This is a genomic window from Mesorhizobium sp. M0045, assembly GCF_040323385.1.
GTDB lineage: Bacteria > Pseudomonadota > Alphaproteobacteria > Rhizobiales > Rhizobiaceae > Mesorhizobium.
The window spans coordinates 1-56,404 of the sequence record NZ_JAMYUY010000023.1; the positions used below are offsets into that span (position 1 = coordinate 1).

The following is a 56,404-nucleotide window of genomic DNA, read 5'->3' on the forward strand; positions in this document are numbered from 1 at the left end:
ATTTCGGCGGCCGGGCCCGCTGTGTAAACGCCACAGCCCGGGCCCCCCCCGCAACCTCTTCGCCAACAACAACCCGCCGAATGGTACTCCCACCCACCCGCGGCGGCCCTGGCCCGCCGCTCTTGTCTTTTGCGTGGCGGAAAAACGCCTGCCTCAAGCCGCCTTTGCTTCTGCTTCATGGAGCGCGAAGGAGTGTCCGTCCGCGTCGAAAATATGCAGGTCGCCGGCATCCGCCGTCAGCCGCATCGACGCCCCGCGCTTGACCTCGACATTGCCCGGCAGCTTGGTCACCAGCGGCAGGTCGGCGCGGCCGATGTCGACATAGACGAGTTGGACCTCGCCGAGCTGCTCGACATAATCGACCGTCCCTTCGAACAAATAGTCGGCGCCGGCTGCGATCATCAGATCCTCCGGCCGCACCCCGAAGCTCACCGCAGCGCCTTTCGCCGAGGCAGGCGTTGCGATCGGCACCGTTGCCTTGCGGCCGCCGACATGGCTGACGACCGTCGGGTTGCCGGTCCTGTCGATCGTCGCCGGCAGGATGTTCATCGCCGGCGAGCCGATGAACTGGGCGACGAACAGATTGCCGGGCCGCTTGTAGAGCTCCATCGGCGTGCCGACCTGTTCGATATGGCCTTCCTTCAGCACCACGATGCGGTCGGCCAGCGTCATGGCCTCGACCTGGTCGTGGGTGACATAGATCATCGTTGTGGCCGGCATCGATTCCTTGAGCTTGGCGATCTCGATGCGAGTGGCGACGCGCAGCGCCGCATCGAGGTTGGATAGCGGCTCGTCGAACAAGAAGACCTTGGGATTGCGCACGATGGCGCGGCCGATGGCGACGCGCTGGCGCTGGCCGCCCGACATCGCCTTGGGCAGGCGGTCGAGATATTTGGTCAGCTGCAGGATCTCGGCCGCCTGGCGCACCCGCTTGTCGATCTCGGCCTTGCTTTCCTTGCCGATCTTCATCGAGAACGCCATGTTGTCGTAGACGGTCATGTGCGGATAGAGCGCATAGGACTGGAACACCATCGCGATGCCGCGCTTTGACGGAGGTACGTCGTTGACAATCTCGCCGTCGATCTTGAGCTCGCCTGAGGTGATCTCCTCCAGCCCGGCGATGCAGCGCAGCAAGGTCGACTTGCCGCAACCAGACGGACCGACGAAGACGATGAACTCGCCCGACTTTATGTCGAGGTCGACGCCGTGCAGAATGTTGAGATTGCCATATGATTTCCTCACTTGCCTTAGCGTGACATCGGCCATGGTACTCTCCAGTTCTTCCTTGAATTCAGTCGATACGCCCGAACCAGGCGCCGTAGCCGCCGAGGCGGATAGTGCCGGCGCCAGTCTGTCCCGAAAACCCGTGTCCCGGCAAGGGCTGCAGTGAGCGGCCGCCAAGATCGACCTTGGCCGGCTTTGCGCCGAGATTGAAGGCGCAGACGATCTGCTCGTTGCCTTCGCGGCGTGTGAAGGCGACGGTGTCGCCGTCGCTTTCGATGAACTCGATATCGCCCTTGGCCAGTGCCGGATGAGCACGGCGGAAAGCCAGGAAGCGCCGGTAGTGCTCGAGCAGCGAGCCGTCGTCGCCCTGCTGCACATTGACCGCTTGCGCAAGGTGCTTGGCCGGCACCGGCAGCCAGGGCTTTGCCGTCGAGAAGCCGCCATTGCGGGCAGCGCCGTCCCAAACCATTGGCGTGCGGCAGCCGTCGCGGCCCTTGAATTCGGGCCAGAAGCGGATGCCGTATGGGTCCTGCAGATCCTCGAAGCTGAGTTCGGCCTCGCTGAGCCCGAGCTCCTCGCCCTGATAGATACAGACCGAGCCGCGCAACGACATCAGCAGCGCCGAGATGACCTTGAGGTACGCGGTCGGGTCCGGCTCGCCGGCTGCCCAGCGCGAGGCAGGGCGCATCACGTCATGGTTGGAGAAGGCCCAGCACGACCAGCCATCGCTGGCCACCTTGCCGAACGTTTCCAGCACCGAGCGCACCTTTGCCGCGCTGATCTTCTCCGGCGCCAGGAAGTCGAAGGAGTAACACATATGGACGCGCTTGCCGCCGGCCGTATAGGCCGCCACGACTTCCAGCCCACGCTGCGAATCGCCGACTTCGCCAACCGCGGCCGTCGCCGGATATTCATCGAGCAGGGCGCGGAAGCGTTCGAGGAAGCCCAGGTTTTCAGGCCGGCTCTTGTCGTAGAGATGGTCCTGGTAGTTGTAGGGGTTGACGGCCGGCGCCGTCTGGTCGTTGCGCTGCTCGGGCGGCAGCGGCGGATTGTCTTCCAGGCCTTGGCTGTGGAAGTAGAAATTGATGGTATCGAGGCGGAAACCATCGACGTCGCGCTCCAGCCAGAAGCGGGTGACGTCGAGCAGCGCGTCCTGGACCGCGCGGCTGTGGAAATTGAGGTCGGGCTGCTCGGCCAGGAAATTATGCAGGTAATATTGCTGGCGGCTGGTGTCCCACTGCCAGGCCGAGCCGCCGAAGATCGACAGCCAGTTGTTGGGCGGCGTGCCGTCCGGCTTGGCGTCCGCCCAAACGTACCAGTCGGCTTTTGGATTGCTGCGGCTCGAGCGGCTCTCCTTGAACCAGGGATGGACGTCGGCGGTGTGCGAGAGCACCTCGTCGATCATCACCTTGAGGCCAAGCCGGTGCGCCTCGGCGGTCAGCGCGTCGAAGTCCGCCAGAGTGCCGAACATCGGATCGACATCGCAATAATCCGACACGTCGTAGCCAAAGTCCTTCATCGGCGATTTGAAGAACGGCGAGATCCAGATGGCGTCGACGCCGAGCGAGGCGATATAGGGCAGCCGGCCGATAATGCCCCTGAGGTCGCCGATGCCGTCGCCGTTCGAATCCTGGTAGCTGCGCGGGTAGATCTGGTAGATCACGGCACCTCGCCACCAGTCGCGATCGATAGCAAGATCGGGCTTCGGAGTGGCCTTCAAAGCGGATTGCATGATCTCAACCTCCTTTCACCGAGCCGGCAAGCAGCCCGCGGACGAAATAGCGCTGCAGCGAGAAGAACACGATCAGCGGCACGATGATGGTGACGAAGGCCGATGTCGTCAGGATCTCCCAGTCGCCGCCGCGCGAGCCGAGCAACGCATTGAGCTTGGCGGTCAGCACGATCTGGTCGCCCTCGGTACCAAGGAAAACCATCGCCACCAGCAGATCGTTCCACACCCAGAGAAACTGGAAGATGGCGAACGAGGCCAGCACCGGGAACGACAATGGCAGCACGATCTTGACGAAGATCTCGAAATCGCTGGCGCCGTCGATGCGCGCCGATTCCATGATCTCGCGTGGCAGGCCGGCGATATAGCTCCTCAACAGATAGATGGCGAAAGGCAGGCCGAAGCCGGTATGCGCCAGCCAGATGCCGAGATAGGTCTTCGACGGCACGCCGAAGAAGCTGCCGACGCCGTTATAGAGCTTCAGCAGCGGGATCAGCGACATCTGCAGCGGCACGACCAGGAGGCCGATGATGACGGCGATGAGCAGGGCCCGGCCAGGAAAGCGCATCCAGGCCAGCGCGTAAGCGGCGAACGCGGCGATCAGGATTGGAATGACAGTCGCCGGAATGGTGACGGTCAGCGAGTTCATGAAGGAGCGGCCGATGCCTTCCGAAAACAGCACCGTGTCGTAATTGTCGGTGGTGAATTTCGGCGGCGCCGAGGAGGCGTAATAGACGCGCTGGCCGCGTTCGCCTTCGAAAGCCTTCGGCGAGGTCATGACGAAACTGCCGTTGGCATTGAGCTGCAGGGTCACGCCGTCGCCGAGATCGGCTGTCGTGCCGGCGGGATATTGCGTCGGCGCTGCCGACTTGACGCCGAAGGCGCTGATATTGCGGGCCGGGCCGTCGCCGAAGATGTTGCCTTGCAGGACGAACTTGCCGTCCTTCTCGACCTGCGCCGAGGCGGGCGGCAGCCGTCCGGCTTCCGTCTGGCTGGAACTGGTGAACGAGTTCCACCAGCCCGAAGCGATGATCTGGTCCTTGTCGCGCAGCGACGAGACCAGAATGCCGAGCGTCGGGATCGTCCAGATCGCAACGAAGATGAAAACGGCGATATGCACGCCGAAACGGCTGACAAAGGACTTTCCGGTCGAGACAGTCATCTCAATGTCCTTCCGTCTCTTTGTTCGCCTGGCGGATGTTCCAGACCATGATCGGAATGACCGCTATCATGATGATGATGGCGATGGTGGCGCCGCGGCCGAAATCGCCGCCGCCGCGGAACATCCAGTCGAACATCAGATTGGCCAGCACCTGGCTGTTCCACTGGCCGTTGGTCATGGTCAGCACGATGTCGAAAACCTTCAGCACCAGGATGGTGATGGTGGTCCAGACGACGGCGATGGTGCCCCAGATCTGCGGCACCATGATCTTCCAGAAGATCTGGAAAGGGTTGGCGCCGTCGATGACGGCGGCTTCCAGCGTCTCTTCCGGAATGCCGCGCAAGGCCGACGACAGGATGACCATGGCAAAGCCGGTCTGGATCCAGATCAGGATGACCATCAGGAAGAAGTTGTTCCAGAACGGCAGCGATATCCAGACCTGCGGCTGGCCGCCGAAATACTGGATGATGGCGTTGAGCAGGCCGATCTGTGTCTGGCCCTCGCCGCGATATTCATAGATGAATTTCCAGATGACGCTGGCGCCGACGAAGGAGATGGCCAGCGGCAGGAAGATCAGGCTCTTGGCGATGGTGCCCCACCAGATCTTGTCGGTGAGCACGGCGATGATCAGCCCGAGGAAGGTGCAGGCGGCCGGCACCACCGCCAGCCACATGATGTTGTTGAGGATCGAATTGCGGAACTCACGGTCGCCGAACGCCCATTGATAGTTGGCCAAGCCGACGAAATGGGCGCCGCCGCGATCGAGGAACGACAGTCTCAGCGTCTCCACCACCGGGTAGATCAGGTAGATAGTGAGGATGATCATCGCCGGGCCGACGAACAGCCAGGGCCGGATCACCCCCTGCCGGCGCAGATTGTTGATCGCCGCCTTGCCGGAAACGCCGCGTGCCGGAAAGATCGTGTCGAGTGCCTTGTTGGCACCCCAGAAATAGGCGACGCAGCCGCCCACGCCGATGATGATGACGAATATCGCCGAAAAAATCTGAGCCGCCATGGGTCCCTCCCCCTGCGCACGGATCCGCCAGTCGAGAATGGCTTTGGCGACGGGATCATGCGCCGATTCAGTTGTCTGGAGCGCGACCAGCCGAAAAGCAGGTCACTGGGCGCGCGTCATGCCGGAATGCGTCGTGCTCACGACAATCGACGCGACGCCAGGCACCGAAGAAGGTCCGGGCCGTTTGAGGCCCGGACCGCATCACATGGGACTCGAGCCGGCCGCTTACTTGATCGCGTCCCAGCTTTTCTGGATGTCGGTGGCGACGTCCTGGGCGGACTTGCCACCGACAAGGTCGATCATGCCGGTCCAGAACGCGCCGGCGCCGATCTTGCCCGGCATCAGGTCGGACCCATCGAAGCGGAAGGTCGAGGCGTTGGCCAGGATCTCGCCCTGCTTCTTCAGCGCGTCGCTGGCATAGGCGTCCTTGTTGACCGACTTGAACGGCGTCACGAAGCCGCCCTGTGCCATCCAGATCTCATGAGCGAGCGGCAGCTTCAGGAATTCGATGAAGGCGCGGGCACCCTTGCTATCTTTGGTGATCATGGCCAGCGTGCCGGCGCCGAGCACCGGAGTGCCGAGCTCGGGCTTGGAGGCGTAGGGCGGGTAATAGAAGAAGTCGGCATCCTCGCCGATCTTGGTGCCTTGCGGGAAGAAGGTCGGAATGAACGATGCCTGGTGGTGCAGATAGCATTTCGGCGGCACCGAGAAGAGGCCCTTCGGGCTGTCGCGGAAATCGGTCGCCGCAACCGCCTTGGCGCCACCCTCGACCATCTTGTCGTCGGTCGCGATCTTGCCGAAAATGTCGATGGCGTTGACCACGGCCGGATCGTTGAACGGAATTTCGTTCTTCACCCATTTGTCGTAGGTCTCGGGCGTCTGGGTGCGCAGCATGATGTCTTCGACCCAGTCGGTCGCCGGCCAGCCAGTGGCGCCGCCCGAACCAAGCCCGATGCACCATGGCGTGCCGCCGTCGGCGATGATCTTCTTTTCGAGCTCGGCAAGCTCTTCCTGCGTCTTCGGCACCTTGTAGCCGGCTTCCTCGAAATTGTCCGGCGAGTACCAGACCAGCGATTTCACGTCGGCCTTATAAGGAAAGGCGAAGAAGCCGGGCTTGCCGTCCTTGTCCTTGAAGGTGCCGAGGTCGACCCAGGATTGGCCGGCGCCGTAATTGTCCTTGACCCAGTTGGCCGTGTCGTCGCCGAGCGGCGTCAGCAAGCCCTTCGATGCCAGATCCTGGATCAGGCCCGGCTGCGGCAGCACGGCGATGTTGGGCGGGCTGCCAGCCTGCGTGTCGATGACGATCTGCTGCTCGTAATTCTCTGACGAGGAATACTTGATCTCGGCGCCGGTGGCTTCGGAGAAGTAATCGAGAACAGTGCGGATAAGCCCTTCGTCCTCGCCGCGCCACGGCCCGAAGATTGTCAGTGTCTCGCCCTTGAGGTCGACCTTCTTGAGCTCTTCGTAGTTGGCCCAGTTGAAACGGGGATCTTCGCCCGGCTTGAACTTCAGTTCGGCTTGCGCGGGCATGGCCAGGGCGAACGTGGCAAACGCAGCGCCCAGCAGAAGCATTTTCTTCATCGGTATTCCCTCCCAGTGGTGACAAACACCGAACGAAACCTCCATTCCGTCCGCCGGCGCCGCAGGACTGTGACTCAGTCGGAAAGGAACTGCAACCTTTCGTGGAGTCTTCCAAAGCGCTTTGGTCATTTTGATCTCGCCACTGAATTGACCGCGAGTCAAGAGGAAGCCAGGCTAATCGATTTAATTTTTGCGGCGGGGTGCCGGCAAAAGTGCGCTGCAGCACAGTTTTCTGGCAGTGCAGCAGCAAATTCGGCTTCAAACCGGTCCGAACCGTGCGTATGGTCACTGCGCTCGGCAACGCGGTTCGTAGGGCCAGATCGTTTCAGATTAAAAGCGCTTTGAGGTTTGGAGGCCTCCGGTGAACCTCAAGCAGCTCTCCCACATGCTAGCGCTTTCGCAGACCACGGTGAGCCGCGCATTGAACGGCTACCCGGAAGTCAACGAGGAAACGCGCCGGCGGGTGGTCGATGCCGCCAAGCGTCATGGCTATCGCCCCAATCCAAGCGCCCGCCGGCTGGCGACCGGCAAGACCGGCATGATCGGCTATGTGCTGCCGACGGGAGCGACCGTCGATATCGACCCGCATTTCGTCGAGTTCCTGTCCGGCCTCGGCGACTATGCCCGTTCGCACGAGCTCGACCTGGTGCTGTCACCGGCCGATGCCGACGACCAGGAGACGACCTACCGCCGCATTGTCGCCAACCGGCAGGTCGACGCGGTCTATATCTCCTCGCCGAGGCCGGCCGACCGGCGGGTGGCGCTCGTCAACACGCTCGGCATTCCCTTCATCGTTCATGGCCGCAGCGAAGGCTTCGATTTCGACTACCCCTTCACCGACATCGACAATGAGGGCGCCTTCCACGAGGCGGCGCGGCTTCTCGTCCAGCTCGGTCACAGGCGTCTGGCGCTTATCAATGGCGACGATCGCGAGACCTTCGCCATACATCGCGAGCGCGGCGTGCGACGCGCGCTTGCGGCAAGCGGCCTGGTGCTTCGTGATCAGCATGTCTGTTCCCTGACAATGACCGAGGAGAACGGCTATCGCGCCGCCAGGCGTCTGCTGGAACAAAGCGACGCGCCGACGGCGATCGCCTGCTCCAGCCTGATCATGGCGCTCGGCGTGGTGCGCGCGGTGCGCGATCTCGGCCTGACGATTCCGGGCGACCTGTCGCTGATTGCCCATGACGATGTCTTCCCGTGGCTGAAGCCGGAAAATTTTTCGGTGCCCTTGTCGACAACGCGTTCGTCGATCCGCCTGGCCGGCGCACGCATCGCCGAACGGCTGGCGGCGCGGATTTCCGGCCTGGAGGAGGGCGCCCGCGGCGAGGTCTGGCCGGTCGACCTGGTGGTCAGGGGATCGGTAGCCGGCGCCCCGGCCTAGGGATCAAAACTCAATGACCCTGAGCGACCGAGTTCGAACCCATATCGGTTATTTGAGGTAAACCGGCCGATTGAGTTTTGCCCCCAATATCTGATGCCCAACATTATGCAGCGGCTTCGGGAGAACGGCATGCACAAATGCAGAAGCGTTAGAGCTTTGGACTTATTCCTTGGCCGCCTCGGCCGCTTTGGTGTCCAGCAGGCCAAAACCGAAATCATTTATCGCGGCCCTTGGGGCCGAGGTCCCTTGCCGTGGCGGCCAGTGCTTTCTCGACCCAGTCGGCGGAGCGATCGGGCGCCGCATGCAACAGATTGCCGGCGATCAGTCCGTCGACCGAAGTGCCGTGGTCGCGCGCCTTGATCGGCACGTCGGGCATGGCATTGAACTGCCTGATACCGGAGAGCGCCGGATTCTTATCGTCGATGCCGGTGTCGATGACGCCAACGCGCACATTCTCGCCGCTGGCTTCGTTGGCGTCGAGCGCGATGCGTTCGAACGCATAATTGACGGTGCTGGCCGCCTGCTGCAGCGAGTAGACATGGTTGGCCTCACGCCGCAAAATGCGGCCGTCGGCGGCAAGCTGTGCCTCCATGACGCCGACCGGGCAGCCATCCGGAATGCCCAAGCGTCAAGCCCGGAAGAACACCGCGCCGGTCGTTCCATGAGCCGGCGCTTTTCCGCCATCCTTCACGCCGCCGCCATCCTTGGCGCAGTCGGCGTTGGCGGCACTTCCCCGGTTCAGGCAGTAGATCTCCGCCTGGGTGAGGTTAGGATCGTTGGTTTGTGCGACGGCAGACGTGGCGAAAATTGTCATCGCCGCCGTCAATCGAATGACCGCCTTAGCCGCCATCAGCCGGTTTCCTTCCCTCCAGGGCAGCTTCGGTGAAAGGCTGGGCGGCAATAAGGCCAAGCAGTTTCTGATAGTCGGCGGCGGTCTTGGCCGGAACGCCGAGCCGGAAAACGCCGTCGGCGGTAGGCCCGCCGGCGATCGTCAACTGGTTCTGGTCGAGAAAAGCGACGATGTCGGACAGCTTCGCATCCGGTTTGAACTTCACAAGGGCAAACGGCATTTTGGCCAGATCGTCGTCCGATCCGGCAATCTCGAAATCGCCATCTCTGTTGCCGGTCTGCACAAAGGATTGCGCGACGACCAGGGCCAGCAGCACCGCGGCCGCGGCCCAGGCAATGCCGGCGGGCACCGCCAGGAAGCGGCTCCAGGCCTGCGCCAGCCAGGACGATGCCGCCGGCCCGCGGGCGGGGCCGGCCTCGGCATCGAGCGCCTTGGCAAAGCGGCTGAGCGCATCGGCAGGCGGGCGGATTGCCTCGTTTGCGGCAGCGGTGCCGGAGAATTCGGCCTCGGCCTCGCCTAGTGCGGCCATCGCCGCCGGATCGCTTGCCAGCCATTCCTCGATGGCTTCGAGCTCGGTGCCCTCCAGCGAGCCGTTCAGATAAAACGGCAGCAGCATTTCCATTTCGTCGCGGCGCGACATCTTTTCAGCGGCGCTCATGGCCACCCCCTGTCGTAACCGGCGGCCTTGGGGGCTTCGCCGAGTTCCTTGCGGGCGTAGAACATCCTGGTCTTGACCTGGCGACCGGGATGCCGAGTACCTCGCCGATCTCGCTCACCGATTGCCCGTGATAATAGGCAAGGTCGGTGCTCTTCCGGCATGGCATCGATGAAGCATCGCAAGGCAGCGCCCTTGTCTTCTTTCATCGTCACGACTTCCGGCGTGTCGGCGCCGTCGGCGACCTGGGCCGCGTCATCGTCGTCGATCCAGTCTTCCTTCTTCTTGCGCAGCAGGGACAGCGACTTGAAGCGGGCTATGCCGAGCAGCCATATCGAGACCTCCGAGCGGCCCTCGAAGGCCGGCGCCTGCCGCCAGAGTTCAAGGAATACCTCGTTCGCAATATCGTCGGCCATCAGTTCCGATCCCGTCTGGCGTGCCGCGAAGCGGTAGAGCCGCGCGTGGTGGCGCATGAACAGGAGCCGCACGGCGGCACGGTCGCCCTTCGCGACGCGCTCGACGAGCGCGCGATCGGTCTCCGCGGCAGTCATCGCCGGTCGAGCCGCCTGGCTCCTGCCTGCTCTGTCGCTGATCGGCCCAAAAAGGTTCACCGGCATCCGCCGTATATTTGCGGAGGCTAACTGAAGAGCGGGAGCGTTGCCAGAGGGAGAAGAGGGCGCGCTCAACTCAGGAACGGCTTTGCCTTCATGGTGACCGGCACCGGCACGCCGAGGCGCGCAAGCACTGTCGGCGCGAGCTGCAGCTGATCGAGCAGCGTATTGGCCTCCGGGCCTTCGCCGGATCCGAAGTAATAAAGTGCGAAATCCTGCATCTCTTCGTCGTGGCCGCCATGATGGCCGCGATCGGTCTGGCCATGATCGGCGGTGACGATCACCTCGTAGCCGGCCTCCCGCCAGCGCGGCAGGAAGCCGGCGAGCATGGCGTCGATTGCATAGACGGCATGATCCATCTCGCGGCAGTCATGGCCGAAGCGGTGGCCCATGGAGTCCAGCGTGCAGCTGTGCAGGATGCCGTAGTCGATGCCGTAGCGCCTGGTCAGCATGGTCAACGTCGCGAACAGGTCGACATCGCTCGGCGTCATCTGGTTGCTGGCGTTGTAGCCGGTCATGGTGTGGAACCGGCCATGGCTGATCGGCCTGCCCGGCTGGTCGAACTCTATGTCCTCGACCAGGTCGAACGGATAGGCCCGGAAGAATTCGGACCAGTAGGAATGGGTGACCGCACCCGTCTTACCGCCGGCCCTGCTGACTTCGGAAAAGATGTCCGGCTGTTCGACGCGAAACCGGTTCTCGTTGGACAGGATGCCGTGCACTTGAGGCGGCACGCCGGTGTGGATCGAGGCATAGCAGGATGCCGAGGTCGACGGCAGCACGGAGCGCATCTTCCACACGCGCGCGTCGCCGGATTGCACCCAGCCTTCGAGATTGCCCATCAGCCGTCGCCAGTTCCGGTAAGGCACGCCGTCTAGGATGATGAGCAGAAGTTTTGTGTTGAGCGCCAAGGGCGCCTCCATGCGGCTTGATCGGAAAAGTCAGGGCGGGCCTGCCGTTCAATCCACGCCCGGACAGGATCGTCGGGCGCAAGGGGCAGCCCGCTAGTTCCCCGCGCTGGCCATGCGCCGTCCCTTGATCGCTTTCTCTAACCAGCCAATCTCCATTTCGGGCACCGACGACAGCAAAAGGTCTGTGTAGGCGTCGAACGGCGGCGTCAGAACCTTGCTCTTGGGGCCGTAGCGCACCACCTCGCCGCGATACATCACCGCGATCGAATCGGCGATCGACTTCACTGTTGCGAGATCATGAGTGATGAACAGATAAGCGACGTTTTCCTCTTTCTGCAGCTCGAGCAGCAGCTCCAGTATGCCGTGGGCCACCAGCGGGTCGAGCGCCGATGTCACCTCGTCGCAGATGATCAGCTTCGGCTTGGCGGCGAGCGAACGAGCGATGCAGACGCGCTGCTTCTGGCCGCCCGAAAGCTCGGCCGGATAGCGGTCGACATAGCCCTTACCCATCTCGATCTTGTCGAGCAGTTCGGCGACCCGTTTGTCGCGCTCGCGCCCGCGCATACCAAAATAGAATTCCAGCGGCCGGCCGATGATGGTGCCGACCGTCTGGCGCGGATTCATCGCTACATCGGCCATCTGGTAGATCATCTGCAGCTGGCGCAGATCCTCCTTCGGCCGGTCGGCAAGCCGGTTGGCGAGCGGCCGTCCGTCGAAGGTGACGGTGCCTTGTTCGGGCGGCAGGAGGCCGGTGATGGCGCGCGCCAGCGTCGATTTGCCGGAGCCGGACTCGCCGACCACCGCCAGCGTCTGGCCCGGGAAAATATCGACCGAGACGTTCTTCAGCACCTTGATGTGGCTGCGGCCATAGGCGGCGGTGATGTTCTTGACCGACAGGAACGGGCTCGTGCCGGGCTTCTGCTCCTGATGTTCGATCTCATGCACCGAAACCAGCGCGTTGGTGTATTCCTGGCGCGGCTCCTTGATGATCTGGCGCGTGCCGCCCCATTCGACCAGCCGGCCGTGGCGCAGCACCATGATCTCGTCCGAGACCTGGGCGACGACGGCTAGGTCATGGGTGATGTAGAGTGCCGCCACATGCGTGTCGCGGATGGCATCCTTGATCGCCGCTAAGACGTCGATCTGCGTCGTCACGTCGAGCGCCGTGGTCGGCTCGTCGAAGACGATCAGGTCGGGTTCCGAGCACAGCGCCATTGCCGTCATCACGCGCTGCAGCTGACCGCCCGACACCTGGTGGGGGAAGCGCTCGCCGATGGTTTCGGGGTTCGGCAGGCTGAGCTTCTTGAACAGCGCCACGGCGCGCTTTTCGGCTTCGGCCCGCGTCGCGATGCCGTGCAGCAGTGCTGCCTCGACCACCTGGTCCATCAGCCTGTGCGCCGGATTGAAGGCAGCTGCCGCCGATTGCGCGACATAGCAGACCTCGCGGCCGCGCAATTTGCGAAATCCCTCCTTGCCGCTTTTCAGGATGTCGCGGCCATTGAGGATGACCTCGCCGCCGGTGATGCGCACGCCGCCGCGGCCGTAGCCCATCGACGACAGGCCGATGGTCGATTTGCCGGCGCCGGACTCGCCGATCAATCCGAGCACCTTGCCTTTTTCGAGCGTCAGCGAGACATCGTGCACCAGCACGATGTTCTTCGGCGCCTCGCCCGGCGGATATACCGTGGCCTCGATGCGCAGATTGCGGATGTCGAGCAGCACGCCGGACTTCGGTTGCCCGGGCTTCGGTTGCCCAGACTTCGGTTGCCCGGGCTTTGGTTGCTTGTCAGCCATTACCCGCGTCCTCCCTTCAGGCTTGTCGTGCGGTTGAGCACCCAGTCGGCGACCAGATTGACGGAAATCGCCAGCGCGGCGATCGCTGCTGCCGGGATCAGTGCCGCCGCTATGCCGAAGACGATGCCGTCCTTGTTTTCCTTGACCATGCCGCCCCAATCGGCGCTAGGCGGCTGCACGCCAAGGCCGAGGAAGGAAAGCGTCGACAGGAACAGCACGGCATAGATGAAACGCAGCCCAAGTTCGGAAACCAGCGGCGACAGCGCGTTGGGCAGGATCTCGCGGAAGATGATCCAGATGCTGCCTTCGCCGCGCAATTTGGCCGCCTCGACGTAATCCATGACGTTGATGTCCACGGCGACCGCCCGCGACAGGCGGTAGACGCGGGTCGAATCGAGAATGCCCATCACCAGGATCAGCGTCACCAGATTGGTTGGCAGCACCGAGAGCACGACGAGGCCCATGATCAGCGTCGGGATCGACATCAGGAGATCGACGAGGCGCGAAATCAGCGTGTCGAACCAGCCGCCGAAAACCGCCGCCGAGAAGCCAAGGATAGCCCCAAGCGAGAAGGACAGCGCGGTGGCCAGCACCGCGATGAACAGCGTGACGCGGGCGCCGTAGATCATGCGCGAAAGGAGGTCGCGGCCGAGATTGTCGGTGCCCAGCAAATGTGTCGCCGACATCGGTTCCCAAACGTCGCCAACGATCTCGCCATTGCCGTGCGGTGCAATCCAGGGCGCAAAGATCGCCGCCAGCACGAACAGCGCCGTCAGCACCAGTCCGATCAGCGCCGGGATGGGGATGCGTTTCATGACGAGCATACCCGCCCCCTCACTTCGGATGTCTGAGCCGCGGATTGGCGATGATCGCCGCTATGTCCGCAATGATGTTCAGGCTGATATAAACGGCGGCGAAGATCAGCCCGACCGCCTGCACCACCGGCACGTCGCGCTTGGTGACGTGGTCGACGAGATATTGCCCCATGCCGGGGTAGACGAAGATCACCTCGACGACGACGACGCCGACGATGAGATAGGCGAGATTAAGCATGACGACGTTGATGATCGGCGCAATCGCATTGGGGAAGGCATGCCTGCGTATGACCGCGAATGCCGAAAGCCCCTTGAGCTCCGCGGTCTCGACATAGGCCGACTGCATGACGTTGAGGATTGCGGCGCGCGTCATGCGCATCATGTGGGCGAGCACCACCAGGGTCAGCGCCGCCGTCGGCAGCGCGATCGCCTGCATGCGCTCGCCGAAAGGCATTCCGTCATAGACGGTCGAGATGCCCGGGAAGATCTGGTATTTCACGGCAAAGAAATAGACGAGCACATAGCCGATGAAGAATTCCGGAAACGATGTCGAGGCGAGCGCCAGTCCAGAGATCAGTTTGTCGACCCAGCCATTGCGATAACGCACCGCAATCAGCCCAAGGATAATCGCGAGCGGCACCGCCACGACCGCCGCCCAGAAGGCCAGGAACAGCGTGTTCCACAACCGCCCCTTGATCGAGGTCGCAATATCCTGTCCGCTCGACATCGCGGTGCCGAGATTGCCAGTGAGCACGCCGCCGAGCCAGCGAAAATACCTGATATAGGCCGGGTCGTTGAGACCGAGCTGCTCGCGCAGATTGGCGAGCGACTCCGGCGTCGCCGATTGTCCGAGGATGGCTTGCGCGACGTCGCCGGGCAGGATCTGGGTGCCGGCGAAGATCAGAACCGATACGGCCAACAGCAGGAGAATGCCCAGCGCAATGCGCTGGGCCACCAGTTTCACGATGGGTGAGGACATATCCGCAAGGCCGGGCTCAGGCTTCGAGCCAGCACTTTGCCAGAGCGTATCCGTTCATCAGTTCCTGATGCGGATCGTCCACCCAGCCGGCAACCTTGGCGCCCGTCGCGTCGATGAACTGGTTGAACATCGGCAGGATGAGGCCGCCCTCGTCGCGAACGAGCATCGCCATGTCGCGATACATCGCCTTGCGCTTGGTGTTGTCGAGCTCGGCGCGTGCCGCCAGCACCATCTTGTCGAAATCCGGACGCAGGAAACGCGTGTCGTTCCAGTCGGCCGTCGACAGGTAGGCGGTCGAATACATCTGGTCCTGGGTCGAGCGTCCGCCCCAGTAGGAAGCGCAGAAGGGCTGCTTGTTCCAGACTTCGTTCCAGTAGCCGTCGCCCGGCTCGCGCTTGATCTCCAGCGTGATGCCGGCCTTGGCCGCGCTCTGCTGATAGAGCTGCGCGGCGTCGACGGCGCCCGGGAAGGCGACGTCCGATGTTCTGAGCAAGATTGAACCGTCATGGCCCGACTTCTTGAAGTGGAACTTTGCCTTGTCGGGATCGTATTTGCGCTGCTCGATATCGTCGGAAAACAGCGGGTATGCCGCATTGATCGGGAAGTCGTTGCCGAGCGAACCGTAGCCTCTGAGGATCTTGTCGAGCATCTCCTCGCGGTCGATCGCCAGCTTCAGCGCCATGCGCAGATCGTTGTTGTCGAACGGGGCCGTGTTGCAGTGCATGATGAAGACGTAGTGGCCAGGGCCGGCATGGTTGCGGATGGTGACGCCGGGTAGGCGCTTGATCAGGTCGACGATCTTCGGCTCGACGCGGTTGATCATGTTGACCTGTCCGCCCTGCAGGGCCGCCGTCCGCGCCGTGGCGTCGTTGATGACGATGACCTCGACCTGATCGGCATGGCCCATCTTGTCGCCCTGCCAGTAATTGGCGAAACGCTCGCCGCCATGACGCACGCCAGGCTCGTTGGTAGTGACCTTGTAAGGACCCGCCGAGATACCGGCATCGGCCTTGTCCTTGCCGCCGTTCGGCTGGACGATCAGGTGGTAGTCGCTGAGCAGATAGGGCAGGTCGGCATTCGGCTCCTTCAGCGTCAGCACGACTTCCTTGCCGCTGGCCTTGATGGTCTCAATGCCTTTCATATAGCCGAGCGCGCCGGATTTCGACTTCTCGTCCGAATGGCGTTCGAGGGTGGCGGCCACATCCTCTGCGGTCACCTTCTTACCATTGTGGAATTCGACGCCGTCACGGATCTTCAGCGTCCAGGTCTTGGCGTCGTCCGACGAGCCGATCTCCTCGGCGATGCGGTTCTCGAGAGTGCCTTCCGGGGAAAGCTCGACGATCAGTTCGCCCCACATCTTGCCGAAGGCGAACGGCACCTGCGTCAGGAACAGCGCCGGATCGAGGCTGTCGGCCGAAGAGCCGCCGACCAGGCCGGCCTTCAGCGTGCCGCCCTTGACCGGGCCTGCGGCACGCGCCGCGCTTGAAAGCAGCGAATTGGCGAAGGTTGCGGTGACGCCGAGCGCTGCTGCCCGGCCGAGAAAATCGCGACGGCTCAGCTTGCCGGACGCAACGCGCCGGCTCAGATATTCCAGTTCGTTCGACATGTTAAGTTCCTCACTCTGTTGGTCCGACCTTATGGTCGTTTTTTCTCATTTCGATCGGGAGAATAATGACCGTAAGGGAAAGCGGTAAGCAAGACCGAATGCGACATGCCGTGGCGTAAATTGTGCGTCGCAATTGGACCAATCGCTATAAGCGCTCAAAGCAGTACGCGCGGGATTTTCTCCTTGAAGTTGCGCTCGAAGACCAGTTTTTCGCCTTCATAGGCTTCGATTCTGGCGCTAACCACGAAGCTTTGCGCGTCGGAGCGCATTTCGGCGAAGGTTTCGGTGCGCACCGACCATTCATTTCGCGACAGCGTCTGGGTCCAATGCGTCTTGCCCGACGCTGACAACGGATTGTCGGGATGGATCGCCCATGTCTCTCTGGCGATGCTCCCGTGGGCGAGGCCATGCTCCAGGTCGCGCACTTCGCCGAAATCGTCGACGATGGAAAGCGTGATCAGTCCGGTCTTTTCGTCGCGATCGACATGACGTTCGGAATTGGCGGGCCGAAGTGTCTCCGTTGCCCAGGGCGTCGCGCCTTCGGAGGCGGGGAAGGTGACCTCATCGCCTGTCGCCGGCGGGCGCAGCGGCAGCATCAATGTCGCGGCCGACAATTCCAGCCGGACCGGCTCCGGCGACGGCCAGATCATCGGCCAATAGCTGTTGGAGATGGCAACGCGCAAGCGGTGGCCGGCCGGCGCCCGATAGGCGCATTGGTCGAGCACCACCCGGGCGCTGACGGTTTCCCCTGGCACCAGCGCTTCGGGAAATTCGTGCGAGTTGCGATGCGTCAGGTTAAGCACGCCGTACGAGATCAGCTCCGACGCCCCGTCCGGATGGACGTCGCACAGCCGTACCGCGATGTTCGCCTGGCGGCGGTCCGACGAGACCCTGACCACAACTTCGGGAGCACCGACAATGTCGACCGTTTCGGTCAGCACCGGCTGGTCGAAGCACACCGACAGCGCATCGTCGGGGCGTTGGTCACCAGGCAGTTCCGGACCGAAGGTGAAGGGGAAATATTCGCCACCGGCAAGGCCGCAGTTTTGCGGCGAAGCGACGATAGCGTGATTGCCTTCAGCGATAAGCTCAACCTCTTGCGTCTTGATGTTGGGTGACGGCCATTCCGATTCAGCGACCCAGCGGCCCGGCCGCGCGGGATGCCAGCGCGCCGGACGCACGCTGTCCATGAGATAGGCGCGGTAGGCGGGGTCGGCCTCGACGCCGGTGTCGATGTCCTTGAGCCAGCGGTCCCACCAGCGCAAGGCCTCCTGCAGGAAGCCGATGCGGGGTTCGGGCGCGGCGTAATGCGGGTATTTGTGGATCCACGGGCCGACGATGCCCTTGACCGGCGCCTCGATGTTGGCGGCGAGGTGGGAAATCGTATTGCGATAGCCGTCATGCCAGCCGCCGATCGACAGCACCGCGGCATGGATGGCGGAATAGTCCTCGCAGATCGAGCCGCGCTTCCAATAGGCATCGCGATGCTGGTGCTTCAGCCACAGCGGCGCCAGGAAGGGCTGGTTCTCCAGCCGGGTCAGCCACAGGTCGCGCCATCTGTTGTCACCGGCCAGCAACGGATCCGGCGGCCTTGAGGAATAGGACAGCATGGTCGAGGCCCAGCCGAAATTCTCGATCAGCAGGCAGCCGCCCTTGTAATGGATGTCGTCGGCATAGCGGTCGACCGTCGAACAGAGACTGATAACCGCCTTCAGCGCCGGCGGCTGCTTAGACGCTACCTGCAGGCAGTTGAAGCCGCCCCACGAAATGCCCATCATGCCGACATTGCCGTTGCACCAGGGCTGGTCCGCCGCCCAGGCGATGACGTGGCAAGCGTCCTGCAATTCCTGCTCGGAATATTCGTCGTCCATCAGCCCTTCGGAATCGCCATTGCCGCGCATGTCGACGCGGATCGAGGCGTAGCCGTGGCCGGCAAAATAGGGATGCGTCAGCTGATCACGATAGATCGTGCCGTCGCGCTTGCGATAGGGCAGGTGTTCGAGGATTGCCGGCACCGGATCGTCGGCAGCATCGGCCGGCATCCACACCCGCGCCGACAGCCGGCAGCCGTCCGGCATGATGATCCCCATATCCGGAAATTCGACGATCTTTCGTGGGAATTCAGTGACGATTTTCATGCGGGCGAACTCCAGGAGCGCCAGATGATGGAGTCCGTGAGAGCGCGTCGTGGGCCAGTCAACGAATTCGGCTGGTCAATCCGCGTCAATTCAGCGGAATGTCGTTTTCGTCCTTGCCGGCCTGATAGGCGGCGGACAATTCGTCATAGCGCGCTGATATTGTGCCGATCCGCGCTTCCAGCCGCTCGCGTTCGGTCTCAGGCAGCGATCGCACCAATTTGCGGATCGAAAAGCTCCTCCAGTAGGCATTCTCGGCATTGTAGCCGCCGGGATCGAGGGTGAAGACCTCCTTCAGGATCTTCAGATCGTGCGGGATATCGAAGCTGTCGCGCGAATCCTCATGGCTGAAAAGATAGTAGAAATTGTCGAAGCCGGTCCAGGTGATCGCCGACAGGCAGAGCGAGCAGGGTTCGTGCGTGGCAAGAAAGATCGCGTCCTTGGTATCGACGCGTTCGGCCTTAGGCATTTCGTAGAAGCGCTTCAGGCAGTGCATCTCGCCGTGCCAGAGCGGATTTTCGATCTCGTTGTTGGTTTCGGCAAGCACCAGCGAACGGTCGTCCTTGCGCAGGATCGCCGCGCCGAACAGTTTGTTGCCGTGCGCGACGCCTTCGACGGTCTTCGGCACGATGTCGTGCTCGATGACATCGAGCAGGCGATCGATCAGCGAAATGTCGGTCATCACCGGCTCCCGTCGGGAAGATGGATTTCGTAAGGGTGTGAGAAATGACACTCTTCGACGTTGGAGCCGTCGCCGCCGCGGTCGACGACCACAAAATCCTGGACATCGCCGATCGGCGTCAGCACGCCGTGCCACAGATTGCGCGGGTAGTTGACGCCTTGCCCGGGCGCCGTGATGAAGGCGTGCGGCTCGCCAGGTCCTTCCTCGCCATCATGGCAGACGACGACCAGGAACGGCCGTGGTGACAGCGGGATGAAGGCCTGGCTGCCGAACGGATGACGCTCCACCATGGTCAGCTTCAACGGCAGCTCATAGGGGGTGCCACGCACCATCGAGATCAGCACGCGCGCATTCGGTCCTCGTGCTTCCGCGGTGGCGAGGTCGTGGTAGCGCTCGGCCTTGCCGCCATTGATCGGATAATGGTTGTCGCCGCCCATGTCGATGACGTCGCCGAATTCGGCGAAATTCTCGCGGGTCAGCGGCCGCGCGACGATCCGCGTCATGGTGAAGGTCTCGCGACGCCGGCGCTGCCAAGCTTGGCGTGGCGGTTGACGTCCTTATAGAGGAGGTAGCGGAATTTGCCCGGCCCGCCGGCATAACAAGCCTGCGGGCAGAAGGCGCGCAGCCACATATAGTCGCCGGCTTCGACTTCGACCCAGTCCTGGTTGAGACGGTAGACCGCCTTGCCTTCCAGCACGTAGAGCCCGTGCTCCATCACATGAGTCTCGGCGAACGGGATGACCGCACCAGGCTCGAGCGTGACGATGGTGACATGCATGTCGTGGCGCATGTCGGCCGGATCAACGAAGCGCGTCGTCGCCCATCGGCCTTCGGTACCCGGCATCGGCGTCGGCGCGATGTCCTGTTCGTTGGCGAAGAACGCTTGCGGCTGGTCGATGCCGTCGACTGCGTCGTAAGTCTTGCGGATCCAGTGGAAGCGGACGGCGGCACCGCTTTCATTGCGCACCGTCCACCCGCTCGCCGGCGGCAGGAAGGCAAAGCCGCCCGGCCTTAAGCTATGTTTCTTGCCGGCAAGCGAAACGCATAGCTCGCCTTCGACCACGAACAGCGCACCTTCGGCGGCGGCGTCAAGCTCAGGGCGGTCGCTACCGCCGCCGGGCGCGAGCTCGACGATGTATTGCGAAAACGTCTCGGCAAAACCCGACAGCGGCCGCGACAGCACCCAGACCCGTGTCCCATCCCAGAACGGCAAAGCGCTGGTGACGATGTCCTGCATCACGCCCTTGGGGATCACGGCATAGGCCTGTGTGAACACAGCGCGGCCGGTCAGCAATTCACTCTGGCCGGGATGTCCGCCTTGCGGCGCATAATAGGTTCGTTCGGCCATTTTCATCATATCCATAAATTCAAGCCTGTTGCGGAAGCCAGGGCCTATCGCGGCAGCCAAAGCCCTATTGCGGAAGCATGTCCTTGAGACGGAGCAGCGCGATGCGCTCGACCTGTCTGCAGGCGGTTTCGAATTCGACGTCGTGGCTGTTGCCGATACGCGCTTCGAACTCGGCCAGGATCTCCGCCTTGGTCCTGCCTTTCACCGCGATGATGAAGGGGAAACCGAAGCTGGTGACGTAGGCGGCATTGAGTTTTGCGAACAGCTCGCGCTCCTTCTCGGTCAGCGCGTCGAGCCCTGCCGAAGCTTGCTCCTTGGCCGATTCGTCCGTCAACCTTCTAGCCTGCGCCAGTTTTCCGGCAAGATCGGGGTGGGCATTGAGCACGGAAAGCCGCTCGGCCTCGCTTGCTGCGCGAAACACGCGGCAGAGCGCATTGTGCAGGCCGCCGGCACTGTCATGGGCCGGGCCGAGCTCCAGCCCATAAGCGCGCTCGGCAACCCACGGCGAATGCTCGAACACGCCGCCGAATGTGTGGACAAAGGCCTCGAATTCCATTTTCGACGGGCGCAGCGCCGGCAACCGGAACGGATGCGTCTCCTGCCAATGTTTTGCAATGTCGATGCGCCGTGCCAGCCAGACCTTGTCGTGTGATTTGACGTAGTCGATGAAGCGCTTCAGTGCCGCGACCCGGCCCGGCCGTCCAACCAGACGGCAGTGCAGGCCGATATTCATCATGCGCGGCCGGCCTGCCTTGCCCTCGGCATAAAGCGTATCGAAACTATCCCTGAGATAGGCAAAGAACTGGTCGCCCGAATTGAAGCCCTGCGGCGTGGCAAAGCGCATGTCGTTGGCGTCGAGCGTGTAGGGGATGACCAACTGCGGCTTCGCCGACCCGTCCGGTGTCACATGCTCGAACCAGTAGGGCAGTTCGTCGTCATATGTGTCCGACACATAGTCGAAGCCGCCCTCTTCCGCCGCCAGCCGCACCGTGTTGATCGAGGTGCGGCCGGTGTACCAGCCGGTCGGCCGCGCCCCTGTGACCTCATAATGCAGCCGGATCGCCGCCTCCATGTCGCGGCGCTCGTCTTCCGGGGTATGGTCGCGGTAGTCGATCCATTTCAGCCCGTGCGAAGCGATCTCCCAGCCGGCCTCCTGCATCGCCGCAACCTGGTCGGGCGAACGCGCCAGGGCCGTGGCCACGCCATAGCAGGTGATCGGCACCTGTGCCTCGCTGAACAGGCGCAGCAATCGCCAGAAGCCGGCTCGGGCGCCGTATTCGTAGATCGATTCCATGTTCCAGTGGCGCTGGCCGGGCCAGGGCGCGGCGCCGACGATCTCCGACAGGAAAGCCTCCGAAGCCTTGTCGCCGTGCAGGACGCAATTCTCGCCGCCCTCTTCATAATTGACGACGAACTGCACCGCGACATGCGCCCCGCCGGGCCATTTCGGATCCGGCGGATTGGCTCCGTAGCCGCGCATGTCTCGTTCGTAACGCATTCTCGCTCCTGCCGGAAATTGTCATCAGGATAGTCGAAAGGAGTGCCTGCGCATTCCCCCGAAATTTTTGAAAGTGTTTTTGTCGCGCTCCGCTCGACCGGGACTTATGCATCGCCTTTAATTGGCGCACAATTCATGAATAGTGTTCGACCGTTCAGGGAATGGAGCAGCCAGTGGCGGAAACGTCGAAAGCCGAAGGCGGGCGCCTGACGACCCATGTCCTCGACACAGCGGCCGGCAAACCGGCGGCCGGTCTGTCGATCGAGCTCTATCATCTTGACGGGCAGGCCCGGACGCATCTGAAAACCGTTGTCACCAATGATGACGGCCGCTGCGATGCTCCTCTGCTTGCCGGCGCGGAATTCCGCACCGGCGAATACGAGCTGGTCTTTGCGGCCGGCGATTATCTGCGCGGGCAAGGGACAAAACTGCCGGAACCGGCCTTCCTCGACCACGTGCCGATCCGCTTCGGTATGGCCGAGCCGATGCACTATCATGTGCCGCTGCTTCTGTCGCCGTACGGCTATTCGACCTACCGGGGAAGCTGAGATGGCCGAGATCAAGACACGCAACGAAATCCGCTTCATCCTCAATGGCGAGGACGTCGCGCTCGGCGCGGTTGCACCCGACCAGACCCTGCTCGACTGGCTGCGGCTCGACCGCTCGCTGCGCGGCACCAAGGAAGGCTGCGCCGAGGGCGACTGCGGCGCCTGCACGGTGCTGGTCGGCAGGCTCTCGGCCGGCAGACTGGTCTATGAAAGCGTCAATGCCTGCATCCGCTTCCTTGGCTCGCTAGACGGCACGCATGTCGTGACCGTCGAGCATCTGCGCGGCGGCGCAGGAAAGCTGCACCCCGTGCAGCAGGCGATGGTCGATTTCCACGGCTCGCAATGCGGCTTCTGCACGCCGGGATTCGTCATGTCGCTTTATGCGCTGTGGATGCGGTCGCCGGAGCCGTCGGACGCGGCAATAGAAAAGGCGCTGCAAGGCAATCTCTGCCGCTGCACCGGCTACGAGGCGATCATGCGCGCCGCGCGTGCCATCTCAAGCTACGGCAAGGCGGCGAAGGATCCGCTGGCGGCGGAGCGCAAGGCAGTTACGGCCAAGCTCGAAGCGATGAAGGACGGTTCGCGCATCGAGATCGGCTCCGGCAACAAGCGGCTGATCGTGCCGGCCAATGCCGACGATCTGGCCAGCGTGCTGGTCAAGGAGCCGGGCGCCACCATCGTCGCGGGTTCGACCGATGTCGGCCTTTGGGTGACCAAGCACATGCGCGATATTGCGCCGGTGATTTTCATCGGCAATCTCGATGGTCTGTGCGGGATTTCCGAGGACAAGGGCGTCATCTCGATCGGCGCCGGTGTCACCTATAGCGAGGCCTTCTCGACACTGGCGAAACGCATCCCGGCGCTGGGCCCGCTGTTCGATCGCATCGGCGGCGATCAGGTGCGCAACATGGGCACCATCGGCGGCAATATCGCCAACGGTTCGCCGATCGGCGACACGCCGCCGCCGCTGATCGCACTCGGTGCCCGCCTGACGCTGCGCCGCGGCGACAAGCGGCGGACGATCCCGCTGGAGGATTTCTTCATCGCTTATGGCCGACAGGACCGGCAGCCCGGCGAATTCGTCGAGGCCGTGCATGTCCCGGTGCCGGCCGGCGAGACGAAATTTGCCGCCTACAAGATCACCAAGCGCCGCGACGAAGACATCACAGCAGCGCTGGGCGCGTTTTTCCTGAAGCTCGCCGAGGATGGCACGGTGGCGGATGTGCGCATCGCCTATGGCGGCATGGCGGCAACGCCGAAGCGCGCCTTTGGCGTCGAAAAGGCATTGCTGGGCAGGCCCTGGACGGAAGCGACGGTCGAGGCGGCGATGGCCGCGTACGCCGGCGATTTCACCCCGCTGACCGACATGCGGGCAAGCGCCGAATACCGGGCGCTGGCGGCACGCAACCTGCTGCTGCGCTTCTTTGCCGAAACCACCGGCACCCGGGCGCCGATCCAGGTATCACGGCACGAGGCGGCATGATGAACAAGCACGCCACGCCAAACCTGAAGGCGCAAAAAATCGCCGGCGGCGTCGCCACTGACCAGCGCCATGATTCCGCGCACAAGCATGTCAGTGGCACGGCCGTTTACATCGACGACATGCCGGAACCGGCCGGCACGCTGCACGGCTGCCTTGGGCTTTCGACGGCGACGCATGCCACCATCACCAGCATGGATCTTTCGGCGGTACGCGCCGCACCCGGCGTCGTCGATGTGCTGACGGCGAGCGACGTGCCAGGCGAGAACGACATTTCGCCGACCGGCCGTCACGACGAGCCGGTGCTGGCCGACGGCAAGGTGCAATTTTTCGGTCAGCCGATCTTCTGTGTCATCGCTGAAACCCGCGAGCAGGCGCGCCGCGCGACAAGGCTGGCCAAGGTCGAATACGAGGAATTGCCGTTCGTCGCCGATATCGGCGAGCTCAATCCCGGGAAAGACAAGCTGGTCACGCCGCCGCTGACGCTGAAGCGCGGTGACGCAGCGGCTGCGATCAATGCGGCGCCGCGCCGGCTGAAGGGAAAAATGCGCATTGGCGGCCAGGAGCATTTCTATCTCGAAGGCCATATCGCCGTGGCCATCCCTGGCGAGGACCACGACGTCACCATCTATTCCTCGACCCAGCACCCGAGCGAAATCCAGCACATGGTCAGCCATGCGCTCGGTGTTCCGAGCCACGCCGTGACGGTGGAAATCCGCCGGATGGGCGGCGCTTTCGGCGGTAAGGAAACGCAAGGCAATCAGTTTGCGGCATTGGCCGCTATCGCCGCGAAGAAACATCATCGGGCCGTGAAAATCCGGCCCGACCGCGACGACGACATGATAGCCACCGGCAAACGCCACGATTTCCTCGTCGACTACGAGGTCGGCTTCGACGACGAGGGCAATATTCTGGGCGTAGATTTCATGTTCGCGGCGCGCTGCGGCTTCTCGGCCGACCTCTCCGGCCCGGTCACCGACCGCGCGCTGTTCCATTGCGACAACACCTATTTCTGGCCGGCGGTGCACGCGCAATCGGCGCCGCTTTACACCAATACGGTATCGAACACCGCCTTTCGCGGCTTCGGCGGCCCGCAAGGCATGGTCGGCGCCGAGCGCGTCATCGACGAAGTCGCGTTTGCCGTCGGCAAGGACCCGCTCGAAATCCGCAAGAAGAACTTCTACGGCACCTCAGACCGCAACATCACGCCCTACCACCAGACGGTCGAGGACAACATCATCCACCGCATAGTCGCCGAGCTGGAGGCGAGTTCCAATTATGCGAGGCGCCGCCGCACCATCGATGCTTTCAATGCCAACAGCCGCTTCATCAAGCGCGGACTGGCGCTGACGCCGGTCAAGTTCGGCATCTCGTTCACCGCCACCCATTACAACCAGGCCGGCGCGCTGGTGCATGTCTATACCGACGGTTCGGTGCATCTGAACCACGGCGGGACCGAGATGGGGCAGGGCCTCTATGTCAAGGTGGCGCAGGTTGTGGCGGAAGAGTTCCAGATCGACCTCGATCAGGTCAAGATCACCGCGACGACGACCGGCAAGGTGCCGAATACCTCGGCCACCGCCGCGTCTTCCGGCTCCGATCTCAACGGCATGGCGGCGCAGAATGCCGCCCGCCAGATCAAGGACCGGTTGACCAATTTTGCCGTCGAGAGATACCAGGTGCCGCGCGACCAGGTGCTGTTCCTGCCCAACCGCGTGCGCATCGGCAACCAGGAGATCGCCTTCGCCGATCTCGTCAGGCAGGCCTATATGGCGCGCATCCAGCTTTCGGCGGCGGGTTTCTACAAGACGCCGAAAATCCATTGGGACCGCGACAAGGGCGAGGGCCGGCCCTTCTACTATTTCGCCTATGGCGCCGCGTGCTCGGAAGTCTCTGTCGACACGCTGACCGGCGAATATATCGTCGAGCGTACCGACATCCTGCACGAAACCGGCCGCTCGCTGAACCGCGCCATCGACCTCGGCCAGATCGAGGGCGGCTTCATCCAGGGCATGGGCTGGCTGACAACGGAGGAACTGTGGTGGGACGACAAGGGGCGGCTGCGCACCCATGCGCCATCGACCTACAAGATCCCGCTAGCGTCGGACCGGCCGAAGATTTTTAATGTGATTTTGGCCGACTGGGCGCAAGCAGGCGAGCCGACGGTGTACCGCTCTAAGGCGGTCGGCGAGCCGCCCTTTCCGCTCGCAATGTCGGTGCTGCATGCGCTGTCGGACGCAGTGGCGAGCGTTGCCGGCCACAAGATCTGCCCACGCCTCGACCCGCCGGCCACGCCGGAGCGTGTGCTGATGGCGATCGAACGGCTGAACCGGGAAGCCAAGACCGGCACTTGAATCCCGGAAACGTGCAATTCAGGCCGAAAAACTCTATATTTCCCGATAGGGAACACGAAATGATGAACGCGAAAGTGCAGAGCCTGAAAGCCTTTCTTGCCGGCGCCGGCCGGGTCGCCTTCGTTGAGGTGGCCGGGACAAAAGGTTCGACGCCGCGCGAGACGGGTGCCTTCATGCTCGTCTCAGGATCGGCCACTTTCGGCACGATCGGCGGCGGCCAGCTCGAATACATGGCGATCGACAAAGCGCGGCAGATGCTTTTCTCCCCCCTTGAGGAGGAGATGGCCGCGGAGCGGCCAGAGGGGGTCGTCTCAGAAGGCACCGCCGGTGCGTCGAGCACTGCCGCAGCGACCCCACCCGGCGGCTTCGCCGCCACCCTCCCCTCAAGGGGGAGGGATACCCTCGACATCGCGCTCGGCCCGGAGATCGGGCAGTGCTGCGGCGGCAGGGTCGAGCTGCTGATCCAGCTGGTCGACCCCGCACTTGAAGCCAAGCTGGTTGCGGCGGCGGAAGCCGAGGAAGCGCAGCTACCGCATGTCTACATCCTCGGCGGCGGCCATGTCGGCCAAGCGCTGGCCTCGGCGATGGCCTTGCTGCCGGTGCATATCGTCGTTGTCGAGACGCGAGCCGAGGCGCTCAAAGGCATGCCGGAAGCAGTCGAAACCAAGCTGACGCCGATGCCTGAGGCGATGGTGCGCGAAGCCCCGGCTGGATCGGCCTTCGTCGTCCTCACCCATGACCATGCGCTGGACTTCCTGATCGTTGCCGAGGCTCTGAAACGCCGGGATGCCGCCTATGTCGGCATGATCGGCTCCAGAACCAAGAAGGCGACGTTCCGGAACTGGTTCCTGAAATCGGCGGACGGAAGCGAGGCGGAATTTGCCCGCCTCGTCTCGCCGATCGGCGGCGATGCCGTTAAGGACAAGCGCCCGCAGGTGATCGCCGCACTCGCCGTAGCCGAGATTATGACGGCGTTGGCCGGCCATGCGGCGGCACCGTCCGCTCAGTCCAAAACCCCTCGCCGCAAGGCGATGGCCGGCTGACGTTTTGGCTATTCCTTCTCCTGCGTGTGCGCCTCAAGGAACCACAGCAATTTGTCGAGCGAGCGTGAATAGGCGGTGAAGATGTCGGCAGTGTCGGCATCGCCCGCGCCAGCCGCCTCGTCGATCGCCGCGCGTGCCCGCTTGGCGGTTGCGGCATAGCGGTCGATCAGCGCCGCCAGATGATCCCGGGTCTTGTGGATGTCGGTCGGATAGGCCTCGAGCATAGTCGCCTTCGACACCTGTTGCGATGTGCCGAGCGCCGTCCCGCCGAGTTGTACGGCGCGCTCGGCGATGGTGTCGACATGGCCGTCGATCTCCTCGCGGAACGTGTCGAGCATCTCGTGGATGGCGATGAATTGCGGTCCCTTGACGTTCCAGTGCGCCTGCTTGGTGATCAAGGCCAGATCGATGGCGTCGGCGAGGCGGGCATTGAGAAGATCGATACACTCTTTCTTGGCATTGGATTGCAGGTCGTTGCGGGTGGCGATGGCATCCATGATCGGCTCCTGTGGCGGTTGCGTCCGCTTGGTTTAAAAAAGGGCGAAGTTTGTGGAAGGTCAATCGAACATGCGCGCAGACGCCCTCATCGCCGCGCGGCACAGCATGCCAAAACGGCGATCTCCGACTTTCGTTCCGCTCGTCGTTTACGCCGGCCTTTTCAAGCCCAGATGGTCGCGCAGCGTGCTGCCTTCATAATCCATACGGAACAGCCCGCGCCGCTGCAGCTCCGGCACGACTAGTGTGGCAAAGGCATCGAGTTGGCCGGGAAAATAGGATGGCATGACGTTGAAACCGTCTGCCGCGCCCCCTTCGAAGCGTGCCTCGAGCTCGTCGGCGATCTGGGCGGGCGTTCCGACGACGCGCCAATGGCCGCGCGCGCCGGCGAAATGACGGGCAAGCTGGCGAATGGACAGCTTGTCGCGGCGTGATTGCTCGATGACGAGCGCCTGCCGGCTCTGCATGCCTTCGCTGGCCGGCAGCTCGGGCAGCGGTCCGTCGATGGGATAGCGCGCGAGATCGGATATGCTGAGATAGCTGGAAAGCAGCGCGACACCGACATCGTCCGGTATCAGCTCCTGCAGTTCATCATGTTTTGCCCGGGCTTCCGCTTCGCTTGCCGCGACGACCGGCGCGACGCCGGGCATGATCTTGACGTCCTCCGGCTCGCGCCCATGGGCCGCCAGCCGTCCCTTGAGGTCGTCGTAGAAGGCCTTTGCCTCCTCGAATGTTTGCGCCGCAGTGAACACCACATCGGCGGTCCGGGCGGCGAGATCGCGGCCCTCATCCGACGCTCCCGCCTGGACCATAACCGGTGCACCTTGTGGCGAGCGCGACAGATCGAGCGGGTCACGCACCGAAAAACTTCTGCCTTCGTGTCCATCCTGGCCTTGCCAAAGGCCAGCAACCACGGCAGCGAATTCGCGCGCGCGTTCGTAGCGGTCCGCATGTGGGCGCAGTCCGGTCGAGCCGAAATTGGCGGCCTCGATCTGGCTGGCCGAAGTGACAAGGTTCCAGCCGGCTCGGCCGCCGCTCAGATGGTCGAGCGACAGGAAGGTTCGCGCCAGCCCGTAAGGCTCGTTATAGCTCGTCGACGCCGTTGAGACGAGGCCGATGCGCTCCGTCTGCACCGCGAGCGCCGCAAGCAGGCTGATCGGCTCGAAGCCGATCGAGCGCGACGTTTGGCTGGCGATGTTGACATTGGCCTCGCGCACGCCGGCGGCGTCCTCGCAGAAGATCATGTCGAACTTTGCCGCTTCCGCCGTCCGCGCCAGCTGGATGTAATGATCGATGTCGATACCGGCCGTGACATGCGCCTGCGGATGGCGCCAGGCGGCGATGTGGTGGCCTGTCGCCCACAGGAAGGCGCCGAGCTTCATCTGGCCCCGACCGGCGCTCATTGCCGATCCTCCCCTGCAAGCCCGAGATGGGCGCGCAGTGTCGCCGCGCTGTAGCCGGACCGGACAAGGCCGCGGCGGCGAAGCTCCGGCAGCACGAGACCGACGAAATCGTCGAGCGCCGATGTGAACGGCATGGCGATGTTGAAACCGTCGCAGGCTTTCGAGCGAAAGCACTCTTCGAGCCTGTCCGCAAACAGGTCCGGCGCGGCGGTTATTTCGGCGCTGCCGGTAACGTTCATCAGCACTTTCAGCGCCTCCGGCCTGCGCCCGGAGGCAAGCGCACGGCGCTTCAGATCGCCAGCCTTCGCCGGCTCGATCGATGGCGCATCCAGCAGGACGACATCGGCGGTGCGGGCGGCAACATCCATGGCCGGCTCGGACAGGCCGGACATGACCAGCACCGGCGCGTCCTGCGGCGACCGCGCTACGTTGAGCGGCCCGCGCACGGAAAAATATTCCCCCTTGTGGTCGAGAAGGTGCATCTTCTCGGGATCGAAGAAGCGGCCGGCAACTTTGTCGAACAGCAGCGCGTCCGCGTCCCAGCCTTTCCACAAACCTTGCACGATGCCGATGAATTCCTCTGCGCGCAGGCGGAAATCGTCGCCGGAAAAGCCTTCCGGCCGGCTGAAATTGGCCGCCTCGCGCGGTTCGGGCGTCATGCTCGCGTTCCAGCCGGCGCGACCATGGCTGATAATATCGAGCGAGGCGAAACGACGCGCGAGATTGTAGGGCTGATGGGCGACCGTCGACGCTGCCGCGACGAGGCCGATCCTGCTTGTCACCGTAGCCAGCGCTGCCAGCAAGGTCGTCGCTTCGAAGCGCATTTGCCGGTTCGGCCCACTTGCAACCGGCGCGGAATCGCCGAGCAACACCATGTCCAGGCCGGCCGCTTCGGCTTCTTGCACGAACCGCGCCAGCAGACTGAAGTCCGGGCCGGCGCCGGGCGGATGGGAAGGAGCGGCTTCCGGAGACAGTGAAACGGCGAGACACATTGTGGCGCCGTCGGCCATCGCTTTTCCCTGTTGAGCGAGATTCCTTGGGAATTATCTCGTCGGCTGGACGGAAAGAAACCGGCCAGCCGGCGATCATTTGCCGGCCAGAATATCCCGGATCAGCCGCTGGCAGCGCTCGGCCATGAAATCGAGCAGCAGCCGCACCTTCGGATCCTGCAGCTTTTTGTGTGGGTAGACGGCGGCAAACTGCACCGGCGTCGGCGGCGTATTGCTCAGGATCACCTTCAGCCGCTGGTCGCGGATAAACGGCTCGACCTCGAAGCGCGGCTTGTTGATGATGCCGCGGCCGGACAGCGCCCAGCCGGTCAGCACGTCGCCATCATCGGTATCGTAAGGGCCGTGCACCTCGAACTTTTGCGGGCCGTTCGGCGTCTGCAGCGTCCAGACATATTCACGCGCGCCGGAATAGCGCAGCATCAGGCAATCGTGTTTCTTGCCGATCAACTCCTGCGGCTCGCTCGGCTCGCCGCGCACTTCCAGATATTGCGGGGCCGCCACCAGCACGCGCTCGCATTCCATAATGCCGCGCATCCTCAGGCTGGAATCCTCGATGATGCCCAGCCGGAAGGCAACGTCGATGCCTTCCTTCATGATATCGACATTGTGATCGGAAAGCCGGAGTCGTACCTCGATATCGGGGTACCTGTCGTGGAAATCCGGGATGCCGGATGCTACCAGCCGCCGCCCGAGGCCGAGCGGCGCTGTCACCTTTATGGTGCCGCGCGGCTGGCCGGATAATGCGCTGACCGCCGCTTCCGCCTCGGTGACCGCCTCCAGCACCTGCTTGGCGCCGGAGTAGAACACCGTGCCGTGCTCGGTCGGCATCAACTGCCGCGTCGTACGGTTGAACAGCCTGACGCCCAGGTGCTTCTCGAGCTCCTTGATCCGGTTGGAAGCGACCGCCGGCGAAATGCGCATGTCGCGCCCAGCCGCCGACAAATTGCCGAGCTCGACGACACGGACGAAAACGGCGATGTTATCGAGATAGGCCATGCGGCTTTCGTGGCTCTCATGTGGCTGCGTATGATCAGCCTAGTATTTTCCAATTTTTTTTGAAAGTCATCGTGCGTCTCGGCCCTTTCCGTTTGCGCTCCAACCCGTAAAGTCAGCCGATCGGCAGGGACGATTTTTCATGATGGATTTCGCGATATTCTGGGATTGGCTGAGTTTCGCCGTGCGCTGGCTGCACGTCGTCACCGGCATCGCCTGGATTGGATCGTCCTTTTATTTCGTCGCGCTCGACCTCGGGCTGCGCCAGCGTCCGGGCATGCCTGCCGGAGCCTTCGGCGAGGAATGGCAGGTGCATGGCGGCGGCTTCTACCACGTGCAGAAATATCTGGTGGCGCCGGCCGAAATGCCCGAGCACCTGACCTGGTTCAAATGGGAATCCTACGCCACCTGGCTGTCGGGCTTCGCCATGCTGTGCGTCGTCTACTATGCCGGGGCGGACCTGTTCCTGATCGATCCGAATGTGCTTGCCATGTCGGTGCCTGCAGGCATCTTGCTGTCGCTGGCGACGATCGGCGTCGGCTGGGTGGTCTACGATCTCTTGTGCCGTTCGCCGCTTGGCAACAGCGACACCGGCCTGATGCTGGTGCTCTACGGCGTGCTGGTGTTCATCGCCTGGGGCCTGACCCACCTGTTCACCGGCCGCGCCGCTTTCCTGCATCTTGGCGCCATCACCGCGACGATCATGTCGGCCAACGTTTTCATGGTCATCATCCCCAACCAGAAGATCGTAGTCGCCGACCTGATCGCCGGCCGTAAGCCCGATCCGAAATACGGCAAGATCGCCAAACAGCGCTCGCTGCACAACAACTACCTTACGCTGCCGGTTTTGTTCCTGATGCTGTCGAACCATTATCCGCTGGCGTTCGGCACAGAGTTCAACTGGGTCATTGCCTCGCTGGTGTTCATCATCGGCGTGCTGATCCGGCACTATTTCAACACCAGGCATGCGCGCAAAGGCAATCCGACCTGGACCTGGCTGGCCGCCGCCGTCCTGTTCGTCGTCATCATCTGGCTGTCGACGGCACCGAAGCTGCTGACCGGCGAGGTCAAAACGTCCTCGGCGGCACAGGTCTACGTCGCCTCGGCGCATTTTCCCGCCGTGCGTGATACGGTGCTTGGCCGCTGTTCGATGTGCCATGCGGCGGAGCCGTCCTACGAGGGCATTTACCACGCGCCCAAGGGCGTGATGCTCGATACCGATGCCGGCATCGCCGAGCACGCCGGCGAGATCTACCTGCAGGCCGGACGCAGCCACGCCATGCCGCCCGCCAACGTCACCCAGATCACCGACAAGGAACGGGCACTGCTGGTAGCCTGGTTCGAAGGCGCGGGGAAATAGCATGACCAGCACGCTCCTGCGCGGCCGCACGCTGTCGTTTTTGCGCTGGCCAGAAACTGTCGACGACCATTCCGCCTGGCGCTACGAGCAAGATGGCGGCTTGCTGATGCGCGACGGAAGGATCGTTGCCGCTGGCGCCTATGCCGAAGTCGAGAGAAAGGCGGGCGAGGGAACAAAAAAGATCGACCATAGGCCACATCTGCTGCTGCCCGGGTTCATCGATGCGCACGCGCATTTTCCGCAGATGCAGGTCATCGCTTCCTTCGGCGCCGAGCTGCTCGACTGGCTGAACACCTACACCTTTCCGGAAGAGACCAAATTCCAGAACGCCCAGCATGGCCGCCGTATCGCCAGGCTGTTCCTGGATGAAGTGTTGCGCCACGGCACGACGACTGTCGCAGCCTATTGCTCGGTGCACAAGGAATCTGCCGAAGCGTTCTTTGCCGAGTCGCATGACCGCAACATGCTCAATATCGCTGGCAAGGTGATGATGGACCGCAACGCGCCGGAAGGCGTGCTCGACACGCCGCAATCGGGTTATGACGACAGCAAGGCGTTGATCGAGGAGTGGCACGGCAAGGGGCGCCAGCACTATGCCATCACCCCGCGCTTCGCCATCACCTCGTCGCCCGAGCAATTGGAGATGGCGGGCGCGCTCTGCCGCGAATATCCTGATCTGCACATGCAGACGCATTTGTCGGAAAACCATGCCGAGATCGCCTTCACGCAGCAGCTTCATCCGCAGGCGCGCGACTATACCGATGTCTATGAGCATTACGGGCTGCTCCGCCGAAGAAGCCTGTTCGGCCATTGCATCCATCTCTCGGAACGCGAGGCGGACGCACTTTCCGATAGCGGCTCGGTGGCGGTGTTCTGCCCGACCTCCAACCTGTTTCTCGGCTCGGGCCTTTTCGATTATCAGCGCTATCGCCGCCGCGAGAAGCCGCTTCGCATCGCCGCCGCCACCGATGTCGGCGGTGGCACCAACTATTCGATGCTGCGCACCATGGACGAGGGCTACAAGGTGATCGCGCTGAACGGCGAGAAGCTCAATCCGTTCCAGTCGTTCTGGCAATTGACCCGCGGCAATGCCGAGGCGCTGTCGCTTGCGGAAAAGATCGGCACTCTGGAGGAAGGCAGCGACGCAGATATCGTCGTGCTCGACGCCCGCGCCACGCCGGCGATGCGGCTGCGGGTCGAGACGGCGGACACGCTCGCCGAGGAATTGTTTCTGCTGCAGACGCTCGGCGACGACCGCGCCGTGCGCGAGGTCTATGTCGCCGGCCGCGCGGCCAAGACCGACATGGCGGTTTAGCTGTCGCATGCGACCGGCTTGACCGTGCGGCAGCCATCCGGCAAAGCGTGCGGCGAAGTTGACAGGGGAACGACATGGCCGTTGCGGACGACATCGCTCTGATCAAGAAACAGGAAGCCACGCTTGTCTTTTCGGCCTTCGATGAAGCCGTCGCTTTCGAGATCGGCTCGGCGATCCGCGACCGGGCTCTCAAGGAAAACCTGCCGATCATCGTCGATATCAGAACCTTCGACCGGCCGCTGTTCTATGCGGCAATGCCCGGCTCGAATGCTTCCAATCCGGATTGGGCGCGGCGCAAGATCAACGTGGTGCGACGGTTCTTGAAAAGCACCTACCGCATGGTGCTGGAGCAGCAGCGCCCCGACCGCAGCTTCAAGCCTGGCGAGGGACTGGATATTGCCGACTATGTGCTGGCCGGCGGCGGCTTTCCCATCACTGTCAAGGGCGCCGGCGTCATCGGCGTGATCGCCGTCTCGGGCCTGCCGGAGGGTGAGGACCACGGCGTGGTGGTCGATGCGCTGTGTGAGCATCTCCGCATCGACGCGCGCGAGCTGGCATTGCCGGCGGAAGCAAAATGACAGAGGTAGACCCCAAGCCCTTCCTCACCGCCATCTTCAACGCCGCCGTTGCCGCCGCCGATCCCCAGAGGACGATCAAAGATCATTTGCCGGCAAGGCCGAAGGGCCGCACGATCGTCATCGGTGCAGGAAAAGGCTCGGCGCAGATGGCGGCGGCTTTCGAGAAAGTGTGGGACCGGCCGATCGAAGGTTTGGTCGTCACCCGCTACGGCTATGGCGCGGCCTGCCGGCGCATCGAGATCATCGAGGCGGCGCATCCGGTGCCGGATGCCGCGGGGCTCGCAGCTTCCCGGCGGCTGCTCGAAAAAGTCCAGGGACTGACTGCGGACGACCTCGTCGTGGCGCTCATTTCGGGCGGCGGCTCGGCGCTGCTGCCGTCACCTGCCGAAGGTCTGACGCTGGCCGACGAGATCGCCGTCAGCGAGGCGCTGCTCGCCTCCGGCGCGCCGATCGCCGCGATGAACACCATCCGCAAACATCTTTCCACAATCAAGGGCGGCAGGCTGGCGGCCGCCGCATATCCAGCCAAGGTGGTCTCGCTGGTTGTTTCTGACATTCCGGGCGACGATCCGGCTCTGGTCGCTTCTGGTCCGACCGTACCGGATATAGGCAGTCGTAAGGACGCATTGGCGTCGATCGCTGCCTATGGCATGAACCTGCCGGCTTCGGTCATGGCGCATATCAATTCGCCGGCGGCCGATGCGCCACGACCGGACGACCCGCGTTTTATCCGCAACGAGGTGCATCTGATCGCTTCCGCCGGCGTCTCGCTGGAAGCCGCAGCGGCCGAAGCAAAGCGCCAAGGCATTCAGGCGGTCATTCTCTCCGATTCCATCGAGGGCGAAGCGCGTGAGGTCGGCGGCGTCCACGCCGCGATCGCGCGCGAAGTGGCGACGCGCAACCGGCCGTTTGCAAAACCGGTTCTGATCCTGTCCGGCGGCGAGACGACGGTGACCTTGCGCGCAAAAGGCAAAGGCGGTCGCAACTCGGAATTCCTGCTCGCCTTCGCCATTGGCATCAGCGGCATGGCGGGCGTGCACGCACTGGCCGCCGACACCGACGGCATAGACGGTTCGGAAGACAATGCCGGCGCCTTCGCCGACGGCTCGACGGTGTCGCGGATGCGTAAGGCGGGCGTCGATGCCAAGGCCCTGCTTGCCGGCAACAACGCCTGGACGGCATTCAATGCCGTAGACGACCTTTTCGTATCCGGTCCGACCGGCACAAACGTCAACGATTTCCGGGCGATATTGATCAAATAGCTCAGGCGGCCATCAGCTTTTTCACCGCTCTCATATCCTGCAGGAACCGGTCGCGTTCTGCCTGCTTATCCGCCGGCTCGCGAATGCGCAGGATGAAGGACGGGTGGATGGTGACGAAGACACGCAAGCCATCGTCGCGCTCCACCACCGCCCCGCGCATCTTCATGATCGGCACCACCTTGCCGAGCAGCGCCTGCGCCGCCGTTGCGCCGAGCGCAACCGCCAGATTGGGCTTGATCAGATCGATCTCCTTGTCGAGCCACCAGCGGCAAGCCTGCACCTCGCCGGCATTGGGCTTCGAGTGGATGCGCCGCTTGCCGCGCGGCTCGAACTTGAAATGCTTGACTGCGTTGGTGACGTAGACTTTCAGCCGATCGACGCCCGCATCGTCCAGGATCGCGTCGAACACCTTGCCGGCCGGGCCGACGAAAGGCTTGCCCGCCAGATCCTCCTGGTCGCCCGGCTGTTCGCCGACGAAGATCACCTTGGCTTTATCAGGGCCTTCACCGAACACCGTCTGCGTGGCGTCGTGCCATAGCGGACAGCGGCGGCAGATCTTGGCCGTTTCGCGCAGTTCAGGAATCGTTCTGGCGTCGATTTCTGTCGTTTCCAGAGACTTGCTTGCAGGCAAGCTTCTTGCCTGCACCTTGGCATGGTGCGGCGTCGGGGTTGTCTGCATCCTGGCGATCATGACTAAGGCGGCCTTGTTCGCTCCTGCAATCAGACACGCAATGAGCAAAGCCCGCCGAAGGTTCCGCTGAAATTATTCCGCATGGGCCCTTCGACGGCGGATGGCCGACGATGTAATGCCCTACACCTCATGTAGATAGAGGTGATAATCCAGTTCGCTGACCGTGCGCGCTACGCGCAGATATTCCGATTGCTTGATCGCCACGAACGTCCGGTGCAGGTCTTCGCCCAATGCGCCCTTGAGGAAGCTCGACGCCCTTGCCGCCTCGATCGCGGCACGCCAGTCGACCGGCATCGTCGTGCGCGTGACGGCCGATTCGTAGCCATTGCCTGTGGTTTCGGGACCGGGATCGAGGCCTTCGTCAAGGCCTTTGACGATGCCTGCCAGCACCGTTGCTGCCACCAGGTAAGGATTCGCGTCGACGCCCGACGGCCGGTGCTCGATGCGCCGATTTTTTGCGTCGCCGGCCGGCACACGCAGTGCCACCGAACGGTTGTTGACACCCCAAGTCGGCGCCACCGGCGCATAGGATTGCGAGACGAAGCGCCGCCACGAGTTGGCATGCGGCGCAAAGACCAGCATCGATTCCGCCATCGTCTGGATCAGTCCGCCGAGGCCGCGCAGCAGCGGCAGCGACCAGCTTTCACCGCCGGTTTCGGCAAAGACATTCTTGCCGGCATCGTCCAGCAGCGAGACATGAAAATGCATGCCCGAGCCGGCATATTTCTCGATCGGCTTGGCCATGAAGCAAGCGGTGACACCATGACGGCGCGCCTGCGCCCGCACCAGACGCTTGAGCATGACGAGATCGTCAGCCGCCCGCATCACGTCCTTGCGGTAGTTGAGCGTCAATTCGTACTGACCGGGCGCATATTCCGAGATGACCGTCTCGGCGGGGATGCCTTGCACCTTGGCTGCAGCATAGATGTCGGAAAACAGTGGCTCCATGCCGTGCAGATGGTCGACGGAATAGACCTCCGTCTTGGCCGAGCGGCGTCCGTCGAGCACCGCGTGCGCCGGCTGCACCTTGCCTTCGGCATCGCGCTCGTTGGCGAGCAGGAAGAATTCGAGTTCGAAGGCGCCGGCCGGATGCAGGCCCTTGGCCGCAAGGATATCCACCTGGCGGGCGAGCGCCAGCCGCGGGTCGGACGACATCGGCTGACCGTCGAGATGGTACATCGCCATCAGCACCTGGCCGCGCGGCGGCTGCGTGCCGAACAGCGGCACCAGCGTGCCAGGGATCGGCCATGCCCGGAGATCGCCGTCGCCAGTCGTCCAGATCAGCCCGGTCTCGTGCACGTCCTCGCCGGTGATATCGAGGCCGAGGATCGAGATCGGCATGTGCCGGCCGTTCTCGAAGATGCTCATCAGTTCGTGCCGGCGCACGATCTTGCCGCGCCCGACACCGTTGGCGTCGGTCAGCACGATATCGAAGGCTTCGATCTCGGGATGGGCCTCGAGAAAGGCTCGCGCCTCTGCGGGCGTGGAACCCGAAGGTGACGTCACTATGGAACTCAAATCTGGCTTGCGTGCTTCTCTCATGTCGCAAGCTTGTCTCACGCCGTGAGCCTGGCCGCAACCGCCGCGAAGGCGCTGATCAGCCGGTTCACCTGGGCCGCACTCGTGGCCGGGGAGATCAGCATCATGTTGTGGAAGGGCGCGATCAACACGCCGCGATTGACCAGCGCGACATGGATCGCCGCTTCGAGTTCGGGCGCATGGGCTGCTTCCGCTTGGCCGCCATTCCTCAGCGGGCCGGGCGCGCAGATGAACTCGACGCGGGCGCCGACACGTGAGACATGCCAGGGCAGCCGGTAGCGGTCGATGACGGCGGTCAGTCCGGCGTCGAGCCGCCGCGCCAGATGATCCATATGGCCGTAGGCCTCGTCGGTCATCACCTCTTCCAATGCGGCGCGCATCGCCGCGAATTGCAGCGGATTGCCCGACAGTGTCGTCCCCATGCCTGAATAGCCCGGTTCCTTCACCCTGTTATAGGCGGCATAGCGGGTCGCGACGTCCTCGCTCATCCCCCACACACTGGCCGGCACGCCGCCGGCGATCGGCTTGCCGAGCACGAACAGATCAGGCTCCAGCCCGAATTTTCTCGTATAGCCGCCGGGACCGGTCGAGATGGTATGCGTCTCGTCGATTAGCAGCAGCGTGCCGGTCGCACGAGTAAGACGCCGCAAGCCATCATGAAAGCCGGCTTCGGGCAGCACCATGCAGGAGTTGGTCAGCACCGGCTCGGTGATGACGCAGGCGACATCGTTGCCCCGGAGTGCCGCGTCGAGCGCCGGCAGATCGTTGAACTCGACGACATCAGTTGCCCGTGTCAGGTCGCGGAACTCGCCGGCCAATCCCGGCCGGTTGACCGGTCTGCCGTCGATCAGCCGCACCATAGTCTCGTCGACCGAGCCGTGATAGCAGCCGTTGAAGACCAGAATCTTCTCGCGGCTGGTGACGGCGCGGGCAACGCGTAACGCAAAGCGGTTGGCGTCGGTCGCCGTCGTTGCGATCTGCCAGAAAGGCAGGCCGAACCGCTGTTTCAGCAGCGGCCCGATGGCCAGTGCGTCTTCGCTGGGCAGCATATAAGTCAGGCCGCGTCCGGCCTGCCGGCGGATGGCGCGGGCGACCGGCGGCGGCGAATGGCCGAACATCGAGCCGGTGTCGCCAAGACAGAAATCGTCCAGTCGGTTGCCGTCGATGTCGGTGATCGTGGCGCCCCTGGCGCTGTCGACCAGAATCGGGAAAGGCGTCGGCCAGTCGTTCATCCAGTGCATCGGCACGCCGCCGAAGAAGCCGGGCAAGCCATTGCCGATTATGGCCATCGATTTCGGCCGCGCCCGGCGGAAGACTTCTGCCTCGGTCTCGTACAACTCGGCGATCCGGGCCGGGCCGATGCCGCCGATGGAAGTCTTTGCATGGTCGATGACGTTCATGGCGGCCCCTCTCAGTCGCAGTTTAGACAATCGGCATCCGCCACCGCAATTGGCCGGGCGGCTGCCCTGTGTTGGGTCAGCGGTCATTTAAATGGAAACAGGCGCTTGACCGCGAGCCGCCTTCGGGCGCCAATGGTACTTCGGCCGGAGGGGACAAGATGGTGCGGGCGATCGTCTGCGCAGCAACGCTGCTGTCGTCGGTTGGTGCGGCTCTGGCGTCGGGCGGCATCTGGTGTTCCGCCGAGGATGCAGCCGTCAAATTTCAGGTCGGTGCCGGGGTCACCAGAGGCATGGGCGGGCCGACCTTCAATTTTAGCGGCGAGCTCGAAATTCTGGGCAGGCCGGCTGCCGACAGTCTGCGCAAGACGGTGTTCGGGGATCAGAACCTCACGCAATATTGGCTCGACAACAAGGAACTGCGGCTGCTTGTCTACCACGAACGGCAGGTCGAAAACGCCTATGGCTATGTCGAACTGGCGATCCTGACCAAGGCCAGCGACGAAGGCGTCTATGACGGCCGCTATTTGCTCTCAATCTATGATGTTACGGCTGATGCCGAAAAGGACGGCAAACCGGATGAATTGACCGGCAAAGTATCTTGCGGAGCCGAGTAAGTAACAGGCTACGCCGAAATATCGATGACGCCGCAGTCGCCGGCAGCACTGCCGAAGACGACGCGGCGCTCTTGCCTGTCCCACATCATCGAGGTGACGGCGCCCTTGCCCGGCCGGCGCAAAAGCACTTCCCTGGCGTCGGCGAAACGCACCGCCATCACCATGCCGTCATCATAGCCGACAGCAACGACGTCCTGGCTCGGGTGACAGGCGACGGAGGTGACCATCGCAATGCCGCGCGTGCCGAGTTCCAGCGGCGCCTTGCCCATCGGCCCGTCCTTGCCTGAAAACGGCCAGACGATCGCCGCCGGCGCGCCGGAACTCGCCAGCCATTTGCCCTTGGCGCTCCACGACAGGCTTTTGACCTTGCCGGGGTAGCCGGACATCCGCATGTGCTTGCCGTCGGCGAGCTTCCAGCCATGCAGCGCGTTTTCCTGCATGGTGGTGACGACGAAGCCGCCGTCCGGCGAGAAGGTGATGCCGGTGTGGGCACCGGCCCATTCGAGTTCGACCGGCTTGCCGTCGGCGGCCGGGAAATGCAGCGTCGCGCCATTGTAGCGGGCAACGCCGAAGCGCATGCCCTTGGGCGAGAAGGCCAGCCCCTCGACCGAGCGCGGATGCGAGAATTCCCTGGTTTTGCCGTCGGCAAAGCGCACATAGGCAATCTTGCCCGAAGCATAGGCAGCAGCGCCTTGCGGCCCGGCGGCGACGCTGGTGATCCATTTTTTGCCTGCGGTCGCCAATTCCGCGGTATTGCCGCCAGCGGTCACGGCAAAGATCCTGCCGTCCTCACCACCGGTGATCAGCCGGTCGTTCGCCGCATCATGGAAGGCGGCGAGCATCCCGTCATTGGCCTGCACCGTCTTGTGGCCGTGGTCGAGCCGATGGATTGTGCCGTCAGCAAGCGCAAAGTGCGGCACGTCGCCGAGGAACACGGCGGCGAGGCAGTGGCCTTCGAGATCGAGCGGGGCGACTGTGGGCATGAGAGATAATTCCGTCCGAGGTTTCTGCTGCCTCACCCTTAAGGGGTTGGGCTGCGCGTCTCAACCCGTGCTTCGGATCGTCGTGAGGAGAGAGCGCCAGCGTTGCGGCTGCCCCTCCTCCCACAAGGGGGAAAAGGAAGAAGGTAGCTAAATCAAGCGGCCTGGCAGGCCTCGAAGCTTGTCTTCAGCCGCTCGGCATCGAGTTCGCGTCCGATGAACACCAGCCGGCTCTCGTGTTTCTCGCCGTCCTTCCAGGCGCGCTGGTGGTCGCCCTCGATGATCATGTGCACGCCCTGGATGACATAGCGCTCGTCATCGCCTTTCAGCGCGATGATCCCTTTCAGCCGCAGGATGTTCGGGCCTTCCATCTGGGTGACCTTCTCGATCCACGGGAAGAACTTTTTCGGGTCCATCTCGCCACCGCGCAGCGACACCGACTGCACGGTCACGTCATGGATGTCGGAAGGGTGCGCATGATGATGGCCGTCATGATCGTGGTGATCATGGCCGTCGTGATCATGGTGGTGGTGGTCATGATCATGATCATGATCATGATGGTCGTGATCGTCATGCGCCTCGAGGAAGTGCGGATCGTTCTCCAGCGCTCGGGACAGGTCGAACGCACCGCGATCCAGCACCTCGGACAGCGCCACGCTGGCGCGCGTGGTGCGATGGATGCGTGCCGCCGGGTTGATGGCGCGGATCGTTGCCTCAACCTTGCTCAGCTCTTCGGGGGTGACGAGATCGGTCTTGTTGAGCACGACGACGTCGGCAAAGGCGATCTGGTCCTCGGCCTCGCGGGAATCCTTGAGGCGCAGCGGCAAGTGCTTGGCGTCGACCAGCGCCACCACCGCATCGAGCCTGGTCTTGGAACGCACGTCGTCGTCCATGAAGAAGGTTTGTGCTACCGGCACGGGATCGGCGAGGCCTGTGGTCTCGACGACGATGGCGTCGAAGCGGCCGGGCCGGCGCATCAGGCCTTCGACGACGCGGATCAGGTCGCCGCGCACGGTGCAGCAGACGCAGCCATTGTTCATCTCGTAGATTTCCTCGTCGGATTCCACGATCAGCTCGTTGTCGATGCCGATCTCGCCGAATTCATTGACGATGACCGCGTAGCGCTTGCCATGGTTTTCCGAAAGGATGCGGTTGAGCAGTGTCGTCTTGCCGGCGCCAAGATAGCCGGTGAGGACGGTTACGGGGATCTGCGTCTGTGCGTCGCTCATATTGTGCCTCGAATAGGGATTGTCGGCTCCATATAGGATGTGTGCTCGGCTTTTGCACCAGCCAAACCGGTGGACCAAAGAGAGGCTGGTATTGCCGAACTTTCCTCACATTGCCGAACTTTCATTGGCGCGGGTTGGCGGTGGGCTTAGACGGCAAAGGGTCATTTCACGAGGGCTGTTCGCATTGAAGAGACGCCAGATGTCCGACAAGTCCTTGCCACTAAGCCGTCGGCAGGCGCTCCGTCTCGTTGCGGTTACCGCTTGCGGCATATTCCTGCCCGCCGGTGCAAGGGCCGGGAAGGTTTCGCCCTATGCCGGGCTTGCTTTGTTCGAAGCCGGTGCCGGCGTCTGCGCCATCACGCCCGAGGTCGCCGAAGGGCCGTTCTATTTCGACCCGAAGCTCGAACGCGCCGATATCACCGAGGGCAAGAAGGGCATCGCCCTCAATGTGCGGTTGCAAATCGTCGACGCCGCCTGCCGGCCGCTTCCCGGCGCACGCGTCGACATCTGGCATTGCGACGCCCAGGGCGCCTATTCCGGTTATCCCGGACAGGGCGACGGGCAGGATATCGACACGTCCGGCCAGAGTTTTCTGCGGGGCTGGCAGAGAACCGATGAAAGCGGCATCGCTTCTTTCGCCACCATCTATCCCGGCTGGTATCGCGGCCGCACCACGCACATCCATTTCAAGATTTTCCCTGACGACCGCTCCGTAATGACCGGCCAGATGTTCTTCCCCGACAGCCTCAGCGAGCAGATATTCGCCACCGTCGCGCCCTATAAAGATCGCCCGGGCAAACGCGATACATCGAACGCGCGGGACGGCATTGCGCGGCAGGCCGGGCTGCTGTCGCAGGCAGCGCTGCGGGAAATGGCGGACGCCTTTCAGGCCTTGATGGTGGTCGCGGTGAAGGCCGGTTGAGAACGCCTCGTCATGTCCCATCCAGCCATTGCGGAAAGTCGTTTGTCATCTAACTGAAATAAACATCTGGCATTAGCCACGGCGAACACCGCGATGCTTGCCGGCAAAGCTATTTTCCGAGCCGGAATGTTTTCGATGGTCATTGCCAACCGGCGGCCTGCTTCTATGCTGTCCGCTCCGGTTCGGCCGAGGAGGGATGAGCATGGCCAAGGCGGACAAGACTGCAACAATGAGCCGGCTGCATTCGGCGGCGCGGCTGGCGCGCACGGCGCTCGCCGCCCGGCTTCTGGCGCATGGTTTCTATGCCGGCCAGGACCAGATCATGCTGGCGCTCGACCGCGAGGATGGGCAGACGCCCGGCAACCTTGCCGGCCGCCTCGGCGTGCGTCCGCCGACCATCACCAAGACCATCAACCGGCTGCAGGCGCAGGGTTTTCTGGAAAAGCGCGCCTCCTCCGCCGATGCCCGCCAGGCGCATATTTTCCTCACCGACACTGGCCGCGAAATCATCCACGCCATCGAGAAATCGGTGAAGAAGACCGAAAAGCAGGCATTGAAGGGTCTCGACAAGAAGGATCAGAAAGCGCTGTTCAAGCTGCTTGCCCGCGTCGAGGCGAACCTGTCGAACGGCGAAATGGTGCTCCCGGACGACGAACTGGATATCGAAGACAAGATGCTTGAATAGCTCACGCGTTCGCCGCTGACGGCCGCCGCGTCAGTGCCGACCAACGTCCCGGTGTGACGCCGAACGCCTTCTTGAAATGCCGATTGAAATGGCTTTGATCACTGAAGCCGGCGGCGATTGCGATTTGCGCCAGCGGCTCGTCGGCTTCGATCATCCGGCGGGCTCGCTGAAGCCGGCGCATCAACAGGAACCGGTGCGGGCTGGTCGAGAAGGTCGCGCGGAAATGCCGCGACAGGGCATAACGGTCCAATCCGGTTATCGCCTCCAATTCGTCTGAACGTACAATCCGCGCGACATTTTCCTCCAGATAGTCGCGCGCCAGGCTGGCGGCGCGCCACGCCGTTTTCGCTACCGGTTTCGCCGGCTGACCGGCGTGCCGGGCCAGGCTTTGCATAAGCTGCGTCATGAAATCGACGACAAACAGCTCGTCCAGTTGCTGATCCAGCGGCCCGAGCGCCGAAAGCAGCGTCGCGCGGAGATCGCGGTCTGTCACCACGGCATTCCTCACGAACGGCAGTGATCCGCCGCCGAGACAGTCGAGCATCAGGGACGGCTCCAAATAGAGCATTCTGTATCGCAAGCCGTCTTCGGTGCCGGCACCGCCATCGTGCAGTTCGTCGGGATGAAGGATAATGATCTGGCCAGGCAGGCTCAGATGCATTTGGCCGCGATAGCGGAAGCGCTGCACGCCATAAAGCGTCACCCCGATCGCATAGGTGTCGTGGCGATGGAGATCGAAGGCGTTGCCGTGGAACCGGGCCTCGATGCGTTCCATGCCGGCAGCACGGGGTGCCGGTACGATGCAGTTTTCGGCTGCATCCACGCACAAACGTCCAAGACCCTGAAAGGCTTCCCCGTCTAGACCGTGCGGCATCGCTTTTCTCGCAGCCTCGGATTGGCCCCTTTCGGATTGGAAACTGTCGCATGTTCGATACGAAATTTGCAATCGTGCTCAAGGATGATCTTCCCGTCTGGCAAAAGCTCAATGTCACCACCTTTCTGACCAGCGGCATCGTCGCGCAATTTCCCGACATTATCGGCGACCCCTACCGTGATCGCGCCGGCAATATCTACAACCCGCTGTCGATCCAGCCGGTCATCGTGCTTTCGGCGGACGGCCAGACGCTCGGCGCGATCCAGCGGCGGGCGCTGGAGCGTGGTGTGACGGTATCGCTCTATGTCGAGGAAATGTTTTCGACTGGTTATGATCTGGCCAACCGTGCCGTCTTTGCCGAATTTGCGCCGGAGGATGCCAAGGTGGTCGGCATCGCGCTTCGCGCCGAAAAGAAACTCGTCGACAGGATCACCAAGGGCGCCCGCATGCACGCCTGACTCGCCGGCCACCAGCAACAAAACCTGAGCCTGTCCTTGTGTCAGCCTCTTTTGGCTTGCCCGCAGGCGACAATTCCCGCATGGGTGAAGGACTGCCTTGCTTCCCGTCCGGCCTGAAATTGAATGCTCCCCCAAGACATGACGAAAGCGCGACATCGCCGGCGGCGATCCTGTGCATGCTTTCCGTCTATGTGTTTTTCACCTTCCTCGACACCAGCAGCAAGTACCTTGTCCTGGCCGGCGTCTCGGCGCTGATCGTCGCCTGGACCCGCTTCGCGGTCCATGTGCTGATCGTCGGCGTGTTTCTGCGCGGATGGCGTGAGCCGCTGCGCTTTCGTCCCGCCAACCTGCCGGCGCACATCACGCGCGGTCTGCTCCTGTTCGGATCGACGATGTTCAACATTCTGGCGCTGCGGACGCTGCAACTGGCGGAAACCACCTCGATCTACTTCTTCGGCCCGATGGTGATCACCGCGCTTGCCGGTCCGTTGCTCGGCGAATGGGCCGGCTGGCGGCGCTGGCTGGCGATCATGAGCGGCTTTGTCGGCGTCCTCATCATCACCCGGCCGGGCGTCGGCGTTTTTGGCGTCGGCCATCTCTTTGCGCTCGGCTCGATGCTGTCGAACAGTTTCCACGTCATCATGACGCGCCGCATGTCGGCTACGGAAACCTCCGAAAGCCTCATCCTGTTTTCGGCGCTGGCGCCGGCCGTGCTGCTTTTGCCGACACTGCCGTTTTCGCCTTCGCTGCCGCAGGATGGCTGGCACTGGTTCATATTGCTGATGCTTGGCGTCTTCGGCGCCATCGGTCATTGGCTTCTTGTGCAGGCCTATCGCCTTGCCACCACCACGGCCCTGGCTCCCTATCCCTATTCGCAGATGATCTGGATGATCATCTCCGGCCTGATCGTCTTCAACCAGTTTCCCGATCGCTGGACGCTGGTCGGTGCCACAGTCATCGTCGCCAGCGGCCTCTACATCGTTCACCGTGAGCACCGGCTTCGTTTGCGCAACCGCGCGACGCTGGACGCGGAGGCGGAAGCGCTGGCAAAAAAACTTTGATTTGCTCGGAATCGATGGCATAAGAGCCGGCCTTTAAACAGTTTAAATTGCTTCGGGAGCGCAGGGCGCTGGCACAGAAGATCAAGCTTTCGACCATCGCGGATGCGCTCGGCGTGTCCACGGCCACGGTCTCGCTGGCCTTGCGCGACAGCCCGCTGGTCGCCGGCGGCACCCGCGACCGCATCAAGGAACATGCCCGCGCCATCGGCTATATCTACAACCGCCGCGCCGCCAGCCTGCGCACCTCGCGCTCGGGCATAGTCGGCGTCGTCGTTCACGACATCATGAACCCGTTCTTTGCCGAGATATTGCGTTCGATAGAGAGCGAGCTTGACCGCAGCCGGCAAACCTTCATCCTGTCGAACCACTACGACCAGCTCGAGAAACAACGCACTTTCATCGACACGCTTCTGCAGCTCGGCGCTGACGGGGTAATCATGTCGCCGGCCATCGGCACGCCGCCCGAAGACATATTCATGGCCGAGGAGAACGGTCTCCCGGCAGTGCTGATTGCACGCACCGTCGAAGGTGCCGACGTGCCGGTGTTTCGCGGCGACGATGCCTATGGCACCGGGCTTGCCACCAACCATCTGATCTCGCTTGGCCACAAGCGCATCGCAATGATCGGCGGTACCGATCAGACGTCGACCGGCCGCGACCGCTATCAGGGATATGTCAACGCCATGGAGGCGGCGGGGCTTGAGGTCAGGCCGTCCTGGCGTATCGCCGGCCCGCGCACCAAGCAGGCCGGCTTCGAGGCTGCCGGGCAGTTCCTGGCGCTAAAGGACAGGCCGACCGCGGCCTGCTGCTGGAACGACCTCGTAGCCATCGGCCTGATGAACGGCATTGCCCGCGCTGGTCTGGTGCCGGGCATCGACATTTCGGTCACGGGCTATGACGACCTCGAGGAGGCGGCGATCGCGACGCCGGCGCTAACCACGGTCTGGAACGGCCAGCGTGAGGTTGGCCGCCGCGCTGCCAGCGCGCTGCTCGACAAACTCAACGGACAGACGGTGCGGCCGTCGCAGGAACTGATCAAGCCGGAACTGCATGTGCGCCAGTCGACCGGCAAACCGGTGGAACGTGCATGACAAAAACCGACCAGCAAGCTGTTACCATTCTGGTGCCGGGCCAGTTCAACGACCATGCGGTCGGCCGCATCGACGGGGCGTTCAGCCGCGTCCGGATCGAACGCGCCGATCCGTCGCTGGTCACCGACGAGATGCGCCTTACCGTGCGCGGCATAGCCGCCTTTGGCGGCATAAGCGCCGCGTTGATGGACGCGCTGCCAAAGCTCGAGATTATCGCCAATTTCGGCGTCGGCTATGATTCGGTCGATGTCCACCACGCCGCACGGCGCGGCATCATGGTCACCAACACACCGGATGTGCTGACCGAAGAGGTCGCCGATACGGCGCTCGGCCTGTTGATCAATACCATCCGCGAACTGCCGCGCGCCGAGGCCTGGCTGCGCGATGGAAATTGGCTGCGCAACGGCAACTATCCGCTGAGCCGGCTGACTTTGCGCGGTCGCCATGTCGGCATCTTCGGCATGGGCCGCATCGGCCTCGCCATTGCCCGCCGGCTCGATGCTTTCGGACTGCCCATCGCCTATCACAACCGGCGCCGCGTCGAAGGCCTGCCCTATGACTATCACCCGACGCTGAAAGGTCTCGCCGAGGCGGTCGACACGCTGATCTCGGTGGCGCCCGGTGGGGCCTCGACGGACAAGGCCGTCAATGCCGAAATCCTTTCGGCTCTGGGGCCGAACGGCGTCTTCGTCAATATCGGCCGGGGCAGCACGGTCGACGAACCAGCTCTTGCCGCCGCACTTGCCGGCGGCAGCATCGCCGCTGCCGGGCTAGACGTTTTTGCCGACGAGCCGAACGTGCCTGCGGCGTTGCTTGCCGCGCCCAACACCTCGCTTTTGCCTCATGTCGGCTCGGCCTCGCAGCACACCCGCCGCGCCATGGCGGACCTGTGCGTCGACAATCTGGTCTCGTGGTTTTCGCAGCGCAAGGCGCTGACGCCGGTGCCGGAGACGGCAAACGTCAAGGCGAGGCCGTGACCGCCCTATTGTTAACTTCAGCTTAACCCTTCGGGAATCATTCTGCCTCCTTGGCTAGTGTATGTCCCCTTGACAGCACATGGCAGCAAGATGAAGCGCGCCTCCTCCTGATGACATCGAACACGGCGCGCTTGAAATGCGCGGAGAAACAGGATGAAAACGCTTCCCGCATTGATGGCGATTGCTGCGCTGTTAGGCAGCGTCCAGCTGTTTTACGCCGGTAGCGGTCAAAGCCGCGCAGCCAGTGAGCCAGCACCTTCGTCCAGCACCTACAGGCTGGTAGCCCATGGTGACGAGGCGTCTTGTGCGGTCACCCGTGGCGCCGAGATTTCGCAAGGCCTGTCGCTGTTGACGGTCGCCGCGAATTGCCGCCGGGTGTTGCCCGGTGTCGAGCAGGCGAAGTTCTGGCGAGAGCAGGATGACGGCACGGTCACATTCAGCGCCAACGGCAACGATCCGATCGTCATGTTCTCGGTCGCCGATGGCGACGGTTACGAATCCTACGCGCCGGTGCTGCCGCTGCTGACCCTGGCGTCGGCCGGCAACTGACGAGCCCTATTCTGCCGCAGCGCGCGCACCCGATTTCGCCGCCTGATGCAGCCGCACGGCGTCACCGAAAGCGCGAAATATCTTTACCGAGATGCTGTCCGATTTGACCCAGTATTCGGGATGCCACTGGACGCCGACGGCGAAAGCCCGTGCATCGCGCACCGAGACCGCCTCGACAGTGCCGTCGGCGGCGACCGCTTCGACCTGCAGCTTTGGGCCAAGCCGGTCGACAGCCTGGCGATGCACCGAATTGACCATGATGTCGCCGGCGCCGAAGACCCCGGCCAGGCAGCTGCCGGGTTTTATCGACACGCTCTGGCGGATGGCGAAGCGTTCGTCCTGATTGTCGCTTGCAGGCGCACGATGATCGAGCGAACCGGCGCGTTCCTGGATTTCAGTGGCCAGCGTGCCACCCAGCGCCACATTCATCTCCTGGATGCCGCGGCAGATCGCGAGCAGCGGTACTCCGCGCTCCACCGCCCTGCGGATCAGCGGCAGCGTGGTGGCGTCGCGGGCGGGGTCGTAGGGACCATTGGCTTCACTGGCGTCACCGCCGTAGAGCGAGGGATGAACGTTGGACTTCGAACCGGTGACCATGACGCCGTCGACGGCGGAAAGCAGTTCATCGAAGTCGAGCCGGTCGCCGAAGGACGGTACCAGCAGCGGGAACACGCCTGCCCCTGAAAGCGCCGCTTCAAGATATTGCTGCGGCGCGGCATGCCAGGTGTAATTGTCGAACTGGCGGACGTCGGTCGATATGGCGACGAGCGGCTGGTGCATTTGGTCCGGATCCCATCGGGTGCAACGAATTATCTGCCTGCAAAATAGGCGATCCGAAGGCGCATTTCCATGGCAAGTTTCGGCGTGTCGCGTAGGCCAGTTAATCGACGTTAGACTATAGTTGCAAGATCTGGCCCAACGCCGTGAATTTCTCCGAAATGCGCCACTCAAACCGGGCTGCCGCGCTGGACTCGACTCCTTGCCTGTGTATTGTCGGCTCGAAGCCGATGCGGGCGCCGAAGCGTCCCGAACGTCGGTCAGTTGATCCAAACGGGAGGAACTTCATGGATCGTCGTTCGTTCATCCGCAAGGCCGGCACCACCGGTTTCGGCGCTGCGGCCGCTGCCGCGACACTTGCTGCGCCGGCCATCGCCCAGTCCAATCCGAAAGTAACCTGGCGGCTGGCGTCGTCCTTCCCGAAGTCGCTCGATACGATCTACGGCGGTGCCGAAGTGTTTTCCAAGATGCTTTCGGAGGCGACCGACGGCAACTTCCAGGTCCAGGTCTTCGCCTCCGGCGAACTCGTTCCCGGCCTGCAGGCCGCCGATGCCACCACAGCCGGCACGGTCGAGGCCTGCCATACTGTGGCATACTATTACTGGGGCAAGGACCCGACCTGGGCGCTGGGAGCGGCGGTTCCGTTTTCGCTCAACGCGCGCGGCATCAACGCCTGGCACTATCATGGCGGGGGCATCGATCTGTTCAACGAGTTCCTGGCGACGCAGGGTCTGTTCGGGCTGCCGGGCGGCAATACCGGCGTGCAGATGGGCGGCTGGTTTCGCAAGGAGATCAAAACGGTTGCCGACCTTTCCGGCCTCAAGATGCGCATCGGCGGTTTTGCCGGCAAAGTGGTGCAAAGGCTCGGCGTGGTTCCGCAGCAGATCGCCGGTGGCGACATTTATCCGGCGCTGGAAAAGGGCACGATCGATGCCGCCGAATGGGTTGGCCCTTATGATGACGAGAAGCTCGGCTTCTACAAGGTTGCGCCCTATTACTACTATCCCGGCTGGTGGGAAGGTGGACCGACCGTCCATCTGATGTTCAACAAGGCGAAATACGACGAACTTTCGCCGGCTTACAAGTCGCTGGTGCACACTGCCGCCCAAGCGGCCGATGCCAACATGCTGCAGAAATACGACTACCTCAACCCGGCGGCGGTGAAGCGGCTGGTTGCCGGCGGCGCCAAGTTGAGTCCGTTCAGCCAGGAGATCATGGCCGCCTGCTTCGAAAAGGCCAACGAGGTCTATGCCGAGATGGAAGCCTCGAACGCGCCGTTCAAGAAGATCTGGGACTCGATCAAGGCGTTCCGCAAGGAGCATTATCTCTGGGCGCAGGTGGCCGAGTACAACTACGACACCTTCATGATGGTCCAGCAGCGCAACAGCAAGCTCTGAACCTTGCTGCTCTGCGGCGCCGGCGTTCCTTCGGGACGCTGGCGCCGCAGCGCATTCCGTTTGCGATCAGCCGGGCACCACCAGAACCTTGACTTCGCCTGGCGCAGGCGGATTGGCGATCACTGCAGCTGACTCTTCAAGCGTGACCTGCCGCGATATCAGCCGGTCTACCTCGATAGCCCCCGAAGCGATAAGATCGGCGGCCCGGCGATGGGTAAAGGGATTGAGGAAGGAGCCCAGGACCTTCAACTCGCGGAACAGCAGGTCGAACGGTTCGAAGGCCGCTTTCATGCCTTGCGGCATAACGCCAACGACGACGATTGTGCCGCCCGCTTTGGCCAGCCGCATCGCCTGCTCAACAGTGTCTTTCACGCCGGCGCATTCGAACACCACGTCGACGCCGCCCGGCATCAAACCCGACCGGCCGACGATCGCATCGGTGACATCGAACGCGCTGGGATCGAGCGTCGCCGTTGCGCCAAGTTGCTCAGCAAGAGCCCGCCGCGAGGCCTGACGCGTCGACAGGATGATGGTCGTCGCACCGGCGAGCTTTGCCAGCTGAACGGTGAGCAGGCCGATCACGCCGCCGCCGAGCACCGCGACCGACGAGCCTGGTTTGATCGCGGCAAGGTCCACGCCATGCAGGCAGCAACCGAGCGGCTCGCAGAAAGCACCATGCGTAGGCTTCAGATCGCCTGGCAAGGCGAAGGCCTGTTTCTGCGGCAAGGGAAGATATTCGGCAAAGCCGCCGTCGCGATGGATGCCGATGGCACGCAGATTGCTGCAGAGATTGACTCGGCCCGCCTGACAATGCGCACAGCGCCCGCAGGCAATATTGGGATCGCCGGTGACGCGGTCGCCGACCGAAAAGCCGGATACCTCAGGTCCGATCGCCTCGACGATGCCGGAGAATTCATGCCCGAGCGTCACCGGCGGCGTGCACGGGAATTCACCGTGGAAAAGATGCCTGTCGGTGCCGCAGACGCCGCACGCCTCGATCCGCACCAGCAGCTCGTCTGGCCCGGCGGTCGGTTTCTCGACCTCGCACACGGCGAGGCCGCCCACTCGCTCCAACCGAACCGCCTTCATAGCTGCAGGGCCTTCCTCAGTTGAAACTCGCCTCAGTTGAAACTCGGGGGTTGCGACAGATCGATTGCCGGTGCCGCCGGCTTCGCGGGCGGCTTTTCGTCGAAGCTCGGCGGCTGCGACAAATCCGGTGTGGAAGGTGAGGCCGGGGCAGTGCCGCCGTTGGCCGGCGGCGTGCCAAGCGGCGACAAGCCGATGCCAGGCGTTTCCGGCACCTGGTAGTTGATGGTGCCTGGATCGACGACGGTGCCTTTGTAGTGCATCACCATCTGCGGGAAGGCGATGGTCAGGCCGATCATGATCACCTGGATACAGACGAAGGGCACTGCGCCCCAATAGATCTGCCCTGTGGTGACCGGCGCGATCTGCTTGCCGGTGAGCCGGTCGAGATAGGGCACGCGCGCGGCGACCGAGCGCAGATAAAACAGCGCGAAGCCGAAGGGCGGATGCATGAAGGAGGTCTGCATGTTGACGCCTAAAAGCACGCCGAACCAGATCAGGTCGATGCCGAGCTTGTCGGCCGCCGGCGCCAAAAGCGGCACGATAATGAAGGCAAGCTCGAAAAAGTCGAGGAAGAAGGCGAGCACGAAGACGAGGATGTTGACGCCAATCAGGAAACCGACTTCACCGCCCGGCAGCGAGGTCAACAGGTGCTCGACCCAGATGTGGCCATTGACCCCGTAAAAGGTAAGCGAGAACACCCGCGCGCCGATCAGAATGAACAGAACGAAGGACGACAGCCTGGTCGTCGAGGCCAGCGCCTGCTTGACCACGTCGAGCGACAGCCGCCCCTTCATCGCCGCCATTGCCAGCGCGCCGACGGCGCCCATGGCGCCGCCTTCCGTCGGCGTGGCAATGCCGAGGAAGATGGTGCCCAGCACCAGGAAGATCAGCGCCAGCGGCGGGATCAGGACGATGATCACCTGCTGCGCCAACCTCGACATCAGGTTGATCTTCAGGCGCTGGTCGACGATCGCCACGACATAGATGAAGATGACGCCAATAGTGGCGCCGAGGATATCGGCGTTGCCGCCATGGTTCGGCGCAAGGTAGCGATACGCCGCATAGGAAACCACCACCGCCGCCAGCACCGCCGCCAGCAGCGACAGCACGCCGTGGCCGAGCGTGCGGGCCTCCAGCGGCAGGGCCGGCATCGACTTCGGCCGGAAGATCGACATGAGCAGGATGTAGAGCATGTAGATGCCGGTCAAAATGAGCCCGGGGATCAGCGCTCCCTTGTACATATCGCCGACCGAGCGGCCGAGCTGGTCGGCCAGGACGATCAGCACCAGCGACGGCGGGATGATCTGGGCGAGGGTCCCGGACGCGGCAATGACGCCGGATGCCAGCCGCCGGTCGTAGCCGTAGCGCAGCATGATCGGCAGCGAAATCAGACCCATGGCAATGACGGAGGCCGCCACCACGCCGGTCGTCGCGGCGAGCAGCGCGCCGACGAAAATCACGGCATAGGCAAGGCCACCACGAACCGGTCCGAACAGCTGGCCGATCGTGTCGAGCAGGTCTTCGGCCATGCCGGATCGTTCGAGCACGATGCCCATGAAGGTGAAAAACGGGATCGCCAGCAGCGTATCGTTCGACATCACCCGGCTGCCATAGAAATTATCCGGCAACGCGTGCAGCAACGGCCAGGCAAGATTGATGGAGCCGCCCGAATAGGGCGACAGCAGCACGCCGATGAAGAAGAACATCAGGCCGTTGGCGGCAAGCGAGAAGGCGACGGGGTAGCCGATCAGCAGGAAGACGACCAGCGAGGCGAACATGATCGGCGCCATGTTCTGGGCGATGAACTCGATCACGAGCGCACCTCTTCCACGAGCGCCTTGGCTTCTAGCTCGGCCTGCTCATGCACCGATATGAACGGAGTGGGATCGTCCATCTGACCGCGCATGATGGCGATCTTCTTGATGATCTCGGAAATGCCCTGCAGCGCGAGCAGAAAAAAGCCGACCAGCAGAATCGCCTTCGCCGGCCAGATGATCAGCCCGCCGGAATTGTTCGACATCTCGCCGCTGCGATACGACAGCGACACATAGGGAACGAAATAGACGACCATCAACGTCACGAACGGCATCAGGAAGAAGACGTGACCGAAAAGGTCGATCCAGTGCTGCACGCGGCGCGAGAACATGCCGTAGACGATATCGATGCGGATATGGTCGTTCTGTTTCAGAGTGTAGGCGGCGGCCAGCATGAAGGCGGCGCCGAACAGATACCATTGCAATTCCAGCCAGGCGTTCGAGGACATGTCGAACACCTTGCGGATCACGGCGTTGGCGGCGCTTACCAGGATCGCCAGCAGGATCAGCCACGAAACCCATTTGCCGATGAATTCGTTCAAACGGTCAATGGCTCTGGAAAGAGCGAGAAGCCCTGCCATGCATTCCTCCCTTGTGTCGGAGCGCGCCGGTTCCCTGTCCGTCGCGTCGCTGTGGACCAACGGTATGCAGTGCGTGGTTCGGCGGGTCAACATCGGACAGCCCGCATAAACACAGTTGTGAGGTGGCCGCCGGCAAAATGCTGCCGCGTCCTTTGCATGTCCAAGGGGACATGTGGTTCATTCATCCAACCAAAGTCGGATGCGGCTCAGGCGATCTTTTGTTGGTCGCGGCCGGAGCCGATCAGCACAAGCATAGCGACGAGGAACAGGTACATCCAGCCGTCCCGCCATTCGAGCGGGAAATAGCCGGACCATAGCGATTCGGCCATGCCGAAAGCGGCGGCGCCTAGTGCCGCCCGCAAAGGCGAGAGATAGCCGCCCACTGCGGTCACGAACAGGATTTTCAACCCGTAGACCAACCCTGTGCCGAAGCTGATGTTGCCGTAGTAGAAGGCGGCGAGCACGCCAGCCATTGCCGCGCAAAGGCCGCCGAAAAGCACCGCACGCCGAAACACCGCGCGGACATCGACGCCGCACATCGCAGCGGCGTTTGGATCGTCGGATACGGCACGCCAGCTTCGGCCGAAGCTGGAATGTGTGAACCCCCACGCAGCCAGCGAAATAGCCGCCAGGACGGCGGCGCAATCGAGCAACTGAATCAGTGTCAACGTCGCCTTGAAGCTGGCATTCTGCGCGAAGACGATGGTCTGGGCCAGCATTGGCGGCAACCATAGGTCATGGGTATCGGCGGCGATGCGGCTGGCTTCCGACAAGACCAGCAATATGCCGAGCGTGGTCACCACGATGGCGTTGGGCGAGCGGGCGGCCAGCGGTTCGAAGATGCTTCGCGACAGGACATGGCTGAGCAGCGCCGCATAAAGGAATGCCGCCACTACGCCGAGCGCGACCGATGCAAACAGCGTCAACCACAGCGCCTGATAGCCGAACGCCGCGGTGAGGATCATCGTATGCCCGCAAAAGGCGAACAGCGCGCCATAGGCAAGATTGGTGCGGTGCAGGATGCCGTTGGTCAGCACGTAGCCGAAGGCAAGCAATGCGTAGAGCGCGCCCGAATGCAGCCCGTTCAGAACCTGCTGGAAGAAATAGAGCATGCAAGACCCTCGATGCATGCCCCACAATCGGGGCGGGGCTTGAGACGACGACATTCTCGATACGGCGATCGCCTCACTGACGAGCGTTGCACCCGGAATCTAACTTGTCAAACGCGATTTATCGGTTAGATTCGCGATATGACAGTATCCTGGACTCCGCACCGCTTCACCGGTGGCATGCTGGCGCTCGACACGGCGAATACCGTCGTTTTGCGGAACGATCCGGAGGAAACTTTCGACCGTTTCGACGATCCGGCCGAGATCGCTCGCTTTGCCGAAGCCGCGAGTGGCTTTCGCGCCACCGAGCTCGGCGGCAGGCGGCTCGTAGCGCCGGCGCCTGAAAAGATCGCACCGGTGGTGCTGTCGATTCGCGAGACGACCGATCGGCTGTTTCGCGGCGCGGTATCGAAAGGTGCGATCGACACCGCCGACATGCCTGAATTCCTGGAAGCCTGCGCCGATGGCCTCGCCCATGGCCACACCGAAATCGGCATGCCCGGAAAACCGTTCGGCGATCCGGCAACGCCGATCGCCTTCGAGGCGGCGCTTGCGGTCTCGGCGCTGTCGCTGCTGCGCAGCGACACCATCGCCAGGCTGAGGATATGTCCGAACTGCAGCTGGCTGTTTGTCGACAAAAGCCGCAATTCCAGCCGCCTCTGGTGCGATATGGCGGTGTGCGGCAACCGCCAGAAGGCAAACCGATACTATCGCCGCCGGACTGCGGCCAGAGAGGTCACCAATGCC

General features: G+C 63.0%; 54 protein-coding genes (2 of these 54 running past the window's edge). 20 read left to right on the forward strand and 34 right to left on the reverse strand.

Annotated features, from left to right (window positions below; translation table 11 throughout):
- Positions 1–153: 153 nt before the first annotated feature.
- The 5 genes from NKJ72_RS26255 to NKJ72_RS26275 all read right to left on the reverse strand — a co-directional run bounded on the left by NKJ72_RS26255 (position 154) and on the right by NKJ72_RS26275 (position 6,711).
- Positions 154–1,266: an ABC transporter ATP-binding protein gene (locus NKJ72_RS26255; RefSeq protein WP_352480043.1), complete on the reverse strand. Its 1,113-nt coding sequence runs from the start codon at positions 1,264–1,266 to the stop codon at positions 154–156.
- 25 nt (positions 1,267–1,291) lie between these two features.
- Positions 1,292–2,956 (reverse strand): beta-galactosidase BglA, encoded by a 1,665-nt coding sequence (bglA, locus tag NKJ72_RS26260; RefSeq protein WP_352480044.1) that lies wholly within the window; start codon positions 2,954–2,956, stop codon positions 1,292–1,294.
- A 4-nt stretch (positions 2,957–2,960) separates the two neighbouring features.
- Positions 2,961–4,115 (reverse strand): carbohydrate ABC transporter permease, encoded by a 1,155-nt coding sequence (locus tag NKJ72_RS26265; protein ID WP_352480045.1) that lies wholly within the window; start codon positions 4,113–4,115, stop codon positions 2,961–2,963.
- Position 4,116: 1 nt separating this feature from the next.
- Positions 4,117–5,130 (reverse strand): carbohydrate ABC transporter permease, encoded by a 1,014-nt coding sequence (locus NKJ72_RS26270; RefSeq protein ID WP_352480046.1) that lies wholly within the window; start codon positions 5,128–5,130, stop codon positions 4,117–4,119.
- A 225-nt stretch (positions 5,131–5,355) separates the two neighbouring features.
- Positions 5,356–6,711 (reverse strand): ABC transporter substrate-binding protein, encoded by a 1,356-nt coding sequence (locus NKJ72_RS26275; protein ID WP_352480047.1) that lies wholly within the window; start codon positions 6,709–6,711, stop codon positions 5,356–5,358.
- A gap of 361 nt (positions 6,712–7,072) precedes the next feature.
- Here NKJ72_RS26275 and NKJ72_RS26280 point away from each other — a divergent pair, with 361 nt between their 5' ends.
- Entirely contained in the window at positions 7,073–8,095 is a 1,023-nt protein-coding gene (locus NKJ72_RS26280; RefSeq protein ID WP_352480048.1) for a substrate-binding domain-containing protein, read from the forward strand.
- A gap of 214 nt (positions 8,096–8,309) precedes the next feature.
- Here NKJ72_RS26280 and NKJ72_RS26285 read toward each other — a convergent pair whose 3' ends face one another.
- The 14 genes from NKJ72_RS26285 to puuE all read right to left on the reverse strand — a co-directional run bounded on the left by NKJ72_RS26285 (position 8,310) and on the right by puuE (position 21,979).
- Entirely contained in the window at positions 8,310–8,720 is a 411-nt protein-coding gene (locus NKJ72_RS26285) for a hypothetical protein (protein WP_352480049.1), read from the reverse strand.
- 3 nt (positions 8,721–8,723) lie between these two features.
- Positions 8,724–8,945 carry a hypothetical protein gene (locus tag NKJ72_RS26290; RefSeq protein ID WP_352480050.1) on the reverse strand — a complete coding sequence of 74 codons (222 nt, stop codon included), beginning with the start codon at positions 8,943–8,945 and terminating at the stop codon, positions 8,724–8,726.
- Entirely contained in the window at positions 8,935–9,603 is a 669-nt protein-coding gene (locus NKJ72_RS26295; protein WP_352480051.1) for an anti-sigma factor, read from the reverse strand. Before NKJ72_RS26295 ends, NKJ72_RS26290 begins: the two co-directional genes overlap by 11 nt.
- Positions 9,600–10,151 carry a sigma-70 family RNA polymerase sigma factor gene (locus NKJ72_RS26300; protein ID WP_352480052.1) on the reverse strand — a complete coding sequence of 184 codons (552 nt, stop codon included), beginning with the start codon at positions 10,149–10,151 and terminating at the stop codon, positions 9,600–9,602. Before NKJ72_RS26300 ends, NKJ72_RS26295 begins: the two co-directional genes overlap by 4 nt.
- 131 nt (positions 10,152–10,282) lie before the next feature.
- On the reverse strand, positions 10,283–11,122 hold the full coding sequence (locus tag NKJ72_RS26305) for an alkaline phosphatase family protein (protein ID WP_352480053.1): 840 nt from the start codon (positions 11,120–11,122) through the stop codon (positions 10,283–10,285).
- A 93-nt stretch (positions 11,123–11,215) separates the two neighbouring features.
- Entirely contained in the window at positions 11,216–12,916 is a 1,701-nt protein-coding gene (locus tag NKJ72_RS26310; RefSeq protein ID WP_352480054.1) for an ABC transporter ATP-binding protein, read from the reverse strand.
- On the reverse strand, positions 12,916–13,740 hold the full coding sequence (locus NKJ72_RS26315) for an ABC transporter permease (protein ID WP_352480055.1): 825 nt from the start codon (positions 13,738–13,740) through the stop codon (positions 12,916–12,918). The genes NKJ72_RS26310 and NKJ72_RS26315 overlap by 1 nt, the downstream gene beginning before the upstream one ends.
- Before the next feature lie 10 nt (positions 13,741–13,750).
- The gene (locus tag NKJ72_RS26320) at positions 13,751–14,710 is read right to left on the reverse strand and encodes an ABC transporter permease (RefSeq protein WP_352480056.1); all 960 of its coding nucleotides are present in this window, start codon (positions 14,708–14,710) and stop codon (positions 13,751–13,753) included.
- Between the two features lie 16 nt (positions 14,711–14,726).
- Complete coding sequence (locus NKJ72_RS26325) at positions 14,727–16,316, reverse strand: ABC transporter substrate-binding protein (RefSeq protein WP_352480057.1); 1,590 nt, start codon at positions 16,314–16,316, stop codon at positions 14,727–14,729.
- 155 nt (positions 16,317–16,471) lie between these two features.
- On the reverse strand, positions 16,472–18,454 hold the full coding sequence (locus NKJ72_RS26330) for a CocE/NonD family hydrolase (RefSeq protein ID WP_352480058.1): 1,983 nt from the start codon (positions 18,452–18,454) through the stop codon (positions 16,472–16,474).
- 85 nt (positions 18,455–18,539) lie between these two features.
- A complete protein-coding gene (locus NKJ72_RS26335; RefSeq protein WP_352480059.1) occupies positions 18,540–19,133 on the reverse strand; it encodes a nucleoside deaminase in 594 nt (197 codons plus the stop codon).
- Positions 19,133–19,636 carry an ureidoglycolate lyase gene (locus tag NKJ72_RS26340; RefSeq protein WP_352480060.1) on the reverse strand — a complete coding sequence of 168 codons (504 nt, stop codon included), beginning with the start codon at positions 19,634–19,636 and terminating at the stop codon, positions 19,133–19,135. The genes NKJ72_RS26335 and NKJ72_RS26340 overlap by 1 nt, the downstream gene beginning before the upstream one ends.
- Entirely contained in the window at positions 19,633–20,481 is an 849-nt protein-coding gene (locus NKJ72_RS26345) for a bifunctional allantoicase/(S)-ureidoglycine aminohydrolase (protein WP_502895601.1), read from the reverse strand. The genes NKJ72_RS26340 and NKJ72_RS26345 overlap by 4 nt, the downstream gene beginning before the upstream one ends.
- 64 nt (positions 20,482–20,545) lie before the next feature.
- The gene (puuE, locus tag NKJ72_RS26350) at positions 20,546–21,979 is read right to left on the reverse strand and encodes an allantoinase PuuE (protein ID WP_352480062.1); all 1,434 of its coding nucleotides are present in this window, start codon (positions 21,977–21,979) and stop codon (positions 20,546–20,548) included.
- 173 nt (positions 21,980–22,152) lie between these two features.
- On the opposite strand from puuE, the gene uraH reads away from it, so the two are divergent.
- The 4 genes from uraH (at position 22,153) to xdhC (ending at position 27,404) form a co-directional block, all read left to right on the forward strand.
- The gene (gene uraH, locus NKJ72_RS26355) at positions 22,153–22,527 is read left to right on the forward strand and encodes a hydroxyisourate hydrolase (protein ID WP_352480063.1); all 375 of its coding nucleotides are present in this window, start codon (positions 22,153–22,155) and stop codon (positions 22,525–22,527) included.
- 1 nt (position 22,528) lies between these two features.
- Positions 22,529–24,010, forward strand: coding sequence for a xanthine dehydrogenase small subunit (gene xdhA / locus NKJ72_RS26360; protein WP_352480064.1), 1,482 nt, complete (start codon positions 22,529–22,531; stop codon positions 24,008–24,010).
- The gene (gene xdhB / locus NKJ72_RS26365) at positions 24,010–26,361 is read left to right on the forward strand and encodes a xanthine dehydrogenase molybdopterin binding subunit (RefSeq protein WP_352480103.1); all 2,352 of its coding nucleotides are present in this window, start codon (positions 24,010–24,012) and stop codon (positions 26,359–26,361) included. Before xdhA ends, xdhB begins: the two co-directional genes overlap by 1 nt.
- Positions 26,362–26,423: 62 nt before the next feature.
- Positions 26,424–27,404: a xanthine dehydrogenase accessory protein XdhC gene (xdhC, locus tag NKJ72_RS26370; RefSeq protein WP_352480104.1), complete on the forward strand. Its 981-nt coding sequence runs from the start codon at positions 26,424–26,426 to the stop codon at positions 27,402–27,404.
- Positions 27,405–27,412: 8 nt separating this feature from the next.
- Here the strand turns inward: xdhC and dps are convergent, their stop codons facing one another.
- The 4 genes from dps to NKJ72_RS26390 form a co-directional block, all read right to left on the reverse strand.
- Positions 27,413–27,901 (reverse strand): DNA starvation/stationary phase protection protein Dps, encoded by a 489-nt coding sequence (gene dps, locus NKJ72_RS26375; protein ID WP_352480065.1) that lies wholly within the window; start codon positions 27,899–27,901, stop codon positions 27,413–27,415.
- Between the two features lie 147 nt (positions 27,902–28,048).
- Entirely contained in the window at positions 28,049–29,302 is a 1,254-nt protein-coding gene (locus NKJ72_RS26380) for an LLM class flavin-dependent oxidoreductase (protein ID WP_352480066.1), read from the reverse strand.
- Positions 29,299–30,312, reverse strand: coding sequence for an LLM class flavin-dependent oxidoreductase (locus NKJ72_RS26385; protein WP_352480067.1), 1,014 nt, complete (start codon positions 30,310–30,312; stop codon positions 29,299–29,301). Before NKJ72_RS26385 ends, NKJ72_RS26380 begins: the two co-directional genes overlap by 4 nt.
- 75 nt (positions 30,313–30,387) lie before the next feature.
- Positions 30,388–31,308: a LysR family transcriptional regulator gene (locus NKJ72_RS26390; protein ID WP_352480068.1), complete on the reverse strand. Its 921-nt coding sequence runs from the start codon at positions 31,306–31,308 to the stop codon at positions 30,388–30,390.
- A gap of 139 nt (positions 31,309–31,447) precedes the next feature.
- Between NKJ72_RS26390 and NKJ72_RS26395 the strand changes: the two genes are divergently transcribed.
- From NKJ72_RS26395 to NKJ72_RS26410, 4 genes are all read left to right on the forward strand, one after another.
- A complete protein-coding gene (locus NKJ72_RS26395; RefSeq protein ID WP_352480069.1) occupies positions 31,448–32,665 on the forward strand; it encodes a urate hydroxylase PuuD in 1,218 nt (405 codons plus the stop codon).
- A 1-nt stretch (position 32,666) separates the two neighbouring features.
- Positions 32,667–33,980, forward strand: a complete 1,314-nt coding sequence (gene guaD / locus NKJ72_RS26400) for a guanine deaminase (RefSeq protein ID WP_352480070.1) — start codon at positions 32,667–32,669, stop codon at positions 33,978–33,980.
- Between the two features lie 74 nt (positions 33,981–34,054).
- The gene (locus NKJ72_RS26405) at positions 34,055–34,558 is read left to right on the forward strand and encodes a heme-degrading domain-containing protein (RefSeq protein ID WP_352480071.1); all 504 of its coding nucleotides are present in this window, start codon (positions 34,055–34,057) and stop codon (positions 34,556–34,558) included.
- Positions 34,555–35,820: a glycerate kinase type-2 family protein gene (locus NKJ72_RS26410; RefSeq protein ID WP_352480072.1), complete on the forward strand. Its 1,266-nt coding sequence runs from the start codon at positions 34,555–34,557 to the stop codon at positions 35,818–35,820. Before NKJ72_RS26405 ends, NKJ72_RS26410 begins: the two co-directional genes overlap by 4 nt.
- Before the next feature lies 1 nt (position 35,821).
- Here the strand turns inward: NKJ72_RS26410 and NKJ72_RS26415 are convergent, their stop codons facing one another.
- The 3 genes from NKJ72_RS26415 to NKJ72_RS26425 form a co-directional block, all read right to left on the reverse strand.
- Positions 35,822–36,559, reverse strand: a complete 738-nt coding sequence (locus NKJ72_RS26415; protein ID WP_352480073.1) for a UdgX family uracil-DNA binding protein — start codon at positions 36,557–36,559, stop codon at positions 35,822–35,824.
- Positions 36,560–36,631: 72 nt separating this feature from the next.
- Positions 36,632–38,053: a glutamine synthetase family protein gene (locus tag NKJ72_RS26420; protein ID WP_352480074.1), complete on the reverse strand. Its 1,422-nt coding sequence runs from the start codon at positions 38,051–38,053 to the stop codon at positions 36,632–36,634.
- Positions 38,054–38,067: 14 nt separating this feature from the next.
- Positions 38,068–39,450 (reverse strand): aspartate aminotransferase family protein, encoded by a 1,383-nt coding sequence (locus NKJ72_RS26425; RefSeq protein ID WP_352480075.1) that lies wholly within the window; start codon positions 39,448–39,450, stop codon positions 38,068–38,070.
- 158 nt (positions 39,451–39,608) lie between these two features.
- On the opposite strand from NKJ72_RS26425, the gene NKJ72_RS26430 reads away from it, so the two are divergent.
- Positions 39,609–40,064, forward strand: coding sequence for a hypothetical protein (locus NKJ72_RS26430; RefSeq protein ID WP_302893581.1), 456 nt, complete (start codon positions 39,609–39,611; stop codon positions 40,062–40,064).
- Positions 40,065–40,072: 8 nt separating this feature from the next.
- On the opposite strand, the gene NKJ72_RS26435 is transcribed toward NKJ72_RS26430, so the two are convergent.
- Together NKJ72_RS26435 and NKJ72_RS26440 are read right to left on the reverse strand one after the other, a co-directional pair.
- Positions 40,073–41,047 (reverse strand): WD40 repeat domain-containing protein, encoded by a 975-nt coding sequence (locus tag NKJ72_RS26435; RefSeq protein ID WP_352480076.1) that lies wholly within the window; start codon positions 41,045–41,047, stop codon positions 40,073–40,075.
- A 152-nt stretch (positions 41,048–41,199) separates the two neighbouring features.
- On the reverse strand, positions 41,200–42,273 hold the full coding sequence (locus tag NKJ72_RS26440) for a CobW family GTP-binding protein (RefSeq protein ID WP_352480077.1): 1,074 nt from the start codon (positions 42,271–42,273) through the stop codon (positions 41,200–41,202).
- Between the two features lie 199 nt (positions 42,274–42,472).
- Between NKJ72_RS26440 and NKJ72_RS26445 the strand changes: the two genes are divergently transcribed.
- Positions 42,473–43,195, forward strand: coding sequence for an intradiol ring-cleavage dioxygenase (locus NKJ72_RS26445; RefSeq protein ID WP_352480078.1), 723 nt, complete (start codon positions 42,473–42,475; stop codon positions 43,193–43,195).
- 202 nt (positions 43,196–43,397) lie between these two features.
- Entirely contained in the window at positions 43,398–43,880 is a 483-nt protein-coding gene (locus NKJ72_RS26450) for a MarR family winged helix-turn-helix transcriptional regulator (protein WP_254816029.1), read from the forward strand.
- 1 nt (position 43,881) lies between these two features.
- On the opposite strand, the gene NKJ72_RS26455 is transcribed toward NKJ72_RS26450, so the two are convergent.
- A complete protein-coding gene (locus NKJ72_RS26455; protein WP_352480079.1) occupies positions 43,882–44,754 on the reverse strand; it encodes an AraC family transcriptional regulator in 873 nt (290 codons plus the stop codon).
- Positions 44,755–44,804: 50 nt separating this feature from the next.
- Between NKJ72_RS26455 and NKJ72_RS26460 the strand changes: the two genes are divergently transcribed.
- The 5 genes from NKJ72_RS26460 (at position 44,805) to NKJ72_RS26480 (ending at position 48,890) form a co-directional block, all read left to right on the forward strand.
- Positions 44,805–45,212: a DUF2000 family protein gene (locus tag NKJ72_RS26460; protein WP_352480080.1), complete on the forward strand. Its 408-nt coding sequence runs from the start codon at positions 44,805–44,807 to the stop codon at positions 45,210–45,212.
- Between the two features lie 176 nt (positions 45,213–45,388).
- On the forward strand, positions 45,389–46,273 hold the full coding sequence (locus tag NKJ72_RS26465; protein ID WP_352480105.1) for a DMT family transporter: 885 nt from the start codon (positions 45,389–45,391) through the stop codon (positions 46,271–46,273).
- A gap of 68 nt (positions 46,274–46,341) precedes the next feature.
- Entirely contained in the window at positions 46,342–47,364 is a 1,023-nt protein-coding gene (locus NKJ72_RS26470) for a LacI family DNA-binding transcriptional regulator (protein ID WP_254816382.1), read from the forward strand.
- Positions 47,361–48,341: a 2-hydroxyacid dehydrogenase gene (locus NKJ72_RS26475; RefSeq protein WP_352480081.1), complete on the forward strand. Its 981-nt coding sequence runs from the start codon at positions 47,361–47,363 to the stop codon at positions 48,339–48,341. The genes NKJ72_RS26470 and NKJ72_RS26475 overlap by 4 nt, the downstream gene beginning before the upstream one ends.
- Before the next feature lie 153 nt (positions 48,342–48,494).
- Positions 48,495–48,890, forward strand: a complete 396-nt coding sequence (locus NKJ72_RS26480) for a hypothetical protein (RefSeq protein WP_352480082.1) — start codon at positions 48,495–48,497, stop codon at positions 48,888–48,890.
- A gap of 6 nt (positions 48,891–48,896) precedes the next feature.
- Here NKJ72_RS26480 and NKJ72_RS26485 read toward each other — a convergent pair whose 3' ends face one another.
- Positions 48,897–49,670 (reverse strand): gamma-glutamyl-gamma-aminobutyrate hydrolase family protein, encoded by a 774-nt coding sequence (locus NKJ72_RS26485; RefSeq protein ID WP_352480083.1) that lies wholly within the window; start codon positions 49,668–49,670, stop codon positions 48,897–48,899.
- A 284-nt stretch (positions 49,671–49,954) separates the two neighbouring features.
- Between NKJ72_RS26485 and NKJ72_RS26490 the strand changes: the two genes are divergently transcribed.
- The gene (locus tag NKJ72_RS26490) at positions 49,955–51,064 is read left to right on the forward strand and encodes a TRAP transporter substrate-binding protein (protein ID WP_352469878.1); all 1,110 of its coding nucleotides are present in this window, start codon (positions 49,955–49,957) and stop codon (positions 51,062–51,064) included.
- Between the two features lie 66 nt (positions 51,065–51,130).
- Here NKJ72_RS26490 and NKJ72_RS26495 read toward each other — a convergent pair whose 3' ends face one another.
- The 4 genes from NKJ72_RS26495 to NKJ72_RS26510 form a co-directional block, all read right to left on the reverse strand.
- Entirely contained in the window at positions 51,131–52,153 is a 1,023-nt protein-coding gene (locus NKJ72_RS26495; RefSeq protein WP_352480084.1) for a zinc-dependent alcohol dehydrogenase family protein, read from the reverse strand.
- A 32-nt stretch (positions 52,154–52,185) separates the two neighbouring features.
- Positions 52,186–53,964, reverse strand: a complete 1,779-nt coding sequence (locus tag NKJ72_RS26500; protein ID WP_352480106.1) for a TRAP transporter large permease — start codon at positions 53,962–53,964, stop codon at positions 52,186–52,188.
- Positions 53,964–54,548: a TRAP transporter small permease subunit gene (locus tag NKJ72_RS26505; protein ID WP_292658329.1), complete on the reverse strand. Its 585-nt coding sequence runs from the start codon at positions 54,546–54,548 to the stop codon at positions 53,964–53,966. Before NKJ72_RS26505 ends, NKJ72_RS26500 begins: the two co-directional genes overlap by 1 nt.
- Positions 54,549–54,754: 206 nt before the next feature.
- The gene (locus NKJ72_RS26510; RefSeq protein WP_352480085.1) at positions 54,755–55,660 is read right to left on the reverse strand and encodes a branched-chain amino acid ABC transporter permease; all 906 of its coding nucleotides are present in this window, start codon (positions 55,658–55,660) and stop codon (positions 54,755–54,757) included.
- A gap of 138 nt (positions 55,661–55,798) precedes the next feature.
- Between NKJ72_RS26510 and NKJ72_RS26515 the strand changes: the two genes are divergently transcribed.
- On the forward strand, positions 55,799–56,404 hold the 5' portion of the coding sequence (locus NKJ72_RS26515; RefSeq protein WP_352480086.1) for a CGNR zinc finger domain-containing protein. It continues 3 nt past the right edge of the window; 606 of the gene's 609 nt are visible here — the first part of the coding sequence; the start codon lies at positions 55,799–55,801; the stop codon falls past the right edge of the window.
- Positions 56,400–56,404 carry the 5' portion of a hypothetical protein gene (locus NKJ72_RS26520; protein WP_352480087.1) on the forward strand. 526 nt of this gene lie beyond the right edge of the window, so 5 of the gene's 531 nt are visible here — the first part of the coding sequence; its start codon is at positions 56,400–56,402; the stop codon falls past the right edge of the window. The genes NKJ72_RS26515 and NKJ72_RS26520 overlap by 8 nt, the downstream gene beginning before the upstream one ends.

Excerpts from the sequence above, each read along its gene's own strand:
- NKJ72_RS26255 (WP_352480043.1), bottom strand. The coding sequence starts at position 1,266 with ATGGCCGATGTCACGCTAAGGCAAGTGAGGAAATCATATGGCAATCTC.
- bglA (WP_352480044.1), bottom strand. The coding sequence starts at position 2,956 with ATGCAATCCGCTTTGAAGGCCACTCCGAAGCCCGATCTTGCTATCGAT.
- NKJ72_RS26265 (WP_352480045.1), bottom strand. The coding sequence starts at position 4,115 with ATGACTGTCTCGACCGGAAAGTCCTTTGTCAGCCGTTTCGGCGTGCAT.
- NKJ72_RS26270 (WP_352480046.1), bottom strand. The coding sequence starts at position 5,130 with ATGGCGGCTCAGATTTTTTCGGCGATATTCGTCATCATCATCGGCGTG.
- NKJ72_RS26275 (WP_352480047.1), bottom strand. The coding sequence starts at position 6,711 with ATGAAGAAAATGCTTCTGCTGGGCGCTGCGTTTGCCACGTTCGCCCTG.
- NKJ72_RS26290 (WP_352480050.1), bottom strand. The coding sequence starts at position 8,945 with ATGGCGGCTAAGGCGGTCATTCGATTGACGGCGGCGATGACAATTTTC.
- NKJ72_RS26295 (WP_352480051.1), bottom strand. The coding sequence starts at position 9,603 with ATGAGCGCCGCTGAAAAGATGTCGCGCCGCGACGAAATGGAAATGCTG.
- NKJ72_RS26300 (WP_352480052.1), bottom strand. The coding sequence starts at position 10,151 with ATGACTGCCGCGGAGACCGATCGCGCGCTCGTCGAGCGCGTCGCGAAG.
- NKJ72_RS26310 (WP_352480054.1), bottom strand. The coding sequence starts at position 12,916 with ATGGCTGACAAGCAACCAAAGCCCGGGCAACCGAAGTCTGGGCAACCG.
- NKJ72_RS26315 (WP_352480055.1), bottom strand. The coding sequence starts at position 13,740 with ATGCTCGTCATGAAACGCATCCCCATCCCGGCGCTGATCGGACTGGTG.
- NKJ72_RS26320 (WP_352480056.1), bottom strand. The coding sequence starts at position 14,710 with ATGTCCTCACCCATCGTGAAACTGGTGGCCCAGCGCATTGCGCTGGGC.
- NKJ72_RS26325 (WP_352480057.1), bottom strand. The coding sequence starts at position 16,316 with ATGTCGAACGAACTGGAATATCTGAGCCGGCGCGTTGCGTCCGGCAAG.
- NKJ72_RS26330 (WP_352480058.1), bottom strand. The coding sequence starts at position 18,454 with ATGAAAATCGTCACTGAATTCCCACGAAAGATCGTCGAATTTCCGGAT.
- NKJ72_RS26335 (WP_352480059.1), bottom strand. The coding sequence starts at position 19,133 with ATGACCGACATTTCGCTGATCGATCGCCTGCTCGATGTCATCGAGCAC.
- NKJ72_RS26340 (WP_352480060.1), bottom strand. The coding sequence starts at position 19,636 with ATGACGCGGATCGTCGCGCGGCCGCTGACCCGCGAGAATTTCGCCGAA.
- NKJ72_RS26345 (WP_502895601.1), bottom strand. The coding sequence starts at position 20,481 with ATGGCCGAACGAACCTATTATGCGCCGCAAGGCGGACATCCCGGCCAG.
- puuE (WP_352480062.1), bottom strand. The coding sequence starts at position 21,979 with ATGCGTTACGAACGAGACATGCGCGGCTACGGAGCCAATCCGCCGGAT.
- xdhA (WP_352480064.1), top strand. The coding sequence starts at position 22,529 with ATGGCCGAGATCAAGACACGCAACGAAATCCGCTTCATCCTCAATGGC.
- xdhB (WP_352480103.1), top strand. The coding sequence starts at position 24,010 with ATGAACAAGCACGCCACGCCAAACCTGAAGGCGCAAAAAATCGCCGGC.
- xdhC (WP_352480104.1), top strand. The coding sequence starts at position 26,424 with ATGAACGCGAAAGTGCAGAGCCTGAAAGCCTTTCTTGCCGGCGCCGGC.
- dps (WP_352480065.1), bottom strand. The coding sequence starts at position 27,901 with ATGGATGCCATCGCCACCCGCAACGACCTGCAATCCAATGCCAAGAAA.
- NKJ72_RS26380 (WP_352480066.1), bottom strand. The coding sequence starts at position 29,302 with ATGAGCGCCGGTCGGGGCCAGATGAAGCTCGGCGCCTTCCTGTGGGCG.
- NKJ72_RS26385 (WP_352480067.1), bottom strand. The coding sequence starts at position 30,312 with ATGGCCGACGGCGCCACAATGTGTCTCGCCGTTTCACTGTCTCCGGAA.
- NKJ72_RS26390 (WP_352480068.1), bottom strand. The coding sequence starts at position 31,308 with ATGGCCTATCTCGATAACATCGCCGTTTTCGTCCGTGTCGTCGAGCTC.
- NKJ72_RS26395 (WP_352480069.1), top strand. The coding sequence starts at position 31,448 with ATGATGGATTTCGCGATATTCTGGGATTGGCTGAGTTTCGCCGTGCGC.
- guaD (WP_352480070.1), top strand. The coding sequence starts at position 32,667 with ATGACCAGCACGCTCCTGCGCGGCCGCACGCTGTCGTTTTTGCGCTGG.
- NKJ72_RS26405 (WP_352480071.1), top strand. The coding sequence starts at position 34,055 with ATGGCCGTTGCGGACGACATCGCTCTGATCAAGAAACAGGAAGCCACG.
- NKJ72_RS26410 (WP_352480072.1), top strand. The coding sequence starts at position 34,555 with ATGACAGAGGTAGACCCCAAGCCCTTCCTCACCGCCATCTTCAACGCC.
- NKJ72_RS26420 (WP_352480074.1), bottom strand. The coding sequence starts at position 38,053 with ATGAGAGAAGCACGCAAGCCAGATTTGAGTTCCATAGTGACGTCACCT.
- NKJ72_RS26425 (WP_352480075.1), bottom strand. The coding sequence starts at position 39,450 with ATGAACGTCATCGACCATGCAAAGACTTCCATCGGCGGCATCGGCCCG.
- NKJ72_RS26430 (WP_302893581.1), top strand. The coding sequence starts at position 39,609 with ATGGTGCGGGCGATCGTCTGCGCAGCAACGCTGCTGTCGTCGGTTGGT.
- NKJ72_RS26435 (WP_352480076.1), bottom strand. The coding sequence starts at position 41,047 with ATGCCCACAGTCGCCCCGCTCGATCTCGAAGGCCACTGCCTCGCCGCC.
- NKJ72_RS26440 (WP_352480077.1), bottom strand. The coding sequence starts at position 42,273 with ATGAGCGACGCACAGACGCAGATCCCCGTAACCGTCCTCACCGGCTAT.
- NKJ72_RS26445 (WP_352480078.1), top strand. The coding sequence starts at position 42,473 with ATGTCCGACAAGTCCTTGCCACTAAGCCGTCGGCAGGCGCTCCGTCTC.
- NKJ72_RS26450 (WP_254816029.1), top strand. The coding sequence starts at position 43,398 with ATGGCCAAGGCGGACAAGACTGCAACAATGAGCCGGCTGCATTCGGCG.
- NKJ72_RS26455 (WP_352480079.1), bottom strand. The coding sequence starts at position 44,754 with ATGCCGCACGGTCTAGACGGGGAAGCCTTTCAGGGTCTTGGACGTTTG.
- NKJ72_RS26460 (WP_352480080.1), top strand. The coding sequence starts at position 44,805 with ATGTTCGATACGAAATTTGCAATCGTGCTCAAGGATGATCTTCCCGTC.
- NKJ72_RS26465 (WP_352480105.1), top strand. The coding sequence starts at position 45,389 with ATGCTTTCCGTCTATGTGTTTTTCACCTTCCTCGACACCAGCAGCAAG.
- NKJ72_RS26475 (WP_352480081.1), top strand. The coding sequence starts at position 47,361 with ATGACAAAAACCGACCAGCAAGCTGTTACCATTCTGGTGCCGGGCCAG.
- NKJ72_RS26480 (WP_352480082.1), top strand. The coding sequence starts at position 48,495 with ATGAAAACGCTTCCCGCATTGATGGCGATTGCTGCGCTGTTAGGCAGC.
- NKJ72_RS26485 (WP_352480083.1), bottom strand. The coding sequence starts at position 49,670 with ATGCACCAGCCGCTCGTCGCCATATCGACCGACGTCCGCCAGTTCGAC.
- NKJ72_RS26490 (WP_352469878.1), top strand. The coding sequence starts at position 49,955 with ATGGATCGTCGTTCGTTCATCCGCAAGGCCGGCACCACCGGTTTCGGC.
- NKJ72_RS26495 (WP_352480084.1), bottom strand. The coding sequence starts at position 52,153 with ATGAAGGCGGTTCGGTTGGAGCGAGTGGGCGGCCTCGCCGTGTGCGAG.
- NKJ72_RS26505 (WP_292658329.1), bottom strand. The coding sequence starts at position 54,548 with ATGGCAGGGCTTCTCGCTCTTTCCAGAGCCATTGACCGTTTGAACGAA.
- NKJ72_RS26510 (WP_352480085.1), bottom strand. The coding sequence starts at position 55,660 with ATGCTCTATTTCTTCCAGCAGGTTCTGAACGGGCTGCATTCGGGCGCG.